General features: G+C 54.1%; 58 protein-coding genes and 1 other annotated feature (2 of these 59 cut by a window edge). Of the genes, 29 read left to right on the forward strand and 29 right to left on the reverse strand.

Translation table 11 applies throughout. The features are described from left to right. On the reverse strand, positions 1-124 hold the 5' portion of the coding sequence (locus tag IM291_RS12745) for an ATP-binding protein (protein ID WP_049001089.1). It extends 941 nt beyond the left edge of the window; the window shows 124 of its 1065 coding nt (coding positions 1-124); its start codon is at positions 122-124; its stop codon lies beyond the left edge, outside the window. Then, positions 121-825: a response regulator gene (locus IM291_RS12750; RefSeq protein WP_028013388.1), complete on the reverse strand. Its 705-nt coding sequence runs from the start codon at positions 823-825 to the stop codon at positions 121-123. Before IM291_RS12750 ends, IM291_RS12745 begins: the two co-directional genes overlap by 4 nt. Positions 826-1096: 271 nt before the next feature. Here IM291_RS12750 and IM291_RS12755 point away from each other — a divergent pair, with 271 nt between their 5' ends. The 9 genes from IM291_RS12755 to osmB all read left to right on the forward strand — a co-directional run bounded on the left by IM291_RS12755 (position 1097) and on the right by osmB (position 12824). Beyond that, positions 1097-1483 carry a transporter gene (locus IM291_RS12755; protein WP_226840361.1) on the forward strand — a complete coding sequence of 129 codons (387 nt, stop codon included), beginning with the start codon at positions 1097-1099 and terminating at the stop codon, positions 1481-1483. A gap of 136 nt (positions 1484-1619) precedes the next feature. Continuing rightward, a complete protein-coding gene (locus tag IM291_RS12760) occupies positions 1620-4712 on the forward strand; it encodes a multidrug efflux RND transporter permease subunit (RefSeq protein WP_192987036.1) in 3093 nt (1030 codons plus the stop codon). A gap of 270 nt (positions 4713-4982) precedes the next feature. Beyond that, positions 4983-5771, forward strand: coding sequence for an enoyl-ACP reductase FabI (gene fabI / locus IM291_RS12765; RefSeq protein WP_003856831.1), 789 nt, complete (start codon positions 4983-4985; stop codon positions 5769-5771). A gap of 154 nt (positions 5772-5925) precedes the next feature. Then, positions 5926-6912 carry an oxidoreductase gene (locus tag IM291_RS12770; RefSeq protein WP_049001084.1) on the forward strand — a complete coding sequence of 329 codons (987 nt, stop codon included), beginning with the start codon at positions 5926-5928 and terminating at the stop codon, positions 6910-6912. A gap of 88 nt (positions 6913-7000) precedes the next feature. After that, positions 7001-8935, forward strand: a complete 1935-nt coding sequence (locus tag IM291_RS12775; protein ID WP_192971166.1) for an exoribonuclease II — start codon at positions 7001-7003, stop codon at positions 8933-8935. A gap of 320 nt (positions 8936-9255) precedes the next feature. Next, a complete protein-coding gene (gene pdeR / locus IM291_RS12780) occupies positions 9256-11247 on the forward strand; it encodes a cyclic di-GMP phosphodiesterase (RefSeq protein ID WP_192987038.1) in 1992 nt (663 codons plus the stop codon). Between the two features lie 118 nt (positions 11248-11365). Then, positions 11366-11548 (forward strand): hypothetical protein, encoded by a 183-nt coding sequence (locus IM291_RS12785; RefSeq protein WP_041909652.1) that lies wholly within the window; start codon positions 11366-11368, stop codon positions 11546-11548. Between the two features lie 43 nt (positions 11549-11591). After that, the gene (locus IM291_RS12790; protein WP_041909650.1) at positions 11592-12344 is read left to right on the forward strand and encodes a DNA-binding transcriptional regulator YciT; all 753 of its coding nucleotides are present in this window, start codon (positions 11592-11594) and stop codon (positions 12342-12344) included. Between the two features lie 261 nt (positions 12345-12605). Then, positions 12606-12824, forward strand: coding sequence for an osmotically-inducible lipoprotein OsmB (osmB, locus tag IM291_RS12795; protein ID WP_008501216.1), 219 nt, complete (start codon positions 12606-12608; stop codon positions 12822-12824). Between the two features lie 104 nt (positions 12825-12928). Here the strand turns inward: osmB and yciH are convergent, their stop codons facing one another. From yciH to pgpB, 5 genes are all read right to left on the reverse strand, one after another. Beyond that, entirely contained in the window at positions 12929-13255 is a 327-nt protein-coding gene (gene yciH / locus IM291_RS12800) for a stress response translation initiation inhibitor YciH (protein ID WP_028013396.1), read from the reverse strand. After that, positions 13252-13992 (reverse strand): orotidine-5'-phosphate decarboxylase, encoded by a 741-nt coding sequence (pyrF, locus tag IM291_RS12805; RefSeq protein ID WP_028013397.1) that lies wholly within the window; start codon positions 13990-13992, stop codon positions 13252-13254. The genes yciH and pyrF overlap by 4 nt, the downstream gene beginning before the upstream one ends. Positions 13993-14177: 185 nt before the next feature. Continuing rightward, positions 14178-15347, reverse strand: a complete 1170-nt coding sequence (gene lapB, locus IM291_RS12810; protein ID WP_041909646.1) for a lipopolysaccharide assembly protein LapB — start codon at positions 15345-15347, stop codon at positions 14178-14180. A 6-nt stretch (positions 15348-15353) separates the two neighbouring features. After that, a complete protein-coding gene (locus IM291_RS12815; RefSeq protein ID WP_028013399.1) occupies positions 15354-15662 on the reverse strand; it encodes a LapA family protein in 309 nt (102 codons plus the stop codon). A 148-nt stretch (positions 15663-15810) separates the two neighbouring features. Then, the gene (gene pgpB / locus IM291_RS12820; protein ID WP_028013400.1) at positions 15811-16578 is read right to left on the reverse strand and encodes a phosphatidylglycerophosphatase B; all 768 of its coding nucleotides are present in this window, start codon (positions 16576-16578) and stop codon (positions 15811-15813) included. A gap of 197 nt (positions 16579-16775) precedes the next feature. On the opposite strand from pgpB, the gene ribA reads away from it, so the two are divergent. Next, positions 16776-17366, forward strand: coding sequence for a GTP cyclohydrolase II (ribA, locus tag IM291_RS12825; RefSeq protein WP_028013401.1), 591 nt, complete (start codon positions 16776-16778; stop codon positions 17364-17366). A gap of 38 nt (positions 17367-17404) precedes the next feature. Here the strand turns inward: ribA and acnA are convergent, their stop codons facing one another. The 6 genes from acnA to topA all read right to left on the reverse strand — a co-directional run bounded on the left by acnA (position 17405) and on the right by topA (position 24891). Continuing rightward, positions 17405-20080, reverse strand: coding sequence for an aconitate hydratase AcnA (gene acnA, locus IM291_RS12830; protein ID WP_028013402.1), 2676 nt, complete (start codon positions 20078-20080; stop codon positions 17405-17407). A 163-nt stretch (positions 20081-20243) separates the two neighbouring features. Further along, a complete protein-coding gene (ymiC, locus tag IM291_RS21960; protein WP_032644994.1) occupies positions 20244-20342 on the reverse strand; it encodes a small membrane protein YmiC in 99 nt (32 codons plus the stop codon). A gap of 137 nt (positions 20343-20479) precedes the next feature. Next, positions 20480-20650, reverse strand: coding sequence for a hypothetical protein (locus IM291_RS12835; RefSeq protein ID WP_032644881.1), 171 nt, complete (start codon positions 20648-20650; stop codon positions 20480-20482). Between the two features lie 2 nt (positions 20651-20652). Beyond that, positions 20653-20793 carry a YmiA family putative membrane protein gene (locus IM291_RS12840; RefSeq protein WP_213743510.1) on the reverse strand — a complete coding sequence of 47 codons (141 nt, stop codon included), beginning with the start codon at positions 20791-20793 and terminating at the stop codon, positions 20653-20655. Between the two features lie 338 nt (positions 20794-21131). Next, a complete protein-coding gene (gene cysB, locus IM291_RS12845) occupies positions 21132-22106 on the reverse strand; it encodes an HTH-type transcriptional regulator CysB (protein WP_028013403.1) in 975 nt (324 codons plus the stop codon). A gap of 187 nt (positions 22107-22293) precedes the next feature. Beyond that, positions 22294-24891, reverse strand: a complete 2598-nt coding sequence (gene topA, locus IM291_RS12850) for a type I DNA topoisomerase (RefSeq protein ID WP_192987040.1) — start codon at positions 24889-24891, stop codon at positions 22294-22296. A gap of 399 nt (positions 24892-25290) precedes the next feature. On the opposite strand from topA, the gene IM291_RS12855 reads away from it, so the two are divergent. After that, entirely contained in the window at positions 25291-25542 is a 252-nt protein-coding gene (locus tag IM291_RS12855; protein WP_003856804.1) for a YciN family protein, read from the forward strand. A gap of 34 nt (positions 25543-25576) precedes the next feature. On the opposite strand, the gene sohB is transcribed toward IM291_RS12855, so the two are convergent. Further along, the gene (gene sohB, locus IM291_RS12860; protein WP_150144038.1) at positions 25577-26623 is read right to left on the reverse strand and encodes a protease SohB; all 1047 of its coding nucleotides are present in this window, start codon (positions 26621-26623) and stop codon (positions 25577-25579) included. A 251-nt stretch (positions 26624-26874) separates the two neighbouring features. On the opposite strand from sohB, the gene IM291_RS12865 reads away from it, so the two are divergent. Both IM291_RS12865 and cobO read left to right on the forward strand, forming a co-directional pair. Next, entirely contained in the window at positions 26875-27636 is a 762-nt protein-coding gene (locus tag IM291_RS12865; protein WP_028013406.1) for a YciK family oxidoreductase, read from the forward strand. Continuing rightward, positions 27633-28223 (forward strand): cob(I)yrinic acid a,c-diamide adenosyltransferase, encoded by a 591-nt coding sequence (cobO, locus tag IM291_RS12870; RefSeq protein ID WP_049001070.1) that lies wholly within the window; start codon positions 27633-27635, stop codon positions 28221-28223. The genes IM291_RS12865 and cobO overlap by 4 nt, the downstream gene beginning before the upstream one ends. 35 nt (positions 28224-28258) lie before the next feature. Here cobO and rluB read toward each other — a convergent pair whose 3' ends face one another. The 3 genes from rluB to rnm all read right to left on the reverse strand — a co-directional run bounded on the left by rluB (position 28259) and on the right by rnm (position 30730). Next, a complete protein-coding gene (gene rluB / locus IM291_RS12875; RefSeq protein ID WP_028013408.1) occupies positions 28259-29134 on the reverse strand; it encodes a 23S rRNA pseudouridine(2605) synthase RluB in 876 nt (291 codons plus the stop codon). A gap of 97 nt (positions 29135-29231) precedes the next feature. Next, positions 29232-29852 (reverse strand): L-threonylcarbamoyladenylate synthase, encoded by a 621-nt coding sequence (locus IM291_RS12880; RefSeq protein WP_003856793.1) that lies wholly within the window; start codon positions 29850-29852, stop codon positions 29232-29234. Further along, positions 29849-30730, reverse strand: a complete 882-nt coding sequence (rnm, locus tag IM291_RS12885; protein ID WP_028013409.1) for an RNase AM — start codon at positions 30728-30730, stop codon at positions 29849-29851. The genes IM291_RS12880 and rnm overlap by 4 nt, the downstream gene beginning before the upstream one ends. A gap of 139 nt (positions 30731-30869) precedes the next feature. On the opposite strand from rnm, the gene trpL reads away from it, so the two are divergent. The 8 genes from trpL to yedF all read left to right on the forward strand — a co-directional run bounded on the left by trpL (position 30870) and on the right by yedF (position 39164). Next, on the forward strand, positions 30870-30914 hold the full coding sequence (trpL, locus tag IM291_RS22110) for a trp operon leader peptide (protein WP_106993556.1): 45 nt from the start codon (positions 30870-30872) through the stop codon (positions 30912-30914). After that, positions 30891-30984, forward strand: a sequence feature (Trp leader region). Its footprint overlaps the gene before it by 24 nt. 25 nt (positions 30985-31009) lie before the next feature. Continuing rightward, positions 31010-32572: an anthranilate synthase component 1 gene (locus tag IM291_RS12895; RefSeq protein ID WP_192987042.1), complete on the forward strand. Its 1563-nt coding sequence runs from the start codon at positions 31010-31012 to the stop codon at positions 32570-32572. Next, a complete protein-coding gene (gene trpD / locus IM291_RS12900) occupies positions 32572-34167 on the forward strand; it encodes a bifunctional anthranilate synthase glutamate amidotransferase component TrpG/anthranilate phosphoribosyltransferase TrpD (RefSeq protein WP_028013411.1) in 1596 nt (531 codons plus the stop codon). Before IM291_RS12895 ends, trpD begins: the two co-directional genes overlap by 1 nt. Positions 34168-34170: 3 nt before the next feature. Beyond that, positions 34171-35529, forward strand: a complete 1359-nt coding sequence (trpCF, locus tag IM291_RS12905; RefSeq protein WP_192987044.1) for a bifunctional indole-3-glycerol-phosphate synthase TrpC/phosphoribosylanthranilate isomerase TrpF — start codon at positions 34171-34173, stop codon at positions 35527-35529. A 10-nt stretch (positions 35530-35539) separates the two neighbouring features. After that, positions 35540-36733 carry a tryptophan synthase subunit beta gene (gene trpB, locus IM291_RS12910; RefSeq protein WP_028013413.1) on the forward strand — a complete coding sequence of 398 codons (1194 nt, stop codon included), beginning with the start codon at positions 35540-35542 and terminating at the stop codon, positions 36731-36733. Beyond that, positions 36733-37542, forward strand: coding sequence for a tryptophan synthase subunit alpha (gene trpA, locus IM291_RS12915; protein WP_153655730.1), 810 nt, complete (start codon positions 36733-36735; stop codon positions 37540-37542). Before trpB ends, trpA begins: the two co-directional genes overlap by 1 nt. 180 nt (positions 37543-37722) lie before the next feature. Further along, a complete protein-coding gene (yedE, locus tag IM291_RS12920) occupies positions 37723-38934 on the forward strand; it encodes a selenium metabolism membrane protein YedE/FdhT (protein WP_048960531.1) in 1212 nt (403 codons plus the stop codon). Next, positions 38931-39164, forward strand: coding sequence for a sulfurtransferase-like selenium metabolism protein YedF (yedF, locus tag IM291_RS12925; protein WP_045260667.1), 234 nt, complete (start codon positions 38931-38933; stop codon positions 39162-39164). The genes yedE and yedF overlap by 4 nt, the downstream gene beginning before the upstream one ends. A 156-nt stretch (positions 39165-39320) precedes the next feature. Here the strand turns inward: yedF and IM291_RS12930 are convergent, their stop codons facing one another. Both IM291_RS12930 and ompW read right to left on the reverse strand, forming a co-directional pair. Continuing rightward, a complete protein-coding gene (locus IM291_RS12930; protein ID WP_192971172.1) occupies positions 39321-39530 on the reverse strand; it encodes a hypothetical protein in 210 nt (69 codons plus the stop codon). A gap of 144 nt (positions 39531-39674) precedes the next feature. Continuing rightward, positions 39675-40307, reverse strand: coding sequence for an outer membrane protein OmpW (ompW, locus tag IM291_RS12935; RefSeq protein WP_045260668.1), 633 nt, complete (start codon positions 40305-40307; stop codon positions 39675-39677). A gap of 281 nt (positions 40308-40588) precedes the next feature. On the opposite strand from ompW, the gene IM291_RS12940 reads away from it, so the two are divergent. The 4 genes from IM291_RS12940 (at position 40589) to yciA (ending at position 42858) form a co-directional block, all read left to right on the forward strand. Next, positions 40589-40993, forward strand: a complete 405-nt coding sequence (locus IM291_RS12940) for a YkgJ family cysteine cluster protein (RefSeq protein ID WP_059357684.1) — start codon at positions 40589-40591, stop codon at positions 40991-40993. 25 nt (positions 40994-41018) lie between these two features. Beyond that, positions 41019-41762 carry a YciC family protein gene (locus IM291_RS12945; protein ID WP_028013418.1) on the forward strand — a complete coding sequence of 248 codons (744 nt, stop codon included), beginning with the start codon at positions 41019-41021 and terminating at the stop codon, positions 41760-41762. Between the two features lie 56 nt (positions 41763-41818). Beyond that, a complete protein-coding gene (locus tag IM291_RS12950) occupies positions 41819-42358 on the forward strand; it encodes a septation protein A (RefSeq protein WP_028013419.1) in 540 nt (179 codons plus the stop codon). Between the two features lie 104 nt (positions 42359-42462). After that, positions 42463-42858: an acyl-CoA thioester hydrolase YciA gene (gene yciA, locus IM291_RS12955; RefSeq protein WP_028013420.1), complete on the forward strand. Its 396-nt coding sequence runs from the start codon at positions 42463-42465 to the stop codon at positions 42856-42858. A 38-nt stretch (positions 42859-42896) separates the two neighbouring features. Here the strand turns inward: yciA and tonB are convergent, their stop codons facing one another. Then, entirely contained in the window at positions 42897-43619 is a 723-nt protein-coding gene (tonB, locus tag IM291_RS12960) for a TonB system transport protein TonB (RefSeq protein ID WP_028013421.1), read from the reverse strand. A 222-nt stretch (positions 43620-43841) separates the two neighbouring features. On the opposite strand from tonB, the gene IM291_RS12965 reads away from it, so the two are divergent. After that, complete coding sequence (locus IM291_RS12965) at positions 43842-44138, forward strand: YciI family protein (protein WP_045260670.1); 297 nt, start codon at positions 43842-43844, stop codon at positions 44136-44138. Positions 44139-44172: 34 nt separating this feature from the next. Here IM291_RS12965 and leuE read toward each other — a convergent pair whose 3' ends face one another. Beyond that, positions 44173-44808: a leucine efflux protein LeuE gene (gene leuE / locus IM291_RS12970; RefSeq protein WP_192987046.1), complete on the reverse strand. Its 636-nt coding sequence runs from the start codon at positions 44806-44808 to the stop codon at positions 44173-44175. A 106-nt stretch (positions 44809-44914) separates the two neighbouring features. Beyond that, complete coding sequence (locus IM291_RS12975) at positions 44915-45088, reverse strand: YciY family protein (protein WP_086379783.1); 174 nt, start codon at positions 45086-45088, stop codon at positions 44915-44917. A gap of 144 nt (positions 45089-45232) precedes the next feature. Between IM291_RS12975 and cls the strand changes: the two genes are divergently transcribed. Together cls and IM291_RS12985 are read left to right on the forward strand one after the other, a co-directional pair. Continuing rightward, positions 45233-46693, forward strand: a complete 1461-nt coding sequence (gene cls / locus IM291_RS12980; RefSeq protein ID WP_028013424.1) for a cardiolipin synthase — start codon at positions 45233-45235, stop codon at positions 46691-46693. A gap of 33 nt (positions 46694-46726) precedes the next feature. Further along, on the forward strand, positions 46727-47056 hold the full coding sequence (locus tag IM291_RS12985) for an HI1450 family dsDNA-mimic protein (RefSeq protein ID WP_006810881.1): 330 nt from the start codon (positions 46727-46729) through the stop codon (positions 47054-47056). Positions 47057-47087: 31 nt separating this feature from the next. Here IM291_RS12985 and IM291_RS12990 read toward each other — a convergent pair whose 3' ends face one another. The 7 genes from IM291_RS12990 to IM291_RS13020 all read right to left on the reverse strand — a co-directional run bounded on the left by IM291_RS12990 (position 47088) and on the right by IM291_RS13020 (position 54976). Then, positions 47088-47924 carry an ion transporter gene (locus tag IM291_RS12990; protein ID WP_045260682.1) on the reverse strand — a complete coding sequence of 279 codons (837 nt, stop codon included), beginning with the start codon at positions 47922-47924 and terminating at the stop codon, positions 47088-47090. Between the two features lie 48 nt (positions 47925-47972). After that, positions 47973-48977: a murein tripeptide/oligopeptide ABC transporter ATP-binding protein OppF gene (oppF, locus tag IM291_RS12995; RefSeq protein ID WP_041909608.1), complete on the reverse strand. Its 1005-nt coding sequence runs from the start codon at positions 48975-48977 to the stop codon at positions 47973-47975. After that, complete coding sequence (locus tag IM291_RS13000; protein ID WP_028013427.1) at positions 48974-49987, reverse strand: ABC transporter ATP-binding protein; 1014 nt, start codon at positions 49985-49987, stop codon at positions 48974-48976. The genes oppF and IM291_RS13000 overlap by 4 nt, the downstream gene beginning before the upstream one ends. Positions 49988-49998: 11 nt before the next feature. Next, a complete protein-coding gene (oppC, locus tag IM291_RS13005) occupies positions 49999-50907 on the reverse strand; it encodes an oligopeptide ABC transporter permease OppC (protein ID WP_028013428.1) in 909 nt (302 codons plus the stop codon). A gap of 14 nt (positions 50908-50921) precedes the next feature. Further along, entirely contained in the window at positions 50922-51842 is a 921-nt protein-coding gene (gene oppB, locus IM291_RS13010) for an oligopeptide ABC transporter permease OppB (RefSeq protein WP_028013429.1), read from the reverse strand. 83 nt (positions 51843-51925) lie between these two features. Then, the gene (gene oppA, locus IM291_RS13015; RefSeq protein ID WP_028013430.1) at positions 51926-53557 is read right to left on the reverse strand and encodes an oligopeptide ABC transporter substrate-binding protein OppA; all 1632 of its coding nucleotides are present in this window, start codon (positions 53555-53557) and stop codon (positions 51926-51928) included. 771 nt (positions 53558-54328) lie between these two features. Then, complete coding sequence (locus IM291_RS13020) at positions 54329-54976, reverse strand: YchE family NAAT transporter (RefSeq protein WP_047368710.1); 648 nt, start codon at positions 54974-54976, stop codon at positions 54329-54331. Between the two features lie 478 nt (positions 54977-55454). Between IM291_RS13020 and adhE the strand changes: the two genes are divergently transcribed. Continuing rightward, a protein-coding gene (adhE, locus tag IM291_RS13025) for a bifunctional acetaldehyde-CoA/alcohol dehydrogenase (protein ID WP_028013432.1) crosses the window boundary here: on the forward strand, positions 55455-57671 show its 5' portion. It continues 462 nt past the right edge of the window; the window shows 2217 of its 2679 coding nt (coding positions 1-2217); the start codon lies at positions 55455-55457; the stop codon falls past the right edge of the window.

The following is a 57671-nucleotide window of genomic DNA, read 5'->3' on the forward strand; positions in this document are numbered from 1 at the left end:
GTAGGTGATCGAGAATAAAAGAGTAAAAAAACCAGGAACCCAGTACCGCAATGGCAATGATCATAAACGTCAGCAGCAGCATATACGTTAAGATCTGCCGACTCAGGACAGAATCTCTGTTCATTTTTTCTCCCCGAGTCGATAGCCCATCCCCCTGATGCTCTCAGGAACGCCATAAAGGCCTGCAAGCTCCAGCTTTTTACGCAGCTTGCTCATATGGCTGTCTACCGTTCTGTCGAGCGTATCGCCTTCCGGCAGACACGCGTTAAGTAACTCTTCCCGGGAACAGACCTTTCGCGGGTATCTCACCAGGTAAGTAAGAAGTTTAAATTCCGTCGTCGTTAATACCGGGGAGACTACCTCTTCGCCCACGGTGACCTCAACGTAGAAATCGTCCGGGTAGACCGTAATAAAAGGCGTCCTGAGAGGCACGGCACCCGCCTGCTGAAGAGCGGGTCTGGTTCTGCGCAGCACGGCTTCAACCCGCGCGACCACTTCGGAAGGGTTGAAAGGTTTGATGACGTAATCATCCGCGCCAAGCCTGAGCCCCATCAGCTTATCCACGTCCTGATCGAGTGCGGACACCATAATGACGGGCACAGAACTTTCCTGACGGAGCGTCGTGAGTACGCTCCAGCCATCGCATACGGGCAGATGGATATCCAGCAAGATAAGATCCGGTTTATGGAGCCGATTAAGCGCTATCGCCTGCTCGCCCTGCCGGGCTCTCAGCGTTTTCATCCCAGAACGCTCTAAGTAACTCATCAGTATATCGGCAATTTCGTTTTCATCTTCAACAACAAGGATTAGAGTATTTTTGTTCATTTTATCTCCGCGGGTGAAATCCCTTTGAGCACGCTATCAGATATCTTTAGCACAATAAGACACAGGCTCCGGGAAAAAGTGCCGTGGCCGCGAAAATTTCCTGGATTAATTTAAGTGCCCGGCAATTTCTCCATACAGCCTACACATTCAGTCAATAAAGACTCGACAATGTCAGTCCACAATAGTTATTCGGAGTTAAACCGTCTTTCGTTTAGCGTGGTAAATACCCCTGTCGCTTAAAGGCTTTCTGAATTTGGCTGAGATAATGAGCATGGAACTTTTGAAATACTTCTCTCCTAAAAAAATCGGCATATTTTCTCTCTTCCTGCTGCTATCGTGGGGATTACTTTATACCTGGCTGGTATTGATGCATAAAATGGATGAGAAAGTCGCCGCAACGCTACTCTCTTCCCCCATTATCTATGGCTGCATCGCCTTGTCGGTTGTCTCTCTGATAATACAAAACAAAGCAGGCGCGTTCACTGAATTACTTCTCATCGCCTTCTGGCTGATGGTGATTTTTGTTTATCTCATTATTACGTTCACTGTGCTGCTGAACGCTACGCCAGATTTTAACGATTTGGTGTTTTACTATGAGTGTTATTTAATTCTCTTTTTTGGCGGTTCACCGTTGTACCTCATCGTGAGAATGATTTAAACAACCGTGTTGTTTCGCTCAACACTCTCTCCATAAACCGCCCATGTCCGCTAAACAGGCGAGTTGTAGACTCTCTATCACACCATCTTGAACAAAATAACTCACTGAAATAGTCACGTATCTGGAAGTTAAATTAATGCCTCATTTCTTTATTGAACGTCCCATTTTCGCCTGGGTCGTGGCGCTTTTTATCGTCCTGGCGGGTGTATTGTCTATCCCCCGGCTGCCGGTTGCGCAGTATCCGGCGGTGGCACCGCCTGGGATTATTATTTCTGTCACCTACCCGGGCGCCAGCCCCGATATTATGAATACGTCGGTGGTGTCGTTACTTGAGCGCGAAATATCTGGCGTCGATAATTTGCTTTACTTCGAATCATCCAGTGACACAACCGGTTCTGCGTCTATTACCGTGACGTTTAAGCCCGGCACGGACATCAAGCTGGCGCAGATGGACCTTCAGAACCAGATTAAAATTGTGGAGCCGCGTTTGCCACAGGCGGTCAGGCAAAATGGCATCAACGTCGAGGCGGCCAATTCCGGTTTTTTAATGATGGTGGGGCTCAAGTCCGCCACCGGTAAATTTGAGGAAGCCGATTTAAGCGATTACTTTGCCCGGCATGTCAGCGACGAGCTTCGCCGCGTACCTGGAGTAGGGAAAATTCAGCTGTTTGGTGGCGAAAAAGCGCTGCGCATCTGGCTGGACCCGATGAAGCTTCATAGCTACGGACTTTCGGTGAGCGATGTGCTTACCGCCGTTGGCCAGCAAAATGCCCTGGTTTCGCCCGGCAAAACGGGAGATGAACCGGCATCTGAAGGGCAAGGCGTAACGTATCCGATCACCGTGAAGGGGCAACTCACTTCCGTAGAGGCTTTCAGGAATATTACTCTGAAATCAGAGGCGTCCGGCGCAAGGCTGAAGCTGTCCGACGTCGCGCGCATTGAGTCCGGCCTGCAAAGCTACGCTTTCGGTATCCGCGAAAATGGGGTTCCCGCAACGGCTGCGGCAGTCCAGCTATCGCCTGGCGCCAATGCGATGAGCACGGCTGCAGGCGTACGCGCACGCATCGACGAACTTTCTCAGGTGTTGCCGGAAGGAATGACGTTTACGGTTCCCTTCGATACCGCGCCTTTTGTGAAGCTCTCCATCATGAAGGTGGTGCAGACATTTGTGGAAGCGATGGTTCTGGTCTTCCTCGTAATGCTGCTGTTTCTGCATAAAATACGCTGTACGCTTATCCCGGCGATTGTTGCCCCCGTCGCACTGCTTGGCACCTTCACGGTGATGCTATTGAGTGGATACTCCATCAATATTCTGACCATGTTCGGCATGGTTCTGGCGATAGGGATTATCGTAGATGACGCCATTGTGGTCGTGGAGAACGTTGAGCGCCTGATGGAAGAAAAACAACTCTCTCCGCGCGACGCGACCCGGGAGGCCATGAAAGAAATCACGCCGGCAATTATCGGGATCACGCTGGTGCTTACCGCCGTCTTTATTCCCATGGGTTTCGCCGAAGGATCCGTCGGGATTATTTATCGACAATTTTGTATTTCCATGGCTGTCTCCATACTGTTATCGGCATTTCTTGCCCTCACGCTTACCCCCGCGCTATGCGCGACGCTACTTAAGCCTCACAGCGCAGCAAGGCACGTTGGTGGCAGGTTCGCGGCAGGGTTTAACGCCCGCTTTCGTACCCTCACGACGTGGTACGAATCCTGGCTGGGCGCGGTGCTGAGACGTACCGGGCGTATGCTGCTGTACGTTGCGCTATGTGCTGCCCTATGTTTGGGGCTTTCTTCGCTGCCCTCGTCCTTTCTTCCGGATGAAGATCAGGGCTATTTTATGTCCTCAATTCAGCTGCCTTCCGATGCCACAATGCAGCGCACCCTGAGAGTGGTTAAAAAATTTGAAGAGGAAATTGCGGCCCGGCCGGATATTGAAAGCAACATTATGATTCTGGGATTTGGGTTTTCAGGCTCGGGACCGAATTCGGCCATGGCCTTCACCACGCTGAAGGACTGGAAAGATCGGCAGGGTACGACCGCACAGAATGAAGCCGACCATATACAGGCCAGCATGGCTAACGTCTCTGATGCCGTCACGATGAGCCTTCTCCCGCCGGCCATTTCGGATATGGGCACCTCCTCGGGCTTCACCTGGTACGTGCAGGACAGAGCGGGACTGGGCTACGAGGCGTTAAAGAGAGCGGCCGATGCGCTGGTTGTGAAAGCTAATCAACGTCCTGAACTGAGTGACGTGTATATAGACGGTCTGCCGGAAGGAACAAGCCTGGCCCTTCAGATTGACCGGGAAAAAGCGGAAGCGCTGGGCGTTTCATTTGATGAAATCAATCAGACGCTCTCGGTCACCATGGGGTCGAACTACGTTAATGACTACACGAACAAGGGCCGTGTTCAGCAGGTCATTATTCAGGCCGACGCCCCTTACCGCATGCAGCCTGAGCAGATCCTGAAATTATCGGTAAAAAACCGTATGGGGCAGATGGTGCCAGTATCTACGTTTGCGACGCTTTCCTGGAACGTTGCGCCGCAGCAGTTGACGCGTTATCAGGGATATTCTGCTATCCGCATTACCGGCAGTGCGGCCCCAGGCAAATCCAGCGGCACTGCAATGAAGGCCATGGAGACGTTGTCACGGGATTTACCGCAGGGGATGGCCGGCGAGTGGGCCGGGAGCTCATTGCAGGAGAGAAAATCCGAATCTCAGCTCCCGGGTCTGATCGTTCTGTCGATACTGGTCGTGTTCATGGTGCTCGCCGCCCTGTATGAGAGCTGGTCAATTCCCTTTGCGGTCATGCTGGTCGTTCCCCTGGGGCTTATCGGTGCGGTAGTTGCCGTCTCCGTTGCGGGCATGACGAATGATGTTTTCTTTAAGGTCGGTCTTATCACCCTGATAGGCCTGTCCGCCAAGAACGCTATTCTGATTGTCGAGTTTGCAAGGCAGCTCCACCGGGAAGGACAACCCCTGCTGGCGGCTACGATACAGGCCGCAAGCCAGCGTCTGCGCCCTATTCTGATGACATCGTTAGCCTTTACGTTAGGCGTGGTGCCATTGATGCTGGCGCGTGGCGCGAGTGACAGCACGCAGCACGCTATCGGCACCGGGGTGTTTGGCGGCATGATCAGCGGCACGCTTCTCGCGATCTTTTTCGTCCCGGTATTCTTTATTGTCGTTGCGCGTTTCGTCGAAAACGCCAGGAAAGTGTGAATACCGCTGACGAATCGCGGAACCTTGCTGGTTGGATGAGGCGAAGCTGCTGCCGGGTGATATACTGGACGAATGCTGAAATTTTGAGCCCCCGCCAGCCCGCGCCTCACCTTTTGGGGCATTCCTCTTCGGAGATCGACGAGAAATATCGTGACACAAGGGGCCGTGAGTGGGCTATAATTTCGAGCTAATTTCGAATGATTTTGAAATACTGCCTGTAACGCTATGAATTACAAGGCAAAATAAGCAATGAATATAAGGATTAAAGCTATGGGTTTTCTTTCCGGTAAGCGCATTCTGGTGACTGGCGTTGCCAGCAAACTGTCCATCGCATACGGCATCGCACAGGCAATGCATCGCGAAGGCGCTGAGCTGGCGTTCACCTACCAGAACGACAAGCTGAAAGGCCGTGTTGAAGAGTTTGCCGCGCAGCTGGGTTCCAGCATTGTTCTGGAATGTGACGTTGCACAAGACGAAAGCATCGACGGCATGTTTGCTGAACTGGCAAAAGCATGGCCGAAATTCGACGGTTTCGTTCACTCCATCGGCTTCGCTCCTGGCGACCAGCTGGACGGCGACTACGTGAACGCGGTAACCCGTGATGGCTTTAAAATCGCGCACGACATCAGCTCCTACAGCTTCGTTGCAATGGCGAAATCTTGCCGCGCAATGCTGAACCCGGGCGCAGCGCTGCTGACCCTGTCCTACCTGGGCGCAGAGCGTGCTATCCCTAACTACAACGTTATGGGCCTGGCGAAAGCCTCTCTGGAAGCCAACGTCCGCTACATGGCGAACGCAATGGGTCCAGAAGGCGTGCGCGTTAACGCCATCTCTGCTGGCCCTATCCGCACCCTGGCGGCGTCCGGCATCAAAGATTTCCGTAAAATGCTGGCACACTGCGAAGCGGTTACCCCGATTCGTCGTACCGTTACCATTGAAGATGTGGGTAACTCTGCTGCATTCCTGTGCTCTGACCTTTCCGCAGGTATCTCCGGCGAAGTGGTTCACGTTGACGGCGGCTTCAACATCGCTGCAATGAACGAGCTGGAAATTAAATAAGCTGTGGCTCTCTTCCCGCACGGGAAGAGAGCTTTCCCCCTCCGCACTCCCCTTCGTTATTCCGTTCTGCTATTTGTTATCACCTAACAATATTTTTCCCTTTATCTGCCTTACGCCAGGATATTGATCGCCATTTTGAGATCAAGGAACGCCCATGGAACAACGCCGTTTTTCCGGCAAAGGCCACTGGTATCACGAAACCCAGTCTAACCACGCGCAGCCGGATGTGCTGCCCCTGGTGCCCGAAGCCGCTAACGTCGACGATCGTTTTTTGCTCGATTTAGCCCTGCCAGATGAGATTGTCGCCGCCTGTACCGGCTGGCTCGCTCCTGCCAGATCCTTATGTCACCAGCTGTTCCCGCTCTCACTTCCCGTAAACCGCCTGCGAACGCTTAGCGCCTACGATCGGTTAAGTACCGCGCTGACGGTGGCGCAGGCCTGCGGCGTTCAGCGGCTGTGCAACCACTACGCCGCCCTCCTCGCCCCGCTGCCGGGCCCTGACTCCTCCCGCGAAAGTAACCGACGGCTGGCGCAAATCACGCAGTACGCCCGCCAGCTCGCCAGCTCACCTGACGTCATTGATGATAAGGCGCGAAACCAGCTTGATGAGGTAGGTCTGTCTATCTATGACGTTGTGGTAATTAACCAGATAATCGGCTTTATCGGTTTTCAGGCGCGCGTGGTCGCCGTCTTTCAGGCGCTGCTCGGCCATCCCGTCCGCTGGCTGCCGGGCCATCATATTCAGCCGCACACCCTGCCAACGTCCTCCGACGCGTGGATCTCGCTTCTGCCCGTGGTCGAGCTTCGCTATGCCAGTGCGCATCAGCTTGAGTCCCTCTCCCGCTGGCAGGCAGAGCCCACGCTTGAGGCGCTGACGCCGGTCCTGTGCCATGAACCGACCTTGCTCGATCTGATGGGGGAGATCCTGATAAACAGCCGGGAAACGGTTTCGCTGCCTCCTCCGGCGCTTTCGGCAGCAGCCGAATTGCTGACACGCTCGCCGGACCGCTTCAGCGCCGCACAATTTACCCCGCTCACGGAAGAAGGACTTACTGCCGTTCAGGCGATCAACCTGCTCAGCCAATGCGCGCTGGAGGGCTGGATCAATCGACTAAAAGTCGCGTCCGGCAAAGCGGAATAACCACACTCTTTCCCCAAAGAGCGCTTGCTGTAGCAGTGAGAATCGCGTAAAACTGTCAGCCGCTCAATGGCTACGAAAATAGAACATTATGTTTCAGGACAACCCGCTGCTAGCGCAGCTTAAACAGCAACTGCATTCCCAGACGCCGCGTGCAGAAGGGGTCGTGAAAGCCACGGAAAAGGGCTTTGGCTTCCTTGAAGTTGACGCGCAGAAAAGCTACTTCATTCCGCCACCGCAGATGAAGAAAGTGATGCATGGCGATCGCGTCATGGCCGTCATCCATACCGAGAAGGAACGTGAATCCGCCGAGCCGGAAGAACTGATCGAGCCGTTCCTGACCCGCTTTGTGGGCAAAGTGCAGAGAAAGGACGATCGTCTTTCTGTCGTGCCGGATCACCCCCTGCTGAAAGATGCCATTCCCTGCCGCGCCGCCCGCGGCGTTGAGCATGATTTTAAAGAAGGTGACTGGGCCGTAGCAGAAATGCGCCGTCATCCTCTGAAAGGCGACCGCGGTTTCTATGCTGAACTGACCCAGTTCATCACCTTTGGCGACGACCATTTCGTCCCGTGGTGGGTCACGCTGGCGCGCCATAATCTTGAAAAAGAAGCGCCGAACGGCGTGGCAACTGAGATGCAGGATGAAGGCCTGGCGCGCCGCGATCTTACCGCGCTGGAGTTTGTCACCATCGACAGCGCCAGCACAGAAGATATGGACGATGCGCTCTACGCTGAAGAGGGCGCCGATGGCAAACTGCATTTGACCGTCGCCATTGCCGATCCAACCGCATGGATTGTGGAAGGCAGCAAGCTGGACGAAACGGCGAAAATCCGCGCGTTCACCAACTACCTGCCGGGCTTTAACATCCCGATGCTGCCGCGCGAACTGTCTGACGACCTCTGCTCGCTGCGCCCAAATGAGGTGCGCCCGGTTCTCGCCTGCCGCATGACCATTGCCGCAGATGGCACGATTGAAGACGATATCGAATTCTTTGCCGCCACCATCGAATCCAAAGCCAAGCTGGCCTATGACAATGTCTCCGACTGGCTGGAAAACACCGGCAGCTGGAAACCTGAATCCGATGCTATCGCAGCACAGATTCGTCTGCTGCACCGCATCTGCCTGAACCGCGGCGAGTGGCGCAAGACTCACGCCCTGGTCTTCAAGGATCGCCCGGATTATCGTTTTGTTCTCGGTGAAAAAGGCGAAGTGCTGGATATCGTGGCCGAGCCGCGACGCATTGCTAACCGCATCGTCGAAGAAGCGATGATTTCCGCCAACATCTGTGCCGCGCGCGTGCTGCGCGACAGGCTGGGCTTCGGTATTTACAACGTTCATACCGGATTCGATCCGGCCAATACCGAAGCGCTCGCGGCCCTGCTGAAGAATCACGATGTGCATGTTGATCCGGAAGAAGTGCTGACACTGCCGGGCTTCTGCAAGCTTCGCCGCGAGCTGGACGCTCAGCCGTCCGGTTTCCTGGATAGCCGTATTCGCCGCTTCCAGTCCTTCGCGGAAATCAGCACCGAGCCAGGCCCGCACTTTGGCCTCGGTCTGGAAGCCTACGCCACCTGGACCTCCCCGATCCGTAAGTATGGCGATATGGTTAACCACCGCCTGCTGAAAGCGATTATTAAGGGCGAAACCATTGCCCGTCCTCAGGACGACACCACCCTACAGATGGCCGAGCGTCGCCGTCTGAACCGCATGGCGGAACGTGACGTTGGAGACTGGCTATACGCGCGCTTCCTGCAGGATAAAGCCGGTACCGATACCCGCTTCGCGGCAGAAATTATTGATATCAGCCGCGGGGGAATGCGCGTACGTCTGGTGGATAACGGTGCGGTCGCCTTTATCCCTGCCCCGTTCCTGCACGCCGTTCGTGACGAACTGGTCTGCAGTCAGGAAAGCGGCACCGTGCAAATTAAAGGCGAGACGGTTTACAAAGTCACTGACGTGATTGATGTAACTATCGCTGAAGTTCGCATGGAAACCCGCAGTATTATTGCGCGCCCTGTCGCCTGATAACCTGCTCAATTGTCGGTCATTTCCGTTCAGAAAGGCCGACAATTTTCTCCCTGTCTTTCCCCCCGCAAAAGCATCATTTTTCTTACTTTTTCCGCCCCAGCCCGCCCAAAATAGCCATAATTATCTACAGTTAAAGAGTGCTGCCCTGTTCGGGCACGTGGATTTTATACGCTCAGCATTTTTATATGCCTGATGCGTTTTATTATAAAAAAGCTGCGAAAAACAATGCCTTCACTGCGGCTTTGCCGCTATTTTCAACGGAAAAGTCGACGACTAATGAATAATTTGTTCGCTAATGCGTCGCGGCGGGAGAAATCATGATCGACGAACTTGAGCAAAATTTGCTGTTTCGTTACATGGGTACTCACAGCCCGTGGTGGCGATTGTCGGCTGAAAGCAACGTTCTGCACCTTGCCGCCAGCGAAAATGCTGACGTGACTCAGGAAATCGTACTGGATGATGAACAGGCCGCACAGATCCGTCAGCTAACGGTAATGACCACCAGCATTTCCCTGAACCTCTCTCTTTACGGCGAGCAAGTTCCCGTCCATCTTGTCGGACGCAAAATCACCCGAAACGAGTGGGCCGGAACGGCTTCCGCCTGGAACGATACGCCCTCCGTGGCACGCGATCTGGCTCAGGGACTCTCCTTTGCGGAACAGGTTGTTTCTGAAGCGAATTCCGTCATTGTCATTCTCGATCAAAACGGCAATATCCAGCGCTTTAACCGCCTGAGCGAAGAGTATACCGGTCTGAAAGAACATGAAGTCATTGGTCAGAACGTGTTTGAACTGTTCATGAGCCGCAGCGAAGCGGCAGCCTCGAAGCGCAACATTGCGGGTTTCTTTCGCAACGGCAGCTCCTACGAAGTCGAACGCTGGATTAAAACGCGAAAAGGGCAACGCTTGTTTCTGTTCAGAAATAAATTCGTTCACAGCGGCAGCGGTAAAAATGAAATTTTCCTTATCTGCTCCGGGACCGACATTACCGAAGAACGACGGGCACAGGAGCGCCTGCGCGTGCTGGCCAATACCGATACCATCACCGGCCTGCCCAACCGCAATGCGATCCATGAGCTGATTTCAGACGCCATCAATAGCCGCGGCGACACGCAGGTTGGCGTGGTGTACCTCGACCTCGATAACTTCAAAAAGGTTAACGATGCCTACGGGCATATGTTCGGCGATCAGCTCCTGCAGGCGGTTGCACTTGCCCTTCTGAGTTGTCTGGATGAGGGGCAGGTTTTAGCGCGGCTCGGCGGCGATGAGTTTATCGTTATGGCCACCAATACCTCTCAGGGCTCGCTGGAAGCGATGGCGTCGCGTATTCTGACCCGCCTGCGCCAGCCGTTCAGAATCGGTCTGATTGAGGTTTACACCGGTTGCTCCCTGGGGATCGCCCTCGCGCCGCAGCACGGGAACGATCGGGAAAGCGTGATTCGCAATGCCGACATCGCCATGTACACCGCCAAGGAGAATGGCCGTGGCAAATTCTGCGTCTTCTCCCCCGAGATGAACCAGCGCGTGTTTGAGTACCTGTGGCTGGACACCAACCTGCGTAAAGCGCTGGATAACGATCAGCTCCTGATCCACTACCAGCCGAAAATGACCTGGCGCGGCGAAGTCCGAAGCCTTGAAGCTCTGGTCCGCTGGCAGTCGCCCGAGCGCGGGCTGATCCCCCCTCTGGAATTTATCTCTTATGCCGAGGAGTCCGGTTTGATTGTGCCGCTGGGTCGCTGGGTGATGCTTGATGTGGTTCGCCAGGTGGCAAAATGGCGTGACAAGGGAATTAACCTGCGCGTGGCCGTGAACGTCTCTGCACGTCAGCTGGCCGACCAGACGATTTTCAGCGAGCTAAAGCAGGCGCTTAAGGATCTGCATTTTGAGTACTGCCCTATCGACGTTGAGTTAACCGAAAGCTGTCTTATCGAAAACGAAGAGCTGGCGCTCTCGGTGATCCAGCAATTCAGTCGGCTCGGGGCACAAATTCATCTGGACGATTTCGGTACCGGCTACTCTTCCCTTTCCCAGCTGGCGCGTTTTCCTATTGATGCCATTAAACTCGATCAGGCTTTTGTCAGAGATATTCATAAGCACTCTGTCTCCCAGTCTTTGGTACGCGCCATTGTCGCAGTGGCGCAGGCGTTAAACCTGCAGGTGATTGCCGAAGGGGTGGAAAACGCAAAAGAAGATGCCTTTCTGACCAAAAACGGCGTCAACGAACGGCAGGGTTTTCTTTTCGCTAAGCCGATGCCCGCTGCCGCATTCGAGCGCTGGCTAAAACGATATCAAGCGCGACAACAACGTTAACGTCATACAGAGGTTCACTTTCGTATAGGTAATTTCGTTATGGCGTTTTTTCCCTTCTCTTTTGAACCTATTTTCTGCATCATTGAAATTATTAACTTTTCGCTCCTGGGGAGAGATGATGTCTACTATTGATCCACAAGCTGTAGCACAACGTATTGATACCGTGCTGGATATACTGGTGGCGGGTGATTATCACTCTGCAATCCGTAATCTCGAGATCCTGAAGTCTGAACTTCTCGCTCAGGATGGCGCTGACAATGCCCCCGAAAACCGACAGCCTAAAGCGCCGTGGGAAGTCTAAACCCACTGTCTCAGACCTCGTTTCGCTTTATTAATTGGATGCTATGAATTCCCGACAACAACTCATTTTGCAGATGGTCATCGATCAGGGGCGCGTAAGCGTCGTTGAGCTGGCTAAAACCACCGGCGTTTCAGAAGTGACCATCCGTCAGGATCTTAATCTGCTGGAAAAACAGAGCTACCTGCGCCGTGCGCATGGCTATGCCGTGCCGCTGGACAGCGACGACGTTGAGACGCGCATGATGAATAACTACGCGCTTAAACGAGAACTGGCAGAATTTGCCGCATCGCTGGTAAACCCTGGCGAGACGGTCTTTATTGAAAACGGCAGCAGCAACGCTCTTCTGGCACGTACGCTCGCCGAACAAAAAGACGTTACCATCATCACCGTCAGCAGCTATATCGCCCATTTGCTCAAAGAGACGCGCTGTGAGGTGATTTTGCTGGGCGGCATTTACCAGAAAAAAAGTGAGAGCATGGTAGGCCCGCTAACCCGGCAGTATGTCCAGCAGGTTCATTTCAGTAAGGCGTTTATCGGTATTGACGGCTGGCAGCCGGAGACAGGCTTCACCGGCCGGGATATGATGCGATCTGACGTTGTGAATGCCGTTCTGGAAAAAGAGTGTGAAGCCATTGTGCTGACCGACAGCTCTAAATTTGGCGCCGTCCATCCTTACACCATGGGTCCAGCCTCACGCTTTAGCCGCGTAATTACCGACGAAAGGTTAAGCGACGAACATCGTAATAAACTGGAAGATGACGGTCTCATTGTCGATATTATTAAAACGCCCGCCTGAGTCCCTTTGCGCCCGTATTCCGGGCGCATATGCCCCCTTCGTCTGAGAGGATTCCTATCCATCCTTTAAGAGTTTTTACCTGTTTAACCTGCCGTAAAGTCGTAAAATTAATGTTAGCGATATAACAGGAAGTGACTATCACCTGCGTGATTACGTAACGCCTGCGCGACCAGCTTTCACGGAAAAAAGAATTGAGTATTCATTTTGACTATACTTAATGTGTACATCTTTCCGTGAATCGATAATTCAGGAGAAAGTATTATGACCTTAACCAGCAAAAAATTAGCCGCCGCTGTTCTGGCAATCACTGTAGCAATGTCCCTGAGCGCGTGCTCTAACTGGTCTAAACGTGACCGTAACACCGCCATTGGCGCCGGTGCTGGTGCGCTCGGTGGTGCAGTATTAACGGATGGTAGTACGCTGGGTACATTAGGCGGCGCTGCTGTCGGTGGTATTATCGGTCACCAGGTTGGCAAATAATTATTCTATCAGCCTTCCCGTTAAGGCGATTTAGCATCGCATTTCAGGTCTGACTAACGCACGTATATAACACGAGCCACGGCATTTGCCGTGGCTTATTTATTTTAGCCGCCTGCCAGTTTAACTTTCATGCCTTTGGCTTCAAGGAGCGATTTAATTAAATCGCGTTTATCACCCTGAATTTCGATAATGCCGTCCTTCACGGCGCCGCCGCAGCCACATTTCTTCTTCAACTCTGCTGCCAGCTTGTTCAGCTCCGCATCATCCATATCAATCCCGGAGATCAGGCAGACCCCCTTTCCTTTTCGCCCGCTGGTCTGACGCTGGATACGAACAATACCGTCACCTTTCGGACGTTCTGCTTTCGTTTTCGGTTCGTCTATGCGCCCGCTTTCCGTCGAGTAGACCAGCCGACTGTTGGAATCAGTCATTGCGCCCCCTTTTTCAGTGATGCGTTAATAGCCTTAAGCGTCTCCGCCGGGTTCACAGACTGCGTCACCGGCCGGCCGATAACCATGTAGTCAACGCCTGCTGCCAACGCCTGCTCAGGCGTCATAATGCGTCGCTGATCGCCCACGTCGCTGCCAGCAGGACGAATGCCTGGCGTGACCAGTTTAAAATCTTTGCCCAACTCTGACTTAAAGCGTACCGCTTCCTGCGCGGAGCAAACGACGCCATCGAGACCACAGCTCTGCGTCAGACGCGCGAGACGCTCGGCGTGCCCGGCAGGTGACAACGTCACGCCGAGGTCGCGCAAGTCGCTGTCGTCCATGCTGGTCAGCACGGTAACCGCAATCAGTAATGGCGCATCGTTGCCGAACGGCAGGAGTGCTTCGCGAGCGGCTGTCATCATTCTCGCCCCGCCCGACGCGTGGACGTTGACCATCCATACACCCAGTTCCGCAGCGGCGGCAACCGCGTGCGCCGTGGTGTTCGGGATATCATGGAATTTGAGATCGAGGAAGACATCGAAACCACGCTGCTGCAGATCGCGGACGATTTGCGGTCCAAACAGCGTGAACATCTCTTTACCAACTTTCAGACGACAATCGCGAGGATCGATACCGTCGACAAAGGCCAGCGCTGCGTCACGCTTATTGTAATCAAGCGCAACAACAACAGGAGAATCCGTAATAACGCGGGAAGTGGAGGAAGTAACAGACGTCATGACCAGCCCTTTTCGTCTATGGGCGCGCAGCGGCGCGGAACAGATAAACGGCCTGCATTCTACCTGCCGTCGCCGCAAATTGACAGAATCCATTTATGCCCCTGCCAGGCCAGCAAGCCGCACGGTGTTGAGAAAACGGAAAAGCCATCAGTATGTTGTAACTAAAATGAAGGCTTTTAAAAAAATTACTGCCCATCCAGGCCGCGAATTGGCTTGATGGTGGACCAGGCCCGGCAGGACGGACAATGCCAGTAGAGCGTGTAGGCGGTAAAACCACACTTCTGGCAACGGTAGCGCGGCTTGCTGCGCACCTGCTCGCCAACCATGTCGCGCAGCACCATAAGACTCTCTTTCGCGCGCCCTTCTTCCGCATCGTTCAGATGGTAGTCCATCAGCTTGTGGAATACGCGCATCGTGGGATGACGTTGCAGCTGACGGGTAATATAAACCTGTGCGGTGTCGCTCCCCTCATACTGCTCAACCACGTCAGAGAGCATCAGCTCAGCGGTCGCGCCGGTATTCTCTTCCACGCAACGACGCAGAAATGCCACCCACTCTTCCTGCTTGTCCAGCTGCTGATAGCAGGTTTGCAGCATTTCAAGCGTTTCGCTGACCAGCTCTTTGTCCTGGTCAATCACCCGCATCAGGCTTTCAACGGCTTTAGCGTAGTCGCCGCTGGCCATAAAAACGCGCCCCATCATGATAGAGATACGCGCGCTATTGCGGTCTGCGGCGGCGCCTTTCTTGAGCAACGCCATGGCTTTGTCCATGTCGTCGTTGCCCATCTGCTGAAGGGCAAGCTCGCAGTAGAAATGCGCAATTTCAACGCGCTGCTTGTCTTTGCCCAGCTTCACCAGACGTTCGGCCGTATCAATGGCTTTCTGCCAGTCGCTGGTGGCCTGGTAAATCTGCAGTAACTGCTGCAACGCGCCGATACGGAAATCCGTTTCATCCACCAGCTGTGTGAACATATCTTCAGCGCGATCGTACAGCCCCGCGGCCATATAGTCTCGGCCCAGCTGTTGTACCGCCAGGAGACGTTGTTCGTAGGTCAGGGAGGCGCTTTCCATCAGGGTCTGGTGGATACGGATAGCGCGGTCAACTTCGCCGCGCGAGCGGAACAGGTTACCGAGAGTGAGGTGGGCTTCGACGGTCCCCGTATCCTCTTTCAGCATATCGAGGAACAGGTCTACCGCTTTGTCCTGCTGATTGCTCAGGAGGAAGTTCACCCCCGCAACGTAGTCACGGGAGAGTCGGTTAGCCTCATCCTGTTTCGTTTGTTGCGCACTTCTGCGGCCCATATACCAGCCATAGGCTGCGGCTACAGGCAAAAGCAGAAACAACAACTCCAGCATAGTCGATTATTCCTTCACGACCGGCACACCTGAACTTTCCGGCATGTCGGACGCAGGCGCAATGTGCTGTTCAAGTCGTTTAATTTTACGTTCAGCGCGCGCAAGAGAAACACGAACTTTCAACCAGAAAAGACCGCAAACCAGCCAGCCGATGGCAAAGCCTGCAGCAAATAAGACCGCCAGCAGGCTGGAGACCCGATACTCACCCTGCGCCAGCAGATAGTTAAACGTCACCTGTTGATCGTTTTGTGCACCCAATGTGACTGAAATGACAAAAATCGCCAATACCAGTAAGAAAATGAGTAAATATTTCACATTACTTCCCGTTATGTGGTTCAAGCGAATAAAGTGTGTTCAACTCACCGCAATCAGCCTTATAAACTACCATTTTAGCGACGGGCGCGAAACGGAAAAAGTAACGCGCACGTCATGGATTTATGGGCAAAATGCACAATATCAACCGTCAGGCGTCGCTTTGCTCCCTTTCGGCGATCTCTTCTTTCTCTTCAGGTGGTGGCGTGAGCGGGCCGCAGAACCGTTCTGCAAGCCAGGTTGCCAGCGTCACCAGCATCCAGGAGATCAGCGTAGCGACCACCAGATCCCGCGGCCAGTGCATTCCCAGCAGCAAGCGGCTGCCCATCACCCCTGTCGCCCAAACCAGTAAAATCGCGATGGTCATAGTGCGACGTCGAGGCCAAAGCAGCCCAACGCCCAGCAACGCCCAGCTGGCTGCAAACATCGTATGGCCGGAGGGAAACGCGAATCCCGTCTCTTTTTGCCAGTGCTTACGCAGGAACTTTGGAATATCTTCCTGTTCTGAAAGCTGTTCTTTCACCAGCGCGCCGCGATCTTTACGCTTTAAATTGTAGAACTCATCCACCGGAACATGGTGCGCTTTTTCCAGCCAGACGACAAAAGGTCTTGGCTCCTGAACGTGATCCTTCACCCAGGACTTCACGCCCTGTCCAATAACGATCGCGCCACCGAGGATAGCAAAGAGCATCAACGCCGCGCGCAGTCTAAAGCGCAGGCACCACAAGAACCAGCCGCAGAGGATAACGTGGGTAATAATTCCCCACGGCTGCGTGACCGTCTCAGTTACCCAGTATAACGTTTTCAGCCACGTGGCATTCTGCCCCGGCTGCCACATCCAGCCGGAGACCCACACGGCCAAAGGCATAATCAGTAAAATGGCCGCGCCTGCTGCCGTACGTCTGGCGATTGAAAGCATGTCTTCTCCTTTTTCGCTAAGCCTCACAATCATAACTGAAATTCATTCGATGGGTGGATATGTCGGATCGTGCGTTTAACGTTCATATAGCATGGCGCCCATTAGGCGAACGTGCTGAGCTTGTGGCAAAATGGACAAATACAGAAAGCAAAACAGGCGCAAGGCACGAAACGTGTCAGCCTACTCTGGAGAATCACATGCAGCTTAAACGTGTGGCAGAAGCCAAACTGCCAACCCCATGGGGCGATTTCCTGATGGTGGGGTTTGAAGAACTGGCAACCGGACAGGATCATGTCGCGCTGGTCTACGGCGACATTTCAGGGCAGACGCCGGTGCTGTCCCGCGTCCATTCGGAGTGTCTGACCGGCGACGCGTTGTTCAGCCTGCGCTGTGATTGCGGTTTCCAGCTCGAAGCTGCCCTTACCCATATTGCCGAAGAAGGCCGCGGCGTGCTGCTCTATCACCGTCAGGAAGGTCGTAACATTGGTCTGCTGAATAAAATCCGCGCTTATGCGCTGCAGGACCAGGGCTACGATACGGTGGAAGCCAACCACCAGCTCGGTTTTGCCGCCGATGAACGTGATTTCACCCTCTGCGCCGATATGTTCAAGCTGCTGGGCGTGGACGAGGTTCGCCTGCTGACCAATAATCCCAAAAAGGTGGAAATCCTCACCGAAGCCGGGATCAACATCGTCGAGCGTGTACCGCTGATTGTCGGCCGCAACCCGAAAAATGCCCACTATCTCGATACCAAGGCGGCTAAAATGGGCCATCTTCTGAAAGAGTGAAAGTAAAAAGCCCGGCACAGATGCCGGGCTTTTTTTTATCAATCCAGCATTTTACGAATCACATAATGTAAAATGCCGTCGTTCTGGTAGTAGGTCAGTTCGGTTGCAGTATCAATACGACACCGGCATTCCAGTACCTCGCTTTTCCCGTCTGCTCGCGTAAGCTTCACCGGCACCGTTTTGCCCGGCTGCAGGTTTTGCAGGCCGCTAATATCAATCTGCTCTTCCCCCGTCAGGCCCAGCGTTTTGCGCGTGACGCCCTGCGGGAACTCAAGCGGCAGGATCCCCATGCCAATCAGGTTCGAGCGGTGAATACGTTCAAACGACTCGGCGATGACCACGCGAACGCCAAGCAGTCGCGGACCTTTCGCCGCCCAGTCACGACTGGAGCCGGAACCGTACTCTTTCCCGGCGATCACCGCCAGCGGCGTACCTTCCTGCTGATATTTGACGGCTGCGTCATAAATCGACACGACTTCCGTCCCCGGAAGATGGCGCGTCATCCCCCCTTCCACGCCCGGAACCATTTCGTTACGAATGCGGATGTTGGCAAACGTCCCGCGCATCATCACTTCATGGTTACCGCGGCGCGATCCGTAGGAGTTAAAATCGCGGCGCTCCACGCCCCGGCTTTGCAGATAACGGCCCGCCGGGCTGTCGGCTTTGATGCTCCCCGCCGGAGAGATATGGTCAGTGGTGACGGAATCTCCCAGCATCGCCAGTATGCGCGCCCCGTGAATATCCTGAAGCGGTGCAGGCTCGGCCAGCATTTCATCAAAGAACGGCGACAGGCGGATATAGGTGGAATCGTCCTGCCAGTCATAGGTGTCCGAGCCCACAACGTTGATGGCTTTCCATTCCGGCGTGCCTTCAAACACTTCCGCATACTCTTTGCGGAACATCTCGGTGGAGACCTTTTCAACGGCCATCGCAATTTCACGTGAGGATGGCCAGATATCTTTCAGATAGACCGGCTCATTCTTGCGGTCGTGACCAATAGGATCGGTAGCCAGGTTGATATTCATGTTCCCGGCGAGCGCGTAGGCCACCACCAGCGGCGGCGAAGCGAGCCAGTTGGTTTTCACCAGCGGATGAATACGTCCTTCAAAGTTACGGTTACCGGAAAGGACTGCGCCAACCGTCAGATCGCCCTGCTTGATCGCCGTTTCAATAGGTTCAGGCAGCGGGCCGGAGTTACCGATGCAGGTGGTACAACCATAGCCCACGAGGTTAAAGCCCAGCTCATCAAGATACGGCGTTAGCCTGGCCTGCGCCAGGTAATCCGAGACCACTTTGGAGCCCGGTGCCAGGGAGGCTTTGACCCAGGGCTGTGGTTTCAGTCCCAGCTCAACCGCTTTTTTAGCCAGCAGGCCGGCAGCCATTAATACGCTGGGGTTTGAGGTGTTGGTGCAGGAGGTAATGGCGGCTATGACAACCGCGCCGTCCGGGAGCTGATACTGATGTCCGTTCAGAACATAGTCGATTGGGCGATGGTCCTTCTTCGCCACGTTAACTTCCAGCTCGTTGCTTGCGGCAAACGCTTTTGGCACGTCGCTTAACGCTACGCGATCCTGCGGACGTTTCGGACCGGCGAGGCTCGCCTCAACGCTTCCCATGTCAAGCGCAAGCGTGCTGGTAAATACCGGCTCATCCCCCGGATTGCGCCACATGCCCTGCGCTTTGGTGTACGCCTCCACCAGCGCCACCTGCTCTTCGCTGCGTCCGCTCAGGCGCATGTACTCCAGCGTGACGTCATCAATGGGGAAAAATCCGCAGGTTGCACCATATTCTGGCGCCATGTTGGCGATGGTCGCGCGGTCAGCCAGCGGCAGCGAATCCAGCCCGTCACCGTAAAATTCAACAAATTTTCCCACCACACCATGCTTACGCAGCATCTGGGTAACGGTGAGCACCAGATCGGTGGCGGTAATGCCTTCAGACAGCTTCCCGGTGAGCTTAAAGCCCACAACATCAGGGATAAGCATGGAGACCGGCTGACCGAGCATGGCGGCTTCCGCTTCGATACCGCCGACACCCCAGCCCAGCACGCCGAGGCCGTTAATCATGGTGGTGTGGGAATCTGTACCCACCAGCGTGTCCGGATAAGCCACCCACTCTTTGTCCTGCAATTCACTCCAGACGGCTTTACCGAGATATTCAAGGTTAACCTGGTGACAAATACCGGTGCCGGGTGGAACCACGCTAAAGCGGCTGAACGCCTGCTGACCCCACTTCAGGAAGACGTAACGCTCATGATTTCGCTCCATCTCGAGACGCACGTTCTCGCCAAAGGCATCGTCATCACCGAAGTGGTCAACGGTTACGGAGTGGTCAATCACGAGGTCGACGGGTGAAAGCGGGTTCACTTTAGCCGTATCGCCGCCGAGGCGTTTAACCGCCTCACGCATGGCGGCGAGATCCACCACGGCAGGAACGCCGGTGAAGTCCTGCATCAGGACCCTTGCCGGGCGGTAGGCAATTTCTCTGTCGGCATGGGCATTCTTAAGCCACCCTGCCAGCGCCTGAATATCGTCGAGGGTCACGGAGTCACCGTCCTGCCAGCGCAAGAGATTTTCCAGCAAAACTTTCAAGGACTTGGGTAAACGCGAAATGTCCCCAAGCGTTCTGGCAGCCAGCGGCAGGCTATAGTAGTGCCAGGTTTTATTTTCTGCCTGTAACGTGTCCTTACTGGCTTCGCGTAGGGTTAACGACATAAGCTCCTCCTTAATTACAGAGATGTCCTGACAATCATCAGGGCCGTAATTAAAGATAACACAAAGATGTCGTAACGTTTTGATAACAACCCAAATTGATAAATTTAGGAATGGTCCAGAGGAGGGTAAAACAAAAAACCCCGCCGCAGCGAGGTTTTATGATTTAGTGGACGGCCAGCCAGATGAGCTGACTCCAGAACAGAATCGACAGGGTAAAAACGCCGATCCATGACCAGTATTTTTGAGACATCATGTTATTCATCATAGGGACACCAGGCATTATTTATTAAACATTCCGAGGCAGGTCCTCGTGCTATATTGCTGATGTGTATTTATTAAAGAGTACAAAGGCGCATAGTCATTATTCAGACTAACTGCATCATTACGCAATAAACTAAATTATTGTTTTTTGGGTTCGTCTTCCGCGAACACATCAATAAAAGCCTGCTGCTGCGGCGTCAGTTTCCAGGATGCTGGCACTGCTGTTGCAGGCGCTTTGCGGCCCTTGTGAACAGTGTCATGATGCTGACACATCCGCTTTGCCGTTTCTGTACGTACCGTCACTGCCATATTCAACCCCAATATTTCCAGGCCAGGAGAGCAACCATCACCCAGAATAGGGCGGAAACGAGAAAGACCGCCAGCCAGGCTTTACGCTTGAGCGCAGGATCCCTTTGCGGTTCTTCACTTCCTGAAGGCATTGCTAACCTCATACAATCGATATCGCTTATCATTTAGGACCAAACAATTGGTACAATTAATCATCTGTTGAGATAAATCCTAAAGAAACTTTAGCCGAAAAGCCAGTGAATTTACGCATCAAGAGGCATGAAATATTCAATCTTTTGACCAGAAATAAATATTTGAAAAGAAAAATTTGCGTAGCCGTTAATTAGTTTCTATTTTTGTCGCCAATTCACGACATTAAAGCCACACAAATTAAAAGGATAATGACAATATATGACAGGGGAAGTGCAGATGATGATAATTCTAATTTAGCTTTAAGCCGATATTTCGGTATCTTTCCCTCAGGGAAAGATACCGGGTGTGATTATTTTTCGGGGAGTTTGATATCTTTAAACATCTCTTCGATATCTTCATTTGATCGTAATGCCACGGCGGTATCCACCACGTCACGCGTTAAATGCGGTGCAAAGCGCTGAATAAAATCATACATATAGCTTCGCAGGAAGGTACTGCGGCGGAAGCCAATTTTTGTCGTGCTGTGGCTGAAAATATCATGCGCATCAAGACGCACCAGGTCAGGGTCTGACACCGGGTCGACCGCCATGCTGGCGATCACCCCTACCCCCAGGCCAAGCCGTACATAGGTCTTTATGACGTCGGCATCGGTGGCGGTAAAGACAATCCGCGGCGTTAACCCGGCCCGGTTGAAGGCGGTATCAAGCTCAGATCGTCCGGTGAAGCCAAACGTGTAGGTGACCAGAGGATATTGCGCCAGCTCTTCGATTGACACCGACCCCTTGCCCGCCAGCGGATGATCCGGGGTCACCACAATGGAGCGGTTCCAGTGATAGCACGGCAGCATGACCAGATCGTCATAGAGATGGAGCGCTTCCGTTGCAATGGCAAAATCTGCATTGCCCTTCGACACCGCCTCCGCAATTTGCGTCGGCGATCCCTGGTGCATATGCAGGGAGACGCGCGGATAACGCTCGATAAAGCCCTTGATAACGCCCGGTAGCGCATAGCGCGCCTGGGTGTGCGTCGTGGCAATATACAGCGAGCCTTTATCCGGCCAGGTATGTTCCCCCGCCACAGACTTAATCGCATCGACTTTGGAAAGGACTTCCCGCGCAATACGGATGATTTCCTGCCCCGCTGGCGTCACTTGGGTAAGGTGCTTACCACTGCGGGCGAAAATCTGAATACCTAATTCATCCTCCAGCATGCGAACCTGCTTGCTGATGCCCGGTTGCGAGGTATATAGCCCCTCGGCGGTGGAAGAGACATTAAGGTTGTGATTCACCACCTCAACGATATAACGAAGCTGTTGTAATTTCATGCCATACCATCCGATTTAGCGCACGCGGTCAATCGCTTAAGACGATTTGATAATAAAAAAAGGGTTAACTATAACCACTATATCACTTATAGCCTGACTGTATAGTACGGAACAAAAAATAATAATAAGGTAATAAAAAAGGGCCGGAAGTCCGGCCCTTTCACGGGTAAGCTACGGTAAAGAAAGATTATTTCTTGCCTTCAACCCATTTGCCATCGACAAAGAAGGCGGACCATCCGGTCGCTTTACCCTCTTTCTCTGCCGCAACGTACTGCTGCTTCGTTTTACGGCTAAAACGGACCACCGTCTTATTGCCTTCAGGATCCTGCTGTGGCGCATCGGCCAGATAACGCAGCTTCTCAGGCAGACGATCGCGGAAGCGATGCAGCTCTTCCACCAGCGGGGCGCGCGTTTCACGCGATTTCGGGAAGGTGTTGGCGGCCAGGAAGACACCTGCGGCACCATCACGCAGCACGAAGTACGCGTCGGATTTTTCACACGGCAATTCTGGCAGCGGAACCGGATCTTCCTTCGGCGGAGCAACCTCACCATTGCGCAGAATTTTGCGCGTGTTCTTACACTCGTCGTTGGTGCAGGCCATGTACTTACCGAAACGCCCCATTTTCAGGTGCATTTCAGAGCCACACTTCTCGCACTCCACAATCGGACCGTCATAGCCTTTAATGCGGAACTCACCCTCTTCGATCTCATACCCGTCGCACGTTGGGTTGTTACCACACACGTGCAGCTTACGTTTAGGATCGATCAGATAGCTGTCCATCGCCGTGCCGCATTTTTTGCAGCGGCGTTTCGCGCGCAGGGCGTTGGTTTCCGCATCATCACCTTCCAGCACGTTGAGAACTTCGTTCTCCGGCACCAGGTTGATGGTTGTTTTGCAGCGCTCTTTTGGTGGCAGCGCATAGCCTGAACAGCCAAGGAACACGCCCGTTGTCGCAGTACGGATCCCCATCTTGCGGCCGCAGGTTGGGCAGTCGATGCTGGTCAGAACCATCTGGTTAGGCAGCATGCCGCCCTCTTCAGGATCTTTCTCCGCTTTCTCAAGCTGGTTGGTAAAGTCACTGAAGAAGCTATCGAGAACCTTCTTCCACTCCGCCTTGTGACTGGCCACTTCGTCGAGGCTGTCTTCCATCTGCGCGGTGAAGTCGTAGTTCATCAATTCGCGGAAGTTAGCTTCCAGACGGTCAGTGACAATCTCACCCATTTTTTCGGCATAGAAACGGCGGTTCTCTACGCGAACGTAACCGCGGTCCTGAATGGTCGAGATGATTGACGCGTAGGTTGACGGACGCCCAATCCCGCGTTTTTCCAGCTCTTTAACCAACGACGCTTCACTAAAGCGCGCAGGCGGCTTGGTGAAGTGCTGGGCCGGAACCAGGTCGACAAGCGACAACTCGTCGCCTTTGTTTACCGCAGGCAGCGTACGGTCTTCATCACCTTTACGCAGCGCAGGCATCACTTTCGTCCAGCCGTCGAAACGAAGAATACGACCGCGTGCCTTGAGGCGGAAGTCGCCCGCGCCAACGGTCAGCGTAGTGGAATCATATTTCGCTGGCGTCATCTGACACGCGACAAACTGACGCCAGATCAGCTGATACAGCTTCTGGGCGTCGGCTTCCATATCCTTCAGCGACTCGGCTAAAACAGAGACATCAGAGGGACGAATCGCTTCGTGCGCTTCCTGAGAATTCTCTTTGCTGGCGAACTGGTTGGCGCTTTCCGGCAGGTATTTTTTACCGAAGTTGTCGCTGATGTAGCCGCGCACCATGTTCACCGCGTCCTGGCTCAGGTTCGTTGAGTCAGTACGCATGTAGGTGATGTAACCCGCTTCATACAAGCGCTGGGCCATCATCATGGTTTTCTTCACGCCGTAACCCAGACGGGTGCTCGCCGCCTGTTGCAGTGTGGACGTGATAAACGGCGCGCCAGGCTTGCTGCTGGTCGGCTTATCTTCACGTTCCAGTACCTGATAGCGCGCTTTTTCCAGCAGCGCCACGGCGGCCATGGTCTGATCGCGGTTTTCAGGACGGAAAGGCGTATCGTTGTGATGGCTTACCTGCAGCGGCAGCGCATCACCGCCCGGGGTGGTGACATTGGCGTCAACTTCCCAGAACTCTTCCGGCACGAAGGCTTTAATTTCGCGTTCACGCTCAACGACAAGACGCACGGCTACAGACTGCACGCGTCCTGCAGACAGGCCGCGGGCAATCTTTTTCCACAGCAGTGGAGAAACCATGTAGCCCACAACGCGGTCCATAAAGCGACGCGCCTGCTGGGCGTTCACACGGTCGATATTCAGCTCGCCCGGCTTCTCAAACGCCTGACGAATCGCATTCTTTGTAATTTCGTTAAACACTACGCGGCTGTAGCGTTTGTCATCCCCGCCGATCACTTCCCGCAGGTGCCACGCAATGGCTTCCCCTTCGCGGTCAAGGTCGGTTGCGAGATAGATGTGGTCTGCTTTTTCAGCCAGCTGCTTCAGCTCGTTAACGACTTTTTCTTTCCCGGGCAGCACTTCATATTGTGCATCCCAGTTGTGCCATGGGTTAACACCCATGCGGTTGACAAGCGCGCTACGTTCATCCTTTTTAGGCTTTTTAGCCCCTTTGGTGGAGGTAGAGTCTGCGCTCTTTTTGCTGGCTGAGCCACTGGTCGGCAAATCGCGGATGTGACCAACGCTGGACTTAACCACGTAGTCATTACCCAGATACTTATTGATCGTTTTGGCTTTTGCCGGGGACTCAACGATGACGAGAGCTTTACCCATATTCACCTTTACCTAATTTAATTCTTCCAGGAATACGCCGCACGTTGATTTCCCTTCCGCTGACGACGAGCCAATGATATTGCGACTGCGTCAGGGGATATCAACCCCTATGTCTTACCGAACGTCAGAATGGCGACATCCAGGTCATTGAGTTTTCGGGTATTTTTCTCACATCTCGTATAATTCGTGACGAATTCCCGGTCGAATGTCAAGCAATTCTGTTGCCAGAATGACGAAAGCGCACACTCTACCTGATAAAATTCGTTACGCAACTTTATTAGCATGCAAAAGCAAATCCCGCCAACCTGCCCTCTGCATCTTATCCCCTCACATTACAGGGAAAATTTGCCCCCAAAGCGCCCCCGGCGTAGACTATTGTCACTGTTTAAGGAGTGGATTATGCAGAATACGACCCAACCCATTGACCGAGCCTCTCTGCTTATCGAAGCAAACAAGCTTATTCGTGACCATGAAGATACGCTGGCAGGCATTGAAGCCACCGGCGTTGAGCAACGTAATGGCGTGCTGGTTTTCAGCGGCGAATACTTCCTTGACGAGCAGGGGTTACCGACCCCGAAAAGCACTGCCGTGTTTAATATGTTTAAATACCTGGCGCATACGCTTTCAGAGAAATATCACCTGGTCGATTAATGCAAAACGCGAGGCATATGCCTCGCGTTTTTGTTTACAGCAGCGGTTTTTGTCCGCGCTGTAGCCAGCGAAGCAGCAGGCGGTCCGCGCTTTCCGCCGCACTGTTGGTAAAGCGGTCCATCAGCCGTTTGCGCTGTGTAAAGCGCACGCCTACCAGTTCCCTGCCTTCCATCAGGTTGAGCAGCAGGTCATCACTGGTACCTACTTCATCCACCAGCCCTTTTTCCTGCGCCTGGATGCCGTACCAGTGCTCACCGGTCGCCACCTGTTCAATATCCAGCGTTGGGCGCATGCGATGTACGAAGTCTTTAAAGAGATGGTGAGTTTCATTCAGATCTTCACGGAATTTTTGGCGCCCCTCTTCCGTGTTTTCCCCCAGCAGCGTCAGGGTGCGTTTGTACTGACCCGCAGTGTGAAGTTCGATATCAATCTCTTTATTTTTCAGGAAGCGGTTAAAGTTAGGGATCTGTGCGACCACGCCAATCGAACCTATGATGGAAAACGGCGCCGCAACGATTTTGTCCGCCACGCAGGCCATCATATAGCCGCCGCTCGCCGCGACTTTATCTACCGCCACGGTAAGTGGGATCTGCTTCTCGCGCAGACGCTGCAGCTGTGAAGCGGCCAGCCCGTAACCGTGTACCACCCCGCCCGGGCTCTCAAGACGCACCACTACCTGATCCTGCGGCGTTGCCACGGCCAGAACCGCAGTCACCTCTTCGCGCAGCGAAGCGACTTCATGCGCATCCATGCTGCCTTTAAAATCGAGCACATAGACGCGGGGTTTTGCGTCGCCCTGCGGCGTCTCGAGCTTTGCCTTCGCCTTCGCGGCTTTGGCTTCCTGCTTGTGTTTTTTCTTCTGGGCTTTCAGCCAGAGCTTCTGCTGATGGCTATCGAGCAGCGAGAGGGACATCTCTTCCTGCATCTCTTTATACTGCTCGCTCAGGCGGGTGATGCGTAACTCCCCACGCTGACGCTTGCGCTGCGTCAGGTTGACAATCAGAACGGCAACCACGGCAATGGCAATCACCACCGTCGCGATTTTGGCCAAAAACAACCCATATTGAGAAAGTAATTCCACGCGTTCCACCTTGATTTAACCACGAATCTTTCACGGCAGTGTACAACAGCCCTGCCCCTGCGTCTCGCCCGTGACATTACCTCTGCGAGCCGTCTTCAGGAATCCCCGCGCTGCGGTTTAAATATTTGCAAATTGTTAATTTTGCAGCAATGCGTCCTGTAGACTGATTGAATTCTCACGCTAATTCGGGCATAAAGCCGAAAAGTCATTATGAAGGCGTGATTGAGACCCCGTGCGCCTGAGGAGTCACCGTGCATTATCAACCGCAAAAAAACCTGCTGCAGAACCGAATCATTCTTGTCACCGGCGCCAGCGATGGTATTGGTCGCGAAGCGGCCCTGACGTACGCTGAATATGGCGCAAGCGTAATTCTGATTGGGCGTAACGAAGAAAAGCTCAAAGGGGTCGCTCAGGAAATTGAGGCCGCAGGCGGGACACCTGCCCCCTGGTACACGCTCGATTTGCTGACATGCACCCCAGCGCTCTGCCAGGAGCTTGCTCACCGTATCAGTACCCACTACCCACGTCTTGACGGCGTACTGCACAACGCCGGTTTGTTAGGTGAAGTGCGTCCAATGGATGAACAGGATCCTGAAATCTGGCAGCAGGTGATGCAGGTTAACGTTAATGGTACTTTTTTCCTCACGCAGGCCTTGCTTCCTTTATTACTCAAATCCGAGTCTGGATCTCTGGTCTTCACCTCTTCCAGCGTAGGCCGCGAGGGACGCGCAAACTGGGGGGCTTATGCTGTCTCAAAATTCGCGACCGAGGGCATGATGCAGGTGTTGGCGGATGAGTATCAGAGCCGCCATCTGCGCGTAAACTGCATTAATCCGGGGGGTACGCGCACCAGCATGCGCGCCAGCGCGTTCCCGACGGAAGATCCGCTGAAGCTGAAAACCCCGGCAGACATTATGCCGCTCTATCTCTGGCTGATGGGCGACGACAGCCGCCGCAAAACCGGAATGACCTTTGATGCCCAGCCGGGCCGCAAACCGGGAATTTCGCAATGAGTGAAGAACGTCATCAGCAGCGACAGCAGCGTCTGAAGGAACAGGTTGACGCGCGCGTCGCGGCAGCTCAGGAGGAGCGTGGGATCGTCATCGTTTTTACCGGCAACGGCAAAGGCAAAACTACTGCCGCGTTTGGCACCGCTACGCGCGCCGTCGGCCACGGGCAAAAAGTGGGGGTCATCCAGTTTATCAAAGGGGAATGGCCCAACGGTGAGCGTAATTTGCTTGAACCTCACGGCGTTGAGTTTCAGGTGATGGCGACCGGGTTTACGTGGGATACGCAGAACCGGGAAACCGATACCGCAGCCTGTCTGGCCGTCTGGGAGCACGCTAAAAGAATGCTGGCCAATCCCTCGCTGAATATGGTGCTACTGGATGAGATCACCTATATGGTCGCCTACGACTACCTGCCGCTGGAGGAGGTGCTGGATGCACTGAAGAGCCGCCCTGCGCACCAGACTGTTATCGTTACAGGTCGTGGGTGTCATCGTGAGATTCTGGAGCTGGCAGATACCGTCAGCGAGTTGCGTCCGGTCAAGCATGCGTTTGATGCAGGCATCAAAGCACAAATTGGCATTGATTACTAAAGAAAAAGCCCGGTGAGTTCACCGGGCTTTTTCAATTAACCGTTGTTATTCCGGCTGCCAGAGCGACGATTGCTGTTCACCTGGCTGTGGCGTTTCACCGCACGACGGATCTGATTCGCCTTCATACGACGACGATCTTTCTCCACCGCCACTTTAGAGGTGGTTTCCGGCGTCAGGCCAACCAGCTCGCGCAGGTAGTTAGTCTGGGTAAGATCCAGCTCGGTATAACCACCGCGCGGCAGACCTTTCGGCAGCAGAATGTCGCCGTAGCGAACGCGGATCAGGCGGCTAACCTGCACGCCTACCGCTTCCCACAGACGACGCACCTCGCGGTTACGGCCTTCGGTCAGGGTCACGTTGTACCACTGGTTAATCCCTTCACCACCGGTAAATTTGATGGTTTTGAACGCCGCAGGGCCGTCTTCCAGCTGCACGCCACGCGACAGATCGCGCAGTTTATTTTCGTCGACCTGGCCGAAGACGCGAACGGCGTATTCACGCTCAACTTCACGGCTTGGGTGCATCAGACGGTTTGCCAGTTCACCATCGGTGGTGAACAGCAGCAGACCGCAGGTGTTCACGTCCAGACGCCCCACCGCAATCCAGCGGGCGCCGCGCAGTTTTGGCAGACGGTCAAACACCGTTGGACGACCTTCCGGGTCGTTGCGCGTACACAGCTCGCCTTCCGGCTTGTAATACGCCAGCACGCGGCAGATCTGTTCCGCGGACTCTTTCACGGAGATAAGATGACCGTCAATGCGGATCTTGAGCCCCGGTACGATTTCTACGCGGTCACCCAGCGTGGCGATTTTACCGTCCACACTCACGCGGCCCGCTTCAATAATGGCTTCGATTTCACGGCGTGAACCGTGGCCGGCGCGCGCCAGCACTTTCTGTAACTTCTCGCTCATTGAGCTTCCTCAGGTGTCGCCTTCACAGGCGTCGAATCAGGTCAAAAGCAGAGCCGAGCCCTGCTTTGATGGCCGCGTAGTATATCTGCTTACACCTTTACAAGAAAGGCTTAACATCACCCACGCCTTCACGAATCACTTCAGGCGCGTCTTCGGTCAGATCCACAACGGTAGTCGGCTGCTGGCCGAGATAACCGCCGTGAATAATCAGCTCCACCACCTTCTCCAGACGATCTTTTATCTCCTCCGGATCGGACTCGGTAAACTCGCTGCCCGGCAGCATCAGTGAGGTAGAGAGCATCGGCTCGCCGAGGGTTTCCAGCAGCGCCTGGGCAATCGGGTTCGACGGCACGCGCATGCCGATAGTCTTACGCTTTTCCTGCAGCAGGCGGCGCGGGACCTCCTTCGTCCCTTTCAGAATGAAGGTGTAGTTACCCGGCGTGTTGTTCTTGATCAGGCGAAACGCCACGTTGTCGACATACGCATAGGTCGACAGCTCAGAGAGATCGCGGCACATCAGGGTAAAGTTATGGCCGTCCGGCAGCTGACGAATACGGCAAATGCGTTCCATCGCTCCTTTATCTTCAATTTTACAGCCCAGCGCGTAGCCGGAATCGGTCGGGTAGACTATCACGCCGCCTTTGCGGACGATCTCCACGGCCTGGTTAATCAGACGTGGCTGCGGATTGTCCGGATGGATATAGAAAAACTGACTCATACTTCCCTCTCTTCAATTTGCTGCGGCTGCTCCCAGAGCTGCCAGACCGGCTCAACGCCAGCGGGTAGCCAGAGCTTGCGTCCCAGCTCGATCCACGCGCAGGGCTGGTGGAAATCAGAGCCCTGTGACCCTAGCAGGCCAAACTGGCGGGCGTAAGTCGCGAGCTGCGCGCGCTCGTTGGGCGCCTGCTGACACTGGGCGACTTCCATCGCCTCGCCACCGCATTCGGCAAAGTGCGCCAGCAGCCGTTTCAGCCATTTAGCAGAAAGATTATACCGTCCCGGATGGGCCAGCACGGCCTTACCGCCAGAATGATGAATGACATCAATAGCTTGTTTTATTGTACACCACTGTGGCGGAACGTATCCGGTTTTCCCGCGCGCCAGATACTTTTTAAAGACATCCGCCATGGTCGTCGCTTTGCCCGCTTCAACCAGAAAGCGGGCGAAATGACCGCGGGTGACCGCCCCGCCGTTCGCCAGCTTTTGCGCACCTTCCAGCGCGCCCGGAATATGCGCCTTCTCCAGACGCTCGCCGATCATCTCCGCGCGCTGGTTGCGGCGCGTTTTTTGTTCTTGCAAAAAGGCAAGAAGTGCCGGATGTTCTATATCAATGTTCAGGCCAACGATATGAATCTCATGGTTTTCCCAGACGGTCGATATCTCGACGCCGGGCACCAGATTCAGCGCCAGCCCGCTGCGGGCAATCTCGGCGCGCGCTGCCGGAATGGCGTCGGTGGTATCGTGATCGGTTATCGCCAGCGTGCCGACACGCATTTCAACCGCGCGATGAACCAGGGCTTCGGGTGTCAGCAGGCCATCAGAGGCCTGAGTATGGCTGTGTAAATCATAAATAATCGCGTAGGTGGTATCGCTCAAAGCACTTCCCATAACAGGTTGGAGACATCCGAAAACGCCATGATACCGACTTAACGTGAAATTCTGAAATCAAGGGTTGACAATACGCCATCGAACTAGTTAACTAGTACGCAAGTTCACACGAGAAAGGTATCTGAAAATGACAGCACATTTCACTCTGCACGGTTGGTGGCGCACTTCCTGATCTTCGGGCAGTGTCACGCATCTGCGAAATGCAAACAGATACCCGCCCGCTACCCAGCGGGCTTTTTTTTGAACAGAATAAATGAGAATCACAACATGCAAACAGCCAAACCTCATCTCGAACTGTTGACCTGCGAGGCGGTCTATCGCCACAACCCGACCGCGCTGTTTCATCAGGTGTGCGGCGCGCGTCCGGCGACGCTGCTGCTGGAGTCTGCGGATATCGACAGCAAGGACGATCTGAAAAGCCTGCTGCTGGTCGACAGCGCGCTGCGCATTACCGCGTTAGGTGACACCGTCACCATTAAGGCGCTCTCTGATAATGGCGCATCGCTGCTGCCGCTGCTGGATGCGGCTCTGCCCGCGGGCATCGACAATGAACGTCACCCGGACCTGCGAATTCTGCATTTCCCGCCGGTAAGCCAGCTGCTGGACGAAGACGCGCGCCTCTGCTCGCTGTCCGTGTTCGATGCCTTCCGCCTGCTGCAAAATCTTGTCACCGTGCCGGAAGATGAGCGCGAAGCAATGTTCTTCGGCGGGCTGTTTGCTTACGACCTGGTCGCCGGTTTTGAAGATTTGCCGGAAACCGAGCAGGGCAACCGCTGTCCGGACTACTGTTTCTACCTGGCCGAAACCCTGCTGGTGATCGACCATCAGAAAAAATATACCCGCATCCAGGCAAGCCTGTTCACGCCGTCTGCGTCTGAGAAAAACCGCCTTGAGCATCGCATCGCTCAGCTCCAGCAGCAGATGACGGAAGCGCCGCCTGCACTGCCGGTACAGCACATGGAAAAAATGACATGCGACGTTAACCAGACCGACGATCAATACGGGGCCGTGGTTCGCCAGATGCAAAAGGCTATTCGCGCCGGGGAGATTTTCCAGGTTGTGCCGTCCCGCCGTTTCTCGCTGCCCTGCCCGTCACCGCTGGCGGCTTACGACGTGCTGAAGAAGAGCAACCCGAGCCCATATATGTTCTTTATGCAGGACAATGATTTCACGCTGTTCGGCGCCTCGCCGGAAAGCTCGCTGAAGTACGACGCCACCAGCCGCCAGATTGAGATCTACCCGATTGCGGGCACCCGTCCGCGTGGCCGTCGTGCCGATGGCTCGCTGGACCGCGATCTGGACAGCCGCATCGAACTGGAAATGCGAACCGACCACAAGGAGCTCTCCGAACACCTGATGCTGGTTGACCTGGCGCGTAACGACCTGGCGCGCATTTGCACCCCGGGCAGCCGCTACGTGGCAGACCTGACCAAAGTTGACCGTTACTCCTTCGTGATGCACCTGGTCTCCCGCGTGGTGGGTGAACTGCGCAGCGACCTCGACGTGCTGCACGCCTACCGCGCCTGCATGAATATGGGCACCCTGAGCGGCGCACCGAAGGTACGCGCCATGCAGCTTATCGCCGAAGCGGAAGGACGTCGGCGCGGGAGCTACGGCGGCGCGGTAGGTTACTTCACCGCACACGGCGACCTTGATACCTGCATCGTGATCCGCTCCGCCTACGTCGAAGACGGTATTGCCACCGTTCAGGCCGGCGCCGGGATTGTTCTTGACTCTGTTCCGCAGTCTGAAGCTGACGAAACCCGCAGTAAAGCACGCGCGGTATTGCGCGCCATCGCTACCGCACACCACGCACAGGAGATTTTCTGATGGCTGACATTCTGCTGCTCGATAACATCGACTCCTTTACCTATAACCTGGCAGATCAGCTGCGTGCGAATGGTCACAACGTCGTTATCTACCGCAACCACGTTCCGGCTCAGACCCTGATTGACCGTCTGGCGACCATGCAAAACCCGGTACTGATGCTCTCTCCGGGGCCGGGCGCGCCGAGCGAAGCGGGCTGTATGCCCGAACTGCTGACCCGCATGCGCGGCAAGCTGCCGATTATCGGTATCTGCCTTGGTCACCAGGCAATTGTGGAAGCTTACGGCGGTTACGTCGGCCAGGCGGGCGAGATCCTGCACGGTAAAGCCTCCAGCATTGAACATGACGGCCAGGCAATGTTTGCCGGGCTGCCGAATCCGCTCCCGGTCGCGCGCTATCATTCGCTGGTCGGCAGCAACATTCCGGCCGGGCTGACCATCAACGCCTCGTTTGAAGGGATGGTGATGGCGGTACGCCACGATGCGGATCGCGTCTGCGGGATGCAGTTCCACCCAGAATCTATTTTGACATCCAATGGCGCCCGCCTGCTGGAGCAGACCCTTGACTGGGCGTTGCAGAAGCTGGAGCAGACTAACACCCTGCAGCCGATTCTGGAAAAACTGTATCAGGCCCAGACCCTGAGCCAACAGGAGAGCCACCAGCTTTTTTCCGCCGTCGTGCGCGGCGAGCTGAAGCCCGAGCAGCTGGCGGCGGCGCTGGTGAGCATGAAAGTGCGCGGCGAAAGCCCGCAGGAGATCGCCGGTGCGGCCACCGCGCTGCTGGAAAATGCCGCTCCGTTCCCGCGCCCGGACTATCAGTTTGCCGATATCGTCGGGACCGGTGGCGACGGCAGCAACAGCATCAATATTTCGACCGCCAGCGCCTTTGTGGCGGCGGCCTGCGGCCTGAAGGTGGCCAAGCACGGTAACCGCAGCGTCTCCAGCCGTTCAGGCTCGTCCGATCTGCTGGCCGCGTTTGGCATCAATCTGGAGATGAATGCCGAGCGTTCGCGTGAAGCGCTGGACGATTTGGGCGTCTGCTTCCTGTTTGCGCCGAAATATCACACTGGTTTCCGCCACGCGATGCCGGTTCGTCAGCAGCTTAAAACCCGCACGCTGTTTAACGTACTCGGCCCGCTGATCAACCCGGCCCATCCGCCGCTGGCATTAATTGGCGTTTACAGCCCTGAGCTGGTCCTGCCGATTGCCGAGACGCTGCGCGTGCTGGGTTACAAACGCGCCGCCGTGGTGCACAGCGGCGGAATGGATGAAGTTTCGCTGCATGCGCCGACGCTGGTGGCCGAGCTTAACGATGGTGAAGTACTCAGCTATCAGCTTGAGGCGTCTGATTTCGGCTTAACGCCGTACCATCAGGAAGCGCTGGCAGGCGGTACGCCGGAAGAAAACCGTGACATTCTGACGCGCTTACTACAAGGTAAAGGTGAGGCCGCTCATGAGGCCGCCGTGGCTGCCAACGTCGCCATGCTGATGCGTTTGCACGGTGAGGAAGACCTGAAGGCCAATGCTCAAAAAGTTCTGGATGTACTGCGCTCCGGTGCAGCTTACGATCGCGTTACCGCACTTGCGGCAAGAGGGTAAAGAATGCAGACCGTTTTAGCGAAAATCGTTGCCGATAAGGCCATCTGGGTGGAAGCACGCAAAGCAGAGCAGCCGCTTGCCAGTTTCCAGAATGACGTCGTTCCAAGCAGCCGTCGTTTCTATGACGCCCTGCAGGGTGCACGTACCGCCTTTATTCTGGAGTGTAAAAAGGCCTCTCCCTCAAAAGGCGTTATTCGTGACGATTTCGACCCGGCGCGTATCGCCGGTATTTATAAGCATCATGCGTCGGCAATCTCCGTGCTGACGGATGAGAAATATTTCCAGGGCAGCTTCGATTTTCTGCCGATCGTCAGCGGCATCGCACCGCAGCCGATCCTGTGCAAAGACTTTATTATCGACCCGTATCAGATCTGGCTGGCGCGTTTCTACCAGGCCGATGCCTGCCTGCTGATGCTTTCGGTGCTCAACGACGAGCAGTATCGCCAGCTCTCTGCAGTGGCGCACAGCCTGAACATGGGCGTGCTGACCGAAGTGAGTAACGAAGAAGAGCTCGAGCGCGCCATCGCGCTGGAAGCCAAAGTGGTCGGCATCAACAACCGCGATCTTCGCGACCTGTCGATTGACCTGAACCGCACCCGCCAGCTGGCGCCGCGTCTGGGTGCGGGCGTCACGGTGATCAGCGAGTCCGGCATTAACAGCTACGCCCAGGTGCGCGAGCTGAGCCACTTCGCCAACGGTTTCCTGATTGGCTCCGCCATGATGGAACATGACGACCTCAATGCGGCGGTGCGTCGCGTGCTGCTGGGTGAAAACAAAGTCTGCGGCCTAACCCGCGAACAGGATGCGCTGGCCGCGTATGAGGCTGGAGCAATCTATGGCGGTTTAATCTTCGTCGACACCTCTCCTCGGGCAGTCAATGAGGAACAGGCCCGCAAGGTAATCGCGGCGGCCCCGCTGAGCTATGTTGGCGTGTTCCGTAATGCGGATGTCGCAGACGTTGTGGCAAAAGCCGACGCGTTATCCCTGAGTGCCGTTCAGCTCCATGGCGATGAAGATCAGGCGTATATCAATGCCCTGCGCGACGCGCTGGCACCGCAGGTTCAAATCTGGAAAGCACAAAGCGTGGGCACCACCCTGCCCGCACGTAATCTTCACCACGTTGACAAATACGTGCTCGACAACGGCCAGGGCGGCACCGGACAACGTTTTGACTGGTCGCTGCTGAACTGCGAAAAGCTGGACAACGTCCTGCTGGCGGGCGGACTAAGCCCGGATAACTGTGTGGAAGCCGCGAAAACCGGCTGCGCAGGCCTCGATTTCAATTCAGGCGTAGAGTCGCAACCGGGTATCAAAGATGCCAGCAAGCTGGCCTCGGTGTTTAAAACTCTGCGTGCATATTAAGGAAGAGAAGATGACGACATTACTTAACCCGTATTTTGGTGAATTCGGCGGGATGTACGTTCCGCAAATCCTGATGCCCGCGTTGCGCCAGCTGGAAGAAGCGTTCGTGAGCGCGCAGAAAGATCCGGCGTTTCAGGCGGAGTTTACCGACCTGCTGAAAAACTACGCCGGGCGTCCAACCGCGCTGACCAAATGCCGCAACCTGACCGAAGGCACCAAAACCACGCTGTATCTTAAGCGTGAAGACCTGCTGCACGGCGGCGCGCATAAAACTAACCAGGTGCTGGGCCAGGCGCTGCTCGCGAAGCGTATGGGTAAAACCGAAATCATCGCCGAAACTGGCGCGGGCCAGCACGGCGTGGCTTCTGCGCTCGCCAGCGCCCTGCTCGGCCTGAAGTGCCGCATCTATATGGGTGCTAAAGACGTTGAGCGTCAGTCGCCGAACGTATTCCGTATGCGCCTGATGGGTGCGGAAGTGATCCCGGTGCACAGCGGTTCTGCGACGCTGAAAGATGCCTGTAACGAAGCGCTGCGCGACTGGTCCGGCAGCTACGAAACCGCGCACTATATGCTCGGCACCGCGGCAGGTCCTCACCCGTTCCCGACCATCGTGCGCGAATTCCAGCGCATGATCGGTGAAGAGACCAAGGCGCAGATCCTTGAAAAAGAGGGTCGCCTGCCGGATGCAGTCATTGCCTGCGTCGGCGGCGGGTCTAACGCCATCGGCATGTTTGCCGATTTTATCGACGAAACCCGCGTAGGGCTGATTGGCGTCGAGCCTGCCGGTCATGGGATTGAAACCGGCGAGCACGGCGCGCCGCTGAAGCATGGCCGCGTGGGGATCTACTTCGGCATGAAAGCCCCGATGATGCAGACCGATGAAGGGCAGATTGAAGAGTCTTACTCAATTTCTGCCGGACTGGACTTCCCGTCCGTTGGGCCACAGCACGCGTTCCTGAACAGCACGGGGCGCGCGGACTATGTCTCCATTACCGATGACGAAGCGCTGGAAGCCTTCAAAACGCTGTGCCGCAGCGAAGGGATCATCCCGGCGCTGGAGTCTTCTCACGCGCTGGCGCACGCGCTGAAAATGATGAAAGAGAACCCGGAAAAAGAGCAACTGCTGGTGGTGAACCTTTCCGGTCGCGGTGACAAAGATATCTTCACCGTCCACGATATTTTGAAAGCACGAGGGGAAATCTGATGGAACGCTACGATAACGTATTTGCTGAACTGAAATCCCGCCAGGAAGGCGCGTTCGTCCCCTTCGTTACGCTGGGCGACCCCGGCCCTGAGCAGTCTCTGAAGATTATCGACGCCCTGATTGAAGCCGGCGCCGACGCGCTGGAGCTGGGTATTCCGTTCTCCGATCCGCTGGCGGATGGCCCGACCATCCAGAACGCCACCCTGCGCGCCTTTGCGGCAGGCGTGACCCCAACCCAGTGCTTTGAAATGCTGGCGGCGATCCGCCAGAAGCACCCGACCATTCCGATTGGCCTGCTGATGTACGCCAACCTGGTGTTCAACCGTGGTGTTGACGAGTTCTATGCCGAATGCGCGCGAGTTGGTGTCGACTCGGTCCTGGTAGCAGACGTGCCCGTGGAAGAGTCCGCGCCGTTCCGCCAGGCTGCGATGCGTCACAATGTCGCCCCTATTTTCATCTGCCCGCCTAACGCGGACGATGAACTGCTGCGCCAGATAGCCTCTTACGGACGCGGGTATACCTATCTGCTTTCGCGCGCGGGCGTGACCGGCGCCGAGAATAAAGCGGCCCTGCCGCTGCATCATCTGGTGGAAAAGCTGGCCGAGTACCATGCCGCGCCGCCGCTGCAGGGCTTCGGGATCTCCTCTCCGGATCAGGTCACCGCGGCAATTGAGGCGAAGGCGGCGGGTGCCATCTCCGGCTCCGCGATTGTGAAGATCATCGAGAAGAACGTGGACAAGCCCGAGCAGATGCTGGCCGAGCTGAAGGCGTTTGTGACTGCCATGAAGGCGGCGACGCGTAAAGCCTGACCCCTCCACCGTCTGGCAACCCTGCCAGACGGTTACTCCTCCTTCTCCATCCTCTCCAAAGGATTACGTCAAAATTGATCCCGTCGATATTTTCGGTGTGAATAGCTTTTCAAACTTTCGCGTAAGCGTATGATCTGGACTCTTTTTAGCACTAATCCTTCTGAGTTCAGAGGCTTATTCATGTCATGGCAATCCTTCAAACAGACTTACCTGGTTAAGTTCTGGTCACCTGTTCCGGCCGTCATCGCGGCAGGCATTCTCTCTACTTATTATTTCGGCATTACCGGCACCTTCTGGGCCGTCACCGGTGAATTCACCCGCTGGGGTGGGCAACTGCTGCAGCTCGCAGGCGTACACACCGAAGAGTGGGGATACTTCAAACTCATTCACCTGGACGGTACCCCTCTTACCCGCATCGACGGAATGATGATTATCGGCATGTTCGGCGGCTGTTTCGCTGCGGCGCTGTGGGCAAACAACGTTAAGCTGCGCATGCCCAAAAGCCGCGTTCGCATCATGCAGGCGGTAGTCGGGGGTATGATTGCCGGGTTTGGCGCCCGCCTGGCGATGGGCTGTAATCTGGCCGCGTTCTTTACGGGGATTCCGCAGTTCTCCCTTCATGCCTGGTTTTTTGCCGTGGCCACGGCGATTGGCTCTTACTTCGGAGCAAAATTCACCCTTCTGCCGCTGTTCCGCATTCCGGTGAAAATGACAAAAGTCAGCGCGGCGTCCCCGCTAACCCAAAAACCGGAGCAGGCAAAGCGCCGTTTCCGCCTGGGTATGCTGGTCTTTTTTGCTATGATCGCATGGGCCATTTGCACGGCGATGAATCAGCCGAAGCTTGGCCTGGCGATGTTGTTCGGCGTCGGCTTTGGCCTGCTGATCGAACGCGCGCAGATCTGCTTTACCTCTGCGTTTCGCGATATGTGGATCACCGGAAGGACGATGATGGCGAAGGCAATCATTGCCGGCATGGCGGTGAGCGCTATCGGCATCTTCAGCTATGTTCAGCTCGGTGTTGAACCGAAGATCATGTGGGCTGGCCCGAACGCGGTGATTGGCGGTCTGCTGTTTGGCTTCGGGATTGTGCTGGCGGGCGGGTGTGAAACCGGCTGGATGTACCGCGCGGTTGAGGGACAGGTGCACTACTGGTGGGTCGGGCTTGGGAATGTCCTTGGATCCACACTCCTCGCATACTTCTGGGACGACGTGTCCCCGGTGCTTGCCACAAACTGGGACAAGGTTAACCTGCTGAGCGCTTTCGGCCCTCTCGGCGGCCTGCTGGTGACTTATGCCCTGCTGCTGGTCGCTTTTTTACTGGTTGTCGCACAGGAGAAACGCTTCTTCCGCCGTGCCGTCGTCAAAACTGAAACGCAGGAGAACGCTGCATGAAAGAGATCGTCCCCGACTATCGTCTGGATATGGTCGGTGAACCCTGCCCGTATCCGGCGGTTGCCACGCTTGAGGCACTGCCGCAGCTGGAAAAAGGTGAAATTCTGGAGGTGGTGAGCGATTGTCCGCAATCCATCAACAACATTCCGCTGGATGCAAAAAACCACGGTTATACGGTGCTGGATATCCAGCAGGATGGCCCAACCATTCGCTATCTGATTCAAAAATGATCGCTAAGGGCCTCGCAAGGGGCCTTTATCGTATTGAATTATAAGTCATGTTGATCCACGGCAAAAACGCGATTTTTGACTTAAGTAAAATCTCATTTCCCTTTTGAAGGAGGTTTTCGCGGTTTGATGTATTTACGAGCTTTACTGGTTTTCGCCTTATTGATTCCCTTCCACGCGCTGTCCCTGAATTTTTCTTCGACCTTCCTGCGACTTAATTGCCCGGAAAGAGGACTTGTCGACGTTATTCTGCACGTCTATGACCATACTCAGGAACGATGGCGCGGTCATTTTGAAACCGGCGCGGGTCATAAACGTGTGGGTGATACCGAAATTATCCCGTTTGCCAACGGTGATATTCTCTTCCATTCCCTGTCCAGCGACGCTTTCAGCTATTTATATGATGGGGAAAAGATCCTGAGGCACTGCGTAAAGCTTGACGAGCGGCCGGTTTATCCGTCGTTTTGAAGCGAGCAAAGCAAACTGGCCACCCTGTGGCCAGTTTGACGGGGATCAGAAACGATAACCCGCAGAGAACATGAACACCCACGGATCCAGACGCGTATTGATGCTTTGCTGCTCGCCGCCCGCCTTGAAGCGTACGTCCGTATCAATATCCATATACCAGACCGAGGCGTTGATCAGCCAGTCGCGGTTAATCAGATAGTCCAGACCAACCTGCCCAGCCATACCCCACGAGTCTTTCAGGCTGAGATCTGAGAGTCCTGCTTCTTTGCCGGTATCGTTGAATTTCTCATCGAAGAAGGTGGTGTAGTTCACACCCGCGCCAATATATGGACGCACCTTGCTGCTGGCATCGCCAAAGTACCATTGCGCCATCAGCGTTGGCGGTAAATGGTGAACCGTGGCGATATCACCGGTCGCACCAAGACCGACACGGTGACGGAACGGGGTTGCCGCCAAAAGCTCAACACCAACGTTATCCGTCGCCATCCAGGTGAATGTTAAACCTAACTGGGTGTTGTTACTGACGTTAAAACCGCCCATACCCAACACGTTATCCGATCCTTCAGTTGGGCGAACCGTAGCCGAACCGGCACGAATAAAGAATTCGCCTGCTTCATGTGCATACGCGCCGCCAGAGAGACTGCTTAATACAAGGGCTGCCACCGCTAATTTTTTCATATCCGCTCCATCGTTGTGGTTTTAATCGCGGATGAGAATATACTCACAAAAGAGTAATAAGTGATCTGCCACAGATCACATTAAAACCAGTAAGTTAACATTCATTGATCTGGGTTAATTTTTTGTGGCGCTTTGAAAAGCAATAAGTTGTTTCTATGTCAATTTTTGGCATTTCACAGTTACAAAATTTTCTCTTTTCCCCCTCTTGCTCTTCCTCTGTCGGCTGGATAATTTATCGCTCTCACAAGTTGATTTGATGCGTTCTTTTTTGCAGGTGTGCTATGAGTGAAGTTAACCCGTGCATGACGTGCGGAGCCTGTTGTGCGTATTTTCGAGTCTCTTTCTATTGGGCTGAAGCCAGCGATGGCGGCGGTACCGTTCCGGTTCATCTTACTGAGCCGTTAACCCCCTTTCTGCGCTGCATGCGCGGCACCAATCAAAAGCAGGCCCGCTGTGACGCGCTGCAGGGTGAGCCCGGGGTTTCGACCCGGTGCGCGATCTATGAGGATCGCCCCAGCCCGTGCCGGGAATTTGCCATGTCGGGGGAAGATGGGCAGGTCAACGAAGCCTGTAATCGCGCCCGCGCGCGCTTTGGATTACCGCCGCTTTACAAAGATATGCTTTTCCATACAAGCCTTGATGCTGCCACAGCAGGTTCATCCGGTGTACAATTGCCGGCTAATTAACACCTGCAATACGCAAGGAGAGTGCATGTCTATCACGGCGAAGTCTGTCTACCGTGACACGGGAAATTTTTTCCGCAATCAGTTCATTACCTTTTTACTGATCGCGTTGCTTTGCGCCTTTATCACTGTGGTGCTGGGTCATGCGTTCTCACCGAGTGAAGAACAGATTGCCAGCCTGAGCCAGGGCGACCATCTTGCAGGAAGCGTTGGGCTATTTGAACTGGTGCAAAACATGACGCCAGAGCAGCAACAAATTCTGCTCCGGGCGTCTGCCGCATCCACGTTTTCTGGCCTGATTGGTAACGCCATTCTGGCGGGCGGCGTTTTGCTGATGATCCAACTGGTGTCGGCGGGCCACCGGGTCAGCGCCTTGCGGGCGATTGGCGCCAGCGCGCCGGTCTTACCTAAGCTGTTTATCCTGATCTTTTTAACCACCATGCTGGTGCAGATGGGAATTATGCTGGTTGTGGTGCCGGGCGTGTTACTGGCTATTGTGCTCGCTTTTGCCCCAGTAATGATCGTGCAGGATAAAATGGGAATTTTTACCGCGATGCGCAGCAGCATCCGACTCGCATGGGCTAATATGCGTCTGGTGGCTCCCGCAGTCATTGCCTGGCTGCTGGCAAAAACGCTCCTGCTCCTGTTTGCACCGAATTTTGCGGTATTAACCCCGAACGTTGGCGCGGTGGTCGCGAATACACTGAGCAACCTGATTTCAGCGGTGCTGCTTGTCTATCTGTTCCGCCTGTATATGTTAATTCGTCAGTAACCCTGATGCCGGGTGCATGACAGGGCCCGGCTCAACAAAGAAGATGGAATCACAGAATGAAGCAGTTTCTTGATTTTTTACCGCTGGTGGTCTTTTTCGCGTTTTACAAACTGTATGACATTTATGCTGCCACCACAGCGCTGATTATTGCGACAGCGGTTGTGCTGATCTACAGCTGGGTTCGCTACCGTAAAGTTGAGAAAATGGCGCTGGTAACGTTCGTCCTGGTCGCCGTATTCGGTGGGCTAACCCTCTTCTTCCACAATGATGAATTTATCAAGTGGAAAGTTACGGTGATCTACGCGCTGTTTGCGGGTGCGCTGCTCATCAGCCAGTGGGTGATGAAAAAGCCGCTGATCCAGCGCATGCTCGGCAAAGAGCTGACGCTGCCTCAGGAAGTCTGGTCGCGCCTGAATATCGCCTGGGCCGTGTTCTTTATCCTTTGCGGTCTTGCCAATATCTATATCGCTTTCTGGCTGCCACAGAATATCTGGGTCAACTTCAAGGTCTTCGGCCTGACGGCCCTGACGCTGATATTCACCCTGCTAAGCGGCATTTATATCTATCGCCACATGCCGCAGGACGACAAGCACTGATTGCTGACTGACCAGAACGTGTTCGACAGGCGTTCTGGTCTATTCTCTCCGCTGTGAAATCATAGTAGCATCCCGCCTGAAGTCTTCCGTTATGAGTTAAAACAATGACAACAAATAACGCCCCTCAGGGCGAACTGGTTTTACGCACACTGGCAATGCCCGCTGACACCAATGCCAATGGCGATATTTTTGGCGGCTGGCTGATGTCGCAGATGGATATGGGCGGCGCAATTCTGGCAAAAGAGATTGCTCACGGACGCGTGGTGACCGTGCGGGTGGATGGAATGACCTTCCTGCGCCCGGTTGCGGTAGGTGATGTGGTTTGCTGTTACGCCCGCTGCGTAAAGCGCGGCAATACATCCATCTCCATCAACATTGAAGTCTGGGTGAAGAAAGTCTCTTCTGAACCGATTGGACAGCGCTATAAAGCAACTGAAGCGCTGTTTATTTATGTCGCTGTCGATAGCGAGGGTAAACCTCGTCAGCTTCCGCCAGCCTGAATGGCAGGCAAAAAAAAGCCTCCTTTCGGAGGCTTTTTTTATTCCATCTGCGCCCCGCCGTTCAGGCGGAAAACAATGTTCACGATCAGTCCGCTTCCCGGTTTACCGGGTTCGTAGCGCCATCTGCGCATCGCCGACTTCACTTCGCGCTCAAACATATTAGAAGGTTGCGCAGACAGGATTTCCACGTTATCCACGCGGCCATCCGCAGTGACGTCAAATTTCACCCGTACGCGACCTTCAATACGCAAGGCCTGAGCCCGCGCCGGATACTGAGGCTGATTACGGCTCAACGCACGTGGGCCCGCTGGTGCGGCAACCGTCGGCTTCGCCGCCGGTGCGCTGTTATTCATGACCGGACGCGAAGGCGCTGCATTCTCGACCGGCTGGGTCGCGCGCGGTTCAACCGGGCGTTCTTCACGTTTAGGACGCTCCTCGACCTTCTTCACCGGCTTTGGCTTCGGCTTAGGTTTTGGCTTCGGTTCAGGTTTGTGGATCACCACCGGTGCCTCCTTCGGTGGCTCCGGTACAGGCTCGGGTTCCGGTTCAGGCTCAGCAACCGGCTGTGGCGGTGGTGGCGCAACCTGCGGCGGTTCGAGATCCGCTGGCGAGACCATGGTTACCGAGATCGGCTGGGCAGGTGCGGGCATTTCAATAACCTGATGAACCGAGGTGTAGAGCAAACCCGCCACGACGGCACCGTGAATCACGACGGACAACAGCGTCGGCCAGGGAAAGCGGCGAGGTAAATCAAGGGTCATCGAGGTCATAATCATCAACGTTAAAAAACCGGACCCTGATTTTAAATGCAAATAGCAATCATATTCAATAAGACACTTTGTTCTGGCGCAATTTAAGCGCAGGAGTGGTCAAAAAAAGGACATCCAGATCGGGGTATTAACGTTGTTTTTATCTTTACATTGCAGTCAATTGCCCTTTCACATAACGTAACTGACACTTTATAACGCTTAAGGAGCTTCACCGTGCTTTACGTGATTTACTCTGAAGATGTCGCTGATTCCCTCGAAAAACGTCTCTCTGTTCGCCCTGCCCATCTGGCTCGCCTGCAGCTGCTCCAGGACGAAGGCCGTTTGCTGACCGCGGGTCCAATGCCTGCTGTTGACAGCAATGACCCGGGAGCCGCCGGTTTTTCTGGCTCCACGGTAATTGCTGAGTTTGAGTCTCTTGAAGCGGCGCAGGCCTGGGCTGACGCAGACCCATACGTTGCGGCGGGTGTGTATGCAAAAGTGACAGTGCGACCGTATAAGAAAGTGTTCTGAGGTAAAAAGGCTCCCGCAGGAGCCTTTCTTCACATCAATGAAGTGACGCTAACCGCGCCGCAAACCCGACAAACAGCAGCCCTATCAGCCCGTTCCCCAGCTTTGCCAGTTTCTTTTTGGTTTTCAGATAACGCGTAACAAACGCCCCAGAGAAGATCAGGAAGCTCATGTACATAAAGCTAATCAGCTCAAGCGTGGTAGCGAGGATCAGGAAAGAGGTCCCGGTATTTTGCGCATTCACGTCGATAAACTGCACAAAGAACGAAACGTAGAACAGAATCGCTTTTGGATTGGTCAGGCTCAGGACGAGGGAGCGTTTCATGATCGTGCTGGCAGGCTCGGTTCCACTCTTTTGAGCGTTATTCTGACGTGTGATCACCGACCAGAGCATTTTTCCGCCCAACCACAGCAGATAGAAAGCCCCGAGATAACGCACGATATTAAAGAGTACGGGGGTCGTCTGGATCAATGCCGCAACACCCGCCCAGGCCAGGAACATCAATATCGCATCACCGATAAACACGCCGGTCGCGGCAAGATACCCTTTTTTAACACCGTGACCGATCCCCGTTTTCAGCACAAACAGGGTGTTTGGCCCGGGAACCAGCACGATAAAAAATGCGCCAACAACATACGTCCAGAAATTCAGTACGCCAAACTCCGCAAACACCTCTCCCTCCTTTTGCTAAAAATAACCAGAATATCGCCGCAATAACGATATTCGCAAAATAAGACACAATATAATCAGCGGGCACCTTGCGGTGCCCTCATGGGTTTCAGATATCCTGGACTGCGAACAGCAACGCATTGCGGTGCCGGGTCAATCCACATTTTCTGATGGCGTGGATACGCATATTGCGGCGGGATTGTGCTTCCAGCCAACGAGCCTTGCGACGACTCACCTGTCGCAACATACGCCAGCGCCCTACTTCTGTTCTACTGCGCTTCATGTCTACAACTCTTTCTCAAACAGAGCCGCCATTATAAACCCAACCCGGCAGCAAACCAGCGCTTTTACCTGGCGTTTTTATTTGCCAGATGAATCCTGATGCGTACACTCATAACAATACGCTTTCAAAAGGATTTTTTTATCTATGACAACCTTCTACACCGTGGTGAGTTGGCTGGTCATTCTGGGATACTGGCTGTTAATCGCGGGTGTGACGTTACGCATCCTGATGAAGCGCAGAGCCGTACCCTCTGCCATGGCCTGGCTTCTGATCATTTATATCCTCCCACTGGTGGGAATTATTGCCTATCTCTCTTTCGGTGAGCTTCATCTGGGTAAGCGCCGTGCCGAGCGGGCGCGCGCAATGTGGCCTTCCACCGCAAAATGGCTTAACGATCTCAAAGCCTGTAAGCATATCTTTGCCGAGGAGAACAGCAGCGTCGCCTCCTCGCTGTTTAAGCTCTGCGAGCGTCGCCAGGGGATTGGCGGCGTTAAGGGCAATCAGCTCCAGCTTCTGACGTCGTCCGATGATGTCATGCAGGCGTTAATCCGCGATATTCAGCTGGCTCGCCATAATATTGAGATGGTGTTTTATATCTGGCAGCCCGGCGGCATGGCTGACCAGGTCGCTGAATCCCTGATGGCGGCCGCACGCAGGGGGATCCACTGCCGTCTGATGCTGGACTCCGCGGGCAGCGTGGCATTTTTCCGTAGCCCCTGGGCGGGCATGATGCGTAACGCCGGTATCGAGGTGGTTGAGGCGCTGAAGGTGAATCTCCTGCGCGTGTTTCTGCGCCGGATGGACCTTCGCCAGCACCGTAAAATGGTCATGATCGATAACTATATTGCCTACACCGGCAGTATGAACATGGTTGACCCGCGCTTCTTTAAACAGGACTCCGGCGTCGGGCAATGGGTGGATCTGATGGCGCGAATGGAGGGGCCGATTGCCACCTCGATGGGCATCGTTTACTCCTGCGACTGGGAGATAGAAACCGGCAAGCGTATCCTGCCGCCACCGCCGGATGGCAATATTATGCCGTTTGAAGAGGCCAGCGGTCATACAATTCATACTATCGCCTCCGGACCAGGCTTCCCGGAGGACTTGATTCACCAGGCGCTGCTGACGGCAACCTACTCCGCGCGTGAATATCTGATCATGACGACGCCCTACTTTGTCCCCAGCGATGATCTGCTGCACGCGATTTGTACCGCAGCGCAGCGCGGCGTCGATGTCAGTATCATTCTGCCACGCAAAAATGACTCCCTTCTGGTGGGCTGGGCCAGCCGTGCCTTCTTTAGCGAACTGCTTGCCGCCGGGGTGAAAATTTACCAGTTTGAAGGCGGGCTCCTGCACACCAAGAGCGTGCTGGTCGACGGCGAATTAAGCCTGGTGGGCACGGTTAACCTTGATATGCGCAGCCTGTGGCTAAACTTTGAAATCACCCTGGTGATTGATGACGCCGGCTTTGGCGGTGACCTGGCGGCGGTTCAGGATGACTATATCTCCCGTTCGCGGCTGCTGGATGCCAGGCTGTGGGTAAAACGTCCGTTATGGCAGCGAATAGCTGAACGACTGTTTTACTTCTTTAGTCCGTTGCTGTAAAACGTGCCCAACGATGTTAAACAGGTAGTCATCATGGAAATGGATCTGAACAATCGCCTGACCGAAGACGAAACGCTCGAGCAGGCCTATGACATTTTTCTCGAACTGGCGGTTGATAACCTCGATCCCGCAGACGTGATCCTCTTTAATCTGCAGTTCGAAGAGCGCGGCGGTGCCGAATTGTTCGACCCTTCAGAGGACTGGGCCGAACATGTAGATTTCGACCTGAACCCTGACTTCTTTGCCGAAGTGGTTATTGGGCTGGCTGATGAAGACGGCGGTGAAATTAACGACATTTTTGCGCGCGTCCTGCTGTGTCGTGAGAAAGACCACAAGCTGTGTCACATACTCTGGCGCGAATAATAAAAAAGGCTGCGATAGCAGCCTTTTTTATTTAATCCGGTAACGCGCTTCCGCAGCGGTTGCAAAACCGCGCGCTGTGTTCATGATCGGCCTGGTGGCAGTTCGGACATTTGCGCCGCTGTTTATGGTTCTGAAACGCGCTGCTCATGTGCGTGGTAATAAGCCCCGTCGGAATGGCAATTACCGAATACCCAATCAGAATCAGCACGGATGCCACAATCCGCCCCAGCGGCGTATGGGGCGTGATATCGCCATACCCCACGGTCGTAACGGTCACTATCGCCCAGTAGACGGACGCGTTGAGCGTCGTGAAGCCATATTTCGGCCCTTCGATCAAATACATCAGCGCGCCAAAAACAATCATCACGATGGCAATAAACGAATAGAACAGAATAAGCTGATGGCGTGCGCTGACGATCGCGCTCCAGAATACGCGCAGCGACGGCATAAAGCGCAGTAACTTCAGGATACGCAAGACCCGAATAACGCGCATCGCTCGCCAGGCGAAAACATAGTTGAGGCTGATCTCCGGCCACAGCCACATCACATAGAGCGGCAGGATCGTCGCTAAATCAATAAAGCCCCAGAAGCTAAAGACGTACTTTGCCGGGTTGGGCCAGCAAACAACACGCAGAATATACTCAGCGGTAAAGACCAGGGTAATAATAAGTTCCAGCCAGACAAACGCATGCCATTCCTCAAATGTCAGGTGATATTGCGTTCCTACACCCGATTCAATAAAGATGACCACTACGCTCAGTAGCGCAAACAGCGCACACAGACCTTCAAAACGGCGTCCCGATACCGTTTCAGGATCGAATAAAAGATGATAGAGCCGCCGACGGGCTGAAGTGAATAAACGCGACACGGTAACCTCGCAAAAAAATAAGGGCTGACATCATGTCAGCCCTTGCGATTATAGCGGGTCTACTTTCAGGCAGGAAACCGCATGTCGGAAACTGCCCTCCAGCACCGGTCGCGTTTTCGCGCATTCCGGCCCGGCCATCGGGCATCGCGTGCGGAACACGCAGCCCGACGGCGGATTGATTGGCGACGGCAATTCCCCTTCCAGAAGCTGAATCGTTTTATTCTTTTCCAGATCCGGATCGGGGATCGGCACCGCCGACATCAGCGCTTTGGTATAAGGGTGCAGCGGGTTATGGTACACCTCGTCATAGGTTCCCAGTTCCACGGCATGGCCCAGATACATCACCAGCACGCGGTCGGAGATGTGTTTTACCACCGCCAGGTCGTGCGCAATGAAGATTAGCGACAGCCCCATTTCGCGCTGTAGTTTCTGAAGCAGGTTAACCACCTGCGCCTGAATCGACACGTCCAGCGCGGAGACCGGTTCATCACAAATAATCAGTTTCGGCTCAAGGATAAGCGCACGCGCAATGCCAATACGCTGACACTGGCCGCCTGAAAATTCATGCGGGTAACGGTTAATGAGGTTAGGCAACAACCCGACTTTGAGCATCATCGCCTTCACGCGGTCGCGGACTTCCTGACGCGGCATCTTTGGATGATAGGTGCGCAGCGGTTCGGCGATAATCTCACCGATGGTCATACGCGGGTTTAATGACGCCAGCGGATCCTGGAAAATCATCTGGATATCGCTGCGCACGTCGCGCCACTCGTCAGGCTTCATGCCCAGCAGATCTTTACCCAGCCAGGCCACTTTGCCGCCGGTGGCTTTCACCAGACCGATAATCGCACGCGCAAAGGTGGATTTACCGCAGCCGGATTCACCCACCACTCCCAGGGTTTCCCCCTCATACAAACGCAAGGTGACGCCATCTACCGCTTTCAGGGTCTTCGGCGGCTGCCAGAACCACTGCTTGCCATCTTTGATGTCGAAATGCACCTTGAGGTCGGCGATTTCGAGCAGCACGTTGCGTTTTTCATCTACTGCGTTCATACCAGCTCCTCCTGCGGCTTAAAGCAGGCGCGCAGACGGCCTGGGGCAAATTCTTCCAGCGGCGGCGCGCTGTTACAGATTTCCATCGCGTGCGGGCAGCGCGGCTGGAACGGACAGCCTTTCGGCAGTCGCAGCAGGTTTGGCGGGTTGCCCGGAATGGTGAGCAGGGACTCCCCTTCCGCATCAAGACGCGGCACCGCGTTCAGCAGGCCAATCGAGTACGGATGGGCTGGCTGATAGAACACGTCGCGCGCTTTGCCGTATTCCATGGTGCGCCCGGCGTACATCACCAGCACTTTGTCACAGATACCGGCAACCACCCCCAGATCGTGGGTGATCATGATAATCGCCGTGTTGAACTCACGCTTAAGCTCGTTCAGCAGGGTCATGATTTGCGCCTGCACGGTGACGTCCAGCGCGGTAGTCGGTTCATCGGCAATCAGCAGTTTTGGCCGGCACAGCAGCGCCATGGCAATCATCACGCGCTGACGCATACCGCCAGAGAACTCGTGCGGGAACATGCGCATGCGCTTGCGCGCTTCCGGCATTTTTACCGCATCCAGCATTTTAACGGATTCCTCAAAAGCTTCCGCTTTGCCCAGACCTTTGTGCAGCATCAGGACTTCCATCAGCTGCTCACCGACGCGCATATACGGGTTCAGGGAGGTCATCGGATCCTGGAAAATCATTGAGATCTGTTCGGCGCGAAGCTTGTTCAGCTCGAGCTCCGGCAGGTTAAGAATTTCGCGACCGTTGAATTTCGCCGAACCGCCAATCACGCCGTTAGCGGCCAGCAGGCCCATTAACGCAAATGCCGTCTGGGATTTTCCGGAGCCGGATTCACCCACGATCCCCAGCGTTTCCCCTTTGCTCAGGTTAAAGTTGAGATCGTTGACCGCAGTAACATCGCCGTCCGGGGTTTTAAAGGTCACGCGGAGGTCTTTAACATCCAGCAGAAGATTGCTCTGCTGCTGCGCCTGTGGCGCAGTGGCCGTTTCAATAATTGTCATGACGGCGCTCCTTAACGGTCTTTCGGGTCGAGGGCATCACGCAGGCCATCGCCGATAAAGTTAAAACAAAACAGGGTAACGACCAGGAAACCCGCCGGATAAAGCAGCAGCCACGGTGAAACTTCCATCGAGTTTGCGCCGTCGCTCAGCAGTGCACCCCAGCTGCTCAGTGGCTCCTGCGTGCCCAGCCCCAGGAAGCTGAGGAAGGATTCAAACAGAATCATGCTTGGCACCAGCAGTGAGGCATAGACCACCACCACGCCCAGCACGTTAGGCACGATATGACGAACCACGATATTACTGGTTGATACACCCCCTACCTGCGCCGCTTCGATAAACTCTTTGCGTTTGAGGCTCAGCGTCTGGCCGCGCACGATACGCGCCATATCCAGCCAGGAAACCATCCCGATGGCCACGAAGATCAACAGGATGTTCTGGCCGAAGAAGGTCACCAGCAAAATCACGAAGAACATAAACGGGAAGGAGTTCAGGATTTCCAGGAGACGCATCATCACCGAGTCTACTTTGCCGCCAAGGTAGCCGGAAAGCGCGCCGTAAAGCGTCCCCACGATCACCGCCACCAGCGCGGCGGCGATACCGACCATCAGAGAAATACGGCCACCAATTGCCACGCGCACCAGCAAATCACGGCCGGATGAATCGGTACCGAAATAGTGGCCGGACTCCATATCAGGCGCGCTGGACATCATGCCCCAGTCCGTATCGAAATAGGTAAATTGCGACAGCATCGGCGCCAGGGTGACAAACAGCGCGATGATCACCAGCACAACCAGGCTGGCGACCGCCGCACGGTTATGCATAAAGCGACGGCGCGCGTCCTGCCAGAGGCTACGACCTTCTACTTCCAGTTTTTCACTGAAGTTTTCCAGCGCCTCGCTGTTTTTCTTACTCAACATCATGGCGTGCTCCAGCGTTAGTAACGAATTTTCGGGTCGATAACGGCATACAGCACATCGACAACGGCGTTAAAGAGAATGGTCAGTGCGCCCACGAGGATCGTGAGGCTCAGAACGAGCGAGTAGTCACGGTTAAGCGCCCCGTTTACGAACAGTTGACCAATACCCGGCAGGCCGTAAATTGTTTCGATAACCATTGAACCCGTAATGATGCCGACGAATGCCGGTCCCATATAGGAGAGCACAGGCAGCAGCGCCGGCTTGAGCGCGTGGCGGAAGATGATCCGGCGCATCGGCAGCCCTTTCGCGCGCGCGGTGCGGATGAAGTTTGAGTGCAGCACTTCGATCATTGAACCACGGGTAATACGCGCGATACTGGCGATGTACGCCAGCGATAATGCCACCATCGGCAAAATCATGAACTTCAATGCCCCGCCGTTCCAGCCGCCCCCGGGCAGCCATTTCAGCGTGATGGCAAATATCATCACCAGCAATGGCGCGACAACGAAGCTGGGTATGACTACCCCGGTCATTGCCACCCCCATTACGGCATAATCCCATTTGGTATTTTGTCTGAGCGCGGCGATAACGCCTGCGGTGACCCCGAGAACGACGGCCAAAATGAATGCTGCAGCACCCAGTTTTGCCGAGACCGGGAAGCTGGAGGCCACCAGATCGTTAACGGAATAGTCTTTATATTTAAATGACGGTCCAAAATCACCGTGCGCCAGCTGCTTCAGATAATTGAAGTATTGGGTGGTGATGGGATCGTTTAAGTGATACTTCGCTTCGATGTTGGCCATGACTTCTGGCGGCAACGTACGTTCACCGGTAAATGGACTTCCCGGCGCGAGACGCATCATAAAGAAGGAAATCGTAATTAGAATAAATAACGTTGGTATCGCTTCTAAACAGCGACGCAGGATAAATTTCAACATTGCCCGTACCTTCTGGCGTGTGCCTGATGAATGTTACAAAGTAGACACAGTGGGGCAAGCCAGGCTCGCCCCACGTATTGCCATTAATGCTTGATAATATAAAGATTCTTAACGGAAATATTATCCAACGGGTCTTTACCGGTATAACCCCCTACCCACGGTTTCACCAGACGGGCGTTAACGTAGTAGTAAACCGGTACAATTGCAGAGTCTTTATCGAGCTGTTCTTCTGATTTCGCGTACAGCTCTGCGCGCTGCGCATCGTCAGACACTTTCAGGGTTTCAGCGATGATCTTGTCAAACGCCGGGCTCTTATAGTGCGCCGTGTTGTTTGAACTGTCGCTGAGCATGGTGTTCAGGAATGATGTCGGTTCGTTATAGTCCGCACACCAGCCCGCACGCGCCACGTCGAAGGTCCCCTGATGACGCGTATCGAGGAAGGTTTTCCACTCCTGGTTTTCCAGCTTAACGTTCACGCCCAGGTTTTTCTTCCAGATAGACGCGACGGCAATCGCCAGTTTTTTATGCAGATCTGATGTGTTATACAGCAGGTTGAACGTCAGCGGCTTGTCTGCGGTGTATCCTGCTTCAGCCAGCAGTTTTTTCGCTTCTTCGTTACGTTTTTCCTGCGACCATTTGAACCACTCAGGCTCAACCAGTTTCATCCCATCGGTATACGGAGGCGTGTAGCTGTACGCCGGCAGATCGCCCTGGTTTTTCACTTTGTTCACGATGATATCGCGATCCAGTGCCAGCTTCAGCGCGGTACGAACGCGCACGTCGGTGAACGGTGCTTTCTGGTTGTTGATTTCGTAATAATAGGTGCACAGATATGGATCGACGTGAACTTCTTTCGGGATCTCTTTCTTCAGCTTCTGGAACAGTTCAATCGGCATGTTGTTATAGGTCATGTCGATTTCACCGCTGCGGTAGCGGTTAACGTCGGTCACTTCGGAAGAGATTGGGAGGTAGGTGACCTGATTAATCACGGTCTTCGCGTTATCCCAGTACTGCGGGTTACGCTCCAGCACCATACGTTCGTTGACCACCCAGTCTTTCAGCTTATAGGCGCCGTTGGTCACGATATTGGCAGGCTGCGTCCATTTTTCACCAAATTTTTCCACGGCGGATTTTGGAACCGGCGAGACGGATGGGTGAACCAGCAGCTTATAGAAGTACGGAACAGGTTCGCTCAACGTCACTTCAAAGGTATTAGCATCGATCGCCTTCACGCCCAGGTCGGTGACCGGCTTTTTACCGGCGATGATGTCATCGATATTGGCGATGTGGCCATACTGCAGATAGCTCGCATACGGAGAGGCGGTATTTGGATTCGCCAGGCGCTGCCAGCTATACACGAAATCTTCGGCGGTAACCGGTGTACCGTCGGACCATTTGGCATCTTTACGCAGATGGAAGGTCCAGACTTTGAAATCTTTGTTTTCCCACTTTTCTGCCACACCCGGTGCCGGGTGGCCGTCAACGTCGGTCACCAGCAGACCTTCAAACAGGTCGCGGTTAACGTTTGACTCAGGAACGCCTTCAATTTTATGCGGATCGAGAGACTGCACTTCCGCACCGTTGTTACGTACCAGCGTCTGTTTTTCCGCCAGTTGAACACCTGCAGGAACGTCCGCAGCCATTGCAGCGTTTCCCGCGATTAGCGCAGTTAAAATCCCCGCCGCTACCAGATTTTTTTTTGTGATGATGGACATTGTGTTGGTACTCCACTCATTATAATTACTGGCTTTCGCCAGCTGTCTAATCCCCTGTTGGGGCCTGTACAGCGCAGGAGTTTTTTTTGCTGCTGTCAGGTTCTTTTTTTACTGCTTGCTATCACCGACTTTTTTATTACTGACCGCTCGTATGGCCGTCTTGCGTCGATTCTTGCCAGGCCTCCCCTGTTTGAGACCTGTGCTGGATATCTGAGAAGAGGATTATATGAAAATAATTCTCATCTACTTGTTTTAAGCTGCAAAATAGTAGGCCGGAAAGTATCAAATGGCGTAAACACGCGCCAATACATTTTGCAAATTTGTTAAGCAATTCTCTTTTACGGCCCAGGCCGTATCGTCCCGCCCAGCCCTTCCATACGTTGAGCACCCTAAAAAACACTTTAAATTCAAACTAATATGGAAGATTTTTTCTTCAGGCGCGTCGCTGCATTATCATCGCGTAGTTTTGTACGAAAATTTAACAATTGATTATTATTTAGCACATTCATCTAACGAAATGTTGAAATTACTAATATCATTTCGGTTATCCCGCAGCAAGCCCAAGACTATCGTGTGAGTAAAATAACAGTGCGTTCGAAGATTTTCTGTGCAGGCAGGCTTGAGATGAATTCATAACTCTATGAAATATATGAGATGAACATTATTAGTAGAATTTATTATGACAGGTAAGCTTTTCAACTTTATTTATATGATTTGCTGATATTGATACAAAAAAAACGGCGCCGAAGCGCCGTTCTTTCGTATGAAATATCAATGTAACAAGCCGGGGAAAATGCTTTTAATACCCGTGACAATGAATTCGATCCCGAGTGCCATTAACAGCAGCCCCATGATACGCGTAATAACGTTGATTCCGGTCTGCCCCAGCAGGCGCACCAGCCATGGCGCCATGCGGAATACGCCCCAGCAACAGAGTGCGAAAACGGCAATCGCGACAGAAAAACCAATCAAATGCATGAGGCTATGGTAACGCGTGCCCCAGACAATGGTTGAACTGATGGCACCCGGCCCGGCCATGAGGGGCAATGCCAACGGAACCACGCCGATACTTTCGCGGATGGCGGTTTCTGACTTTTCCTGCTTGTTCTGCTTATCCTCACCCAGCTTACCGCTGATCATGGACATGGCAATGGTCACCACCAGGATCCCGCCCGCAATGCGGAAGGAGTCAATCGAGATGCCAAAGAGCTGGAGAATGGCATCACCCAGGAAAAGCGAGGTGAGCAAAATGATCGCCACAGACAGGTTAGCGGTAAGATTGGTTTTGTTCCGGGCCGCCGCCGTCTGGTAACTGGTCATACTAATGAAGACAGGAATGATCCCCACCGGGTTGACCAGGGCAAACAGACCAATAAAAAATTTGAAATACGTTGGAAAATCAAAGAGCGTTTGGATCACGTTTTGCTCCGCTTTTGCGCATGCCCGGGACAGTTACATTGTTAGGAAAAATCGCGCTGAAGATACGCTTTTTATTAGCATACTTCACCAGAAATCTGTGCCAAAACGTTAGCATTTCAGAATGTTAAACATATGTTGAGACAATGATAGCGTCACTTCCAATAGTTACTTAATTAATTAACAGTGGAAATATATCCATTAAATAACCCTGCTGAAAGGTATCAGCTTGGTGGAAAATTGATGCAGATCATGATTTCCGTACTCAGAAGTGAGTAATCTTGATTACGCCCCCAGGGAGGTCACCTGACAAAAAGGGATGATGCTAAGGTAAGGCTCTTTTAGTAAATTAGTGTACTGGAGCATAAAGTAACCCTTTGTTTTACTTTATGTAACGCAAGTCGTATTGGCACTGTCTATACTGTCTGACGTATCGAGCGCTGGTTTACTAAAAGAGTTTAAACATTATCAGGAGAGCATTATGGCTGTTACTAATATCGCTGAACTGAACGCCCTCGTCGAGCGCGTTAAAAAAGCCCAGCGTGAATATGCCAATTTCACCCAAGAACAGGTTGATAAAATCTTCCGCGCGGCCGCTCTGGCTGCTGCAGATGCTCGAATCCCTCTCGCTAAAATGGCCGTTGCCGAATCTGGCATGGGTATCGTTGAAGATAAAGTGATCAAAAACCACTTTGCTTCTGAGTATATCTACAACGCCTATAAAGATGAGAAAACCTGTGGCGTTCTGTCTGAAGACGACACCTTCGGGACGATCACCATCGCCGAACCTATCGGCATCATTTGCGGTATTGTTCCAACGACTAACCCTACCTCAACGGCTATCTTCAAATCGCTGATCAGCCTGAAGACCCGTAACGCAATCATCTTCTCTCCACATCCACGTGCGAAAGACGCAACAAATAAAGCAGCAGACATCGTTCTGCAGGCAGCAATTGCTGCGGGCGCACCAAAAGATCTGATTGGCTGGATCGACCAACCTTCTGTTGAACTGTCTAACGCGCTGATGCATCACCCGGACATTAACCTGATTCTGGCGACCGGTGGTCCTGGTATGGTTAAAGCAGCATACAGCTCCGGTAAACCAGCAATTGGTGTAGGCGCAGGTAACACCCCCGTTGTTATCGATGAAACCGCTGACATCAAACGTGCTGTTGCGTCTGTGCTGATGTCTAAAACCTTCGATAACGGCGTTATCTGTGCATCTGAACAGTCTGTAGTTGTTGTTGATTCCGTGTACGACGCAGTACGCGAGCGTTTCGCCAGCCACGGCGGCTACCTGCTGCAGGGCAAAGAGCTGAAAGCGGTTCAGGACATCATCCTGAAAAATGGCGCGCTGAACGCTGCTATCGTAGGTCAGCCAGCCTATAAAATTGCTGAACTCGCAGGCTTTACCGTTCCGGCGACCACCAAGATCCTGATCGGTGAAGTTAAAGTTGTTGACGAAAGCGAGCCGTTTGCTCACGAAAAACTGTCTCCTACGCTTGCTATGTACCGTGCGAAAGATTTCGAAGACGCGGTAGAAAAAGCCGAGAAGCTGGTTGCCATGGGCGGTATCGGTCATACCTCATGTCTGTACACCGACCAGGATAACCAGCCAGAGCGTGTTGCCCACTTCGGTCAGATGATGAAAACTGCCCGTATCCTGATTAACACCCCTGCTTCTCAGGGTGGTATCGGTGACCTGTATAACTTCAAACTCGCACCTTCCCTGACTCTGGGTTGTGGTTCCTGGGGTGGTAACTCCATCTCTGAAAACGTTGGTCCAAAACACCTGATCAACAAGAAAACCGTTGCTAAGCGAGCTGAAAACATGTTGTGGCACAAACTTCCGAAATCTATCTACTTCCGCCGTGGCTCTCTGCCAATCGCGCTGGATGAAGTGATTACTGATGGCCACAAACGTGCGCTCATCGTGACTGACCGTTTCCTGTTCAACAACGGCTACGCTGACCAGATCACCTCTGTGCTGAAAGCGGCTGGCGTCGAAACTGAAGTGTTCTTCGAAGTTGAAGCTGACCCAACCCTGAGCGTTGTACGCAAGGGTGCTGAACTGGCGAACTCCTTCAAACCAGATGTGATTATCGCACTGGGTGGTGGTTCCCCAATGGACGCCGCGAAAATCATGTGGGTTATGTACGAACATCCGGAAACCCACTTCGAAGAGCTGGCGCTGCGCTTTATGGACATCCGTAAACGTATCTACAAGTTCCCGAAAATGGGCGTGAAAGCGAAAATGATCGCCGTCACCACTACTTCCGGTACCGGCTCAGAAGTGACGCCATTCGCGGTAGTAACAGATGACGCAACAGGTCAGAAATACCCGCTGGCTGACTACGCGCTGACGCCAGATATGGCTATCGTTGATGCCAACCTGGTAATGGAAATGCCGAAGTCTCTGTGTGCGTTCGGTGGTCTGGATGCCGTGACTCACGCGCTGGAAGCCTACGTTTCTGTACTGGCGTCTGAGTTCTCTGACGGTCAGGCTCTGCAGGCTCTGAAACTGCTGAAAGAAAACCTGCCAGCGTCCTACAACGAAGGTTCTAAAAACCCTGTAGCACGTGAACGTGTCCACAGTGCAGCAACCATCGCCGGTATCGCGTTTGCGAACGCCTTCCTGGGTGTTTGCCACTCTATGGCGCACAAACTGGGTTCACAGTTCCACATTCCTCACGGTCTG

It is taken from the genome of Enterobacter cloacae complex sp. P27C (genome assembly GCF_014895705.1).
Classification (GTDB): domain Bacteria; phylum Pseudomonadota; class Gammaproteobacteria; order Enterobacterales; family Enterobacteriaceae; genus Enterobacter; species Enterobacter bugandensis.

Coding starts and splice junctions, on each gene's coding strand:
- IM291_RS13000 (WP_028013427.1), bottom strand. CDS start 49,987: ATGACAATTATTGAAACGGCCACTGCGCCACAGGCGCAGCAGCAGAGC.
- topA (WP_192987040.1), bottom strand. CDS start 24,891: ATGGGTAAAGCTCTCGTCATCGTTGAGTCCCCGGCAAAAGCCAAAACG.
- IM291_RS12950 (WP_028013419.1), top strand. CDS start 41,819: ATGAAGCAGTTTCTTGATTTTTTACCGCTGGTGGTCTTTTTCGCGTTT.
- IM291_RS12975 (WP_086379783.1), bottom strand. CDS start 45,088: ATGAAGCGCAGTAGAACAGAAGTAGGGCGCTGGCGTATGTTGCGACAG.
- oppA (WP_028013430.1), bottom strand. CDS start 53,557: ATGTCCATCATCACAAAAAAAAATCTGGTAGCGGCGGGGATTTTAACT.
- ymiC (WP_032644994.1), bottom strand. CDS start 20,342: ATGAATAACATGATGTCTCAAAAATACTGGTCATGGATCGGCGTTTTT.
- yciH (WP_028013396.1), bottom strand. CDS start 13,255: ATGACTGATTCCAACAGTCGGCTGGTCTACTCGACGGAAAGCGGGCGC.
- lapB (WP_041909646.1), bottom strand. CDS start 15,347: ATGCTGGAGTTGTTGTTTCTGCTTTTGCCTGTAGCCGCAGCCTATGGC.
- yedF (WP_045260667.1), top strand. CDS start 38,931: ATGAAAGAGATCGTCCCCGACTATCGTCTGGATATGGTCGGTGAACCC.
- IM291_RS12985 (WP_006810881.1), top strand. CDS start 46,727: ATGGAAATGGATCTGAACAATCGCCTGACCGAAGACGAAACGCTCGAG.
- IM291_RS12755 (WP_226840361.1), top strand. CDS start 1,097: ATGGAACTTTTGAAATACTTCTCTCCTAAAAAAATCGGCATATTTTCT.
- IM291_RS12760 (WP_192987036.1), top strand. CDS start 1,620: ATGCCTCATTTCTTTATTGAACGTCCCATTTTCGCCTGGGTCGTGGCG.
- trpB (WP_028013413.1), top strand. CDS start 35,540: ATGACGACATTACTTAACCCGTATTTTGGTGAATTCGGCGGGATGTAC.
- IM291_RS12775 (WP_192971166.1), top strand. CDS start 7,001: ATGTTTCAGGACAACCCGCTGCTAGCGCAGCTTAAACAGCAACTGCAT.
- cls (WP_028013424.1), top strand. CDS start 45,233: ATGACAACCTTCTACACCGTGGTGAGTTGGCTGGTCATTCTGGGATAC.
- tonB (WP_028013421.1), bottom strand. CDS start 43,619: ATGACCCTTGATTTACCTCGCCGCTTTCCCTGGCCGACGCTGTTGTCC.
- IM291_RS12785 (WP_041909652.1), top strand. CDS start 11,366: ATGTCTACTATTGATCCACAAGCTGTAGCACAACGTATTGATACCGTG.
- pyrF (WP_028013397.1), bottom strand. CDS start 13,992: ATGACGTCTGTTACTTCCTCCACTTCCCGCGTTATTACGGATTCTCCT.
- IM291_RS12835 (WP_032644881.1), bottom strand. CDS start 20,650: ATGGCAGTGACGGTACGTACAGAAACGGCAAAGCGGATGTGTCAGCAT.
- IM291_RS12790 (WP_041909650.1), top strand. CDS start 11,592: ATGAATTCCCGACAACAACTCATTTTGCAGATGGTCATCGATCAGGGG.
- IM291_RS12895 (WP_192987042.1), top strand. CDS start 31,010: ATGCAAACAGCCAAACCTCATCTCGAACTGTTGACCTGCGAGGCGGTC.
- rluB (WP_028013408.1), bottom strand. CDS start 29,134: ATGAGCGAGAAGTTACAGAAAGTGCTGGCGCGCGCCGGCCACGGTTCA.
- IM291_RS12840 (WP_213743510.1), bottom strand. CDS start 20,793: ATGAGGTTAGCAATGCCTTCAGGAAGTGAAGAACCGCAAAGGGATCCT.
- trpCF (WP_192987044.1), top strand. CDS start 34,171: ATGCAGACCGTTTTAGCGAAAATCGTTGCCGATAAGGCCATCTGGGTG.
- acnA (WP_028013402.1), bottom strand. CDS start 20,080: ATGTCGTTAACCCTACGCGAAGCCAGTAAGGACACGTTACAGGCAGAA.
- yedE (WP_048960531.1), top strand. CDS start 37,723: ATGTCATGGCAATCCTTCAAACAGACTTACCTGGTTAAGTTCTGGTCA.
- IM291_RS12945 (WP_028013418.1), top strand. CDS start 41,019: ATGTCTATCACGGCGAAGTCTGTCTACCGTGACACGGGAAATTTTTTC.
- oppC (WP_028013428.1), bottom strand. CDS start 50,907: ATGATGTTGAGTAAGAAAAACAGCGAGGCGCTGGAAAACTTCAGTGAA.
- cobO (WP_049001070.1), top strand. CDS start 27,633: ATGAGTGAAGAACGTCATCAGCAGCGACAGCAGCGTCTGAAGGAACAG.
- IM291_RS12930 (WP_192971172.1), bottom strand. CDS start 39,530: ATGGAAGAGAATATCACCGTTGGCAAACGGGATAATTTCGGTATCACC.
- oppF (WP_041909608.1), bottom strand. CDS start 48,977: ATGAACGCAGTAGATGAAAAACGCAACGTGCTGCTCGAAATCGCCGAC.
- fabI (WP_003856831.1), top strand. CDS start 4,983: ATGGGTTTTCTTTCCGGTAAGCGCATTCTGGTGACTGGCGTTGCCAGC.
- IM291_RS12770 (WP_049001084.1), top strand. CDS start 5,926: ATGGAACAACGCCGTTTTTCCGGCAAAGGCCACTGGTATCACGAAACC.
- IM291_RS12855 (WP_003856804.1), top strand. CDS start 25,291: ATGCAGAATACGACCCAACCCATTGACCGAGCCTCTCTGCTTATCGAA.
- cysB (WP_028013403.1), bottom strand. CDS start 22,106: ATGAAATTACAACAGCTTCGTTATATCGTTGAGGTGGTGAATCACAAC.
- trpA (WP_153655730.1), top strand. CDS start 36,733: ATGGAACGCTACGATAACGTATTTGCTGAACTGAAATCCCGCCAGGAA.
- yciA (WP_028013420.1), top strand. CDS start 42,463: ATGACAACAAATAACGCCCCTCAGGGCGAACTGGTTTTACGCACACTG.
- trpD (WP_028013411.1), top strand. CDS start 32,572: ATGGCTGACATTCTGCTGCTCGATAACATCGACTCCTTTACCTATAAC.
- ompW (WP_045260668.1), bottom strand. CDS start 40,307: ATGAAAAAATTAGCGGTGGCAGCCCTTGTATTAAGCAGTCTCTCTGGC.
- IM291_RS12880 (WP_003856793.1), bottom strand. CDS start 29,852: ATGAGTCAGTTTTTCTATATCCATCCGGACAATCCGCAGCCACGTCTG.
- ribA (WP_028013401.1), top strand. CDS start 16,776: ATGCAGCTTAAACGTGTGGCAGAAGCCAAACTGCCAACCCCATGGGGC.
- IM291_RS12940 (WP_059357684.1), top strand. CDS start 40,589: ATGAGTGAAGTTAACCCGTGCATGACGTGCGGAGCCTGTTGTGCGTAT.
- osmB (WP_008501216.1), top strand. CDS start 12,606: ATGACCTTAACCAGCAAAAAATTAGCCGCCGCTGTTCTGGCAATCACT.
- IM291_RS12750 (WP_028013388.1), bottom strand. CDS start 825: ATGAACAAAAATACTCTAATCCTTGTTGTTGAAGATGAAAACGAAATT.
- oppB (WP_028013429.1), bottom strand. CDS start 51,842: ATGTTGAAATTTATCCTGCGTCGCTGTTTAGAAGCGATACCAACGTTA.
- pdeR (WP_192987038.1), top strand. CDS start 9,256: ATGATCGACGAACTTGAGCAAAATTTGCTGTTTCGTTACATGGGTACT.
- pgpB (WP_028013400.1), bottom strand. CDS start 16,578: ATGCTTTCAATCGCCAGACGTACGGCAGCAGGCGCGGCCATTTTACTG.